Below are 56,814 nucleotides of genomic sequence, written 5' to 3'. Positions count from 1 at the left end.
CAGGAGCATCTCGACCAGCCCGAAGATCCCCAGGGCGTCGAAACTGACCGCCCACGGGTAGAGGAAGACGATCTCGATGTCGAAGACGATGAACAGCATCGCCGTCAGGTAGTACTTGATCGGGAACCGACCGCCGCCCACGGGCTGCGGGGTCGGCTCGATGCCGCACTCGTACGCCTCCAACTTGGCCCGGTTGTAGCGCTTCGGGCCGGTGAGCGAGGCCATCACGACGGAGCCGACCGCGAACGCCGCGGCGATGGCACCGAGTACGAGGATCGGCGCGTAGGCATTCATAGCCCCCGCTCCCTCCGTCCAGTCGTCCTTGACTGCAGATCGGAACCACCAGGTCACCAGCGGTGAACCGATGATCCACTTCGTGAGATCCGGCTCCATGTGAGGCAGTTCACAAAGCCAGGTTGGAGCGCATCCTATGCCTGTCCGCTTGTGATCTGCGACACGCAGTTCCCGACGATCTTTGTGACCTTCGCCACCCGACGAAGCGGTACGAAGCGCCTCAGGGCACCACTGTTCGACCCAGAGCAGGCGCTTGGCCACATACAGTCGCAACCCGCCGCGAAACGACCGCCGTTCGGCCACGGCCTATATCAATTCTGCTGCGGATCAAGCAAATTTCGGAGAGATCGGGTTTACGTGATAGAGCACCTCACCCGGCCGGTGGACCCCGGTCGGCACCCGCTTGACCCTTCGTTCACAAGCTCTCAAGAACGCCCGCCCGACGCCGCCCCCACGCGGTCCCGGCCGGCACCGCCCGCTGCGAGGGGCGACGGCCCGGCGAACGGCGCCACCACCACGCACACCAGGGTGACGAACGCCCCCAGCGCTCCGGGGAGTCCGCGGAAAGCCCGTGCGCCGTCGGACGGGCCGGAGACCGCCGCACACCGTCGCGCACGCAAACGGCGGCGGGCAGGCGTTTCCGCCTGCCCGCCGCCGTTGTTCCGGCCGCCTTCCCGGGGTCAGGCCCGGGGCGCGACCTTCGCGAGGCCGTTGATGATCCGGTCCGCGGCGTCGCCGCCGGTCGGGTCGGTGAGGTTGGCCAGGAGCTTGAGGACGAACTTCATCAGGACCGGGTGGGTGAGGCCGCGCTCGGCGGCGATTCGCATCACGCGGTCGTTGCCGATCATCTTCACGAACGCCCGGCCGAGCGTGTAGTAGCCGCCGTAGGTGTCCTTGAGGATCTGCGGGTAGCGGGCCAGCGCCCGCTCCCGGCCCTCCGGGGTGATCCGGGCCATCGCCTGGACGATGACGCCCGCGGCGAGTTGGCCGGATTCCATCGCATAGGCGATGCCCTCGCCGTTGAACGGGTTGACCATGCCGCCGGCGTCGCCGACCAGCAGCAGGCCCCGGGTGTAGTGCGGCTGCCGGTTGAAGGCCATCGGCAGAGCGGCGCCACGGATCGGCTCGGTCATGTTCTCCGGCGTGTAGCCCCACTCCTCGGGCATGCCGGCGCACCAGCTCTTCAGCACCTCGCGCCAGTTCAGGTCGCCGAACGCCGGCGAGGAGTTGAGGATGCCGAGGCCCACGTTGGAGGTGCCGTCGCCCATGCCGAAGATCCAGCCGTAGCCGGGCAGCAGCTTCTTCTGCCCGCCGCGGGTGTCCCACAGCTCCAGCCACGACTCCAGGTAGTCGTCGTCGTGCCGGGGCGAGGTGAAGTACGTCCGGTAGGCGACGCCCATCGGCCGGGACTCGATCCGGTGCAGGCCCATGGCCAGCGACAGCCGGGTGGAGTTGCCGTCCGCGGCGACCACCAGCGGGGCGTGGAAGGCGACTTCGCGCTTCTCCGGGCCGAGCTTGGCGGTGACGCCGGTGATCCGGCCGGTGCGGTCCTGGATCGGGCCGCTGACGTTGCAGTTCTCGTACAGCCGGGCGCCGGCCTTCTGCGCCTGACGGGCCAGCAGCTCGTCGAAGTCGGCGCGCTTGCGCACCAGTCCGTAGTCGGGGAAGGACGCCAACTCCGGCCAGTCCAGCTCCAGCCGGACACCGCCGCCGATGATCCGCAGGCCCTTGTTGGGCAGCCAGCCATTCTCGGCGGACACGTCGATGCCCATGTCCACCAGCTGCTTGACGGCGCGCGGCGTCAGACCGTCGCCGCACACCTTCTCGCGCGGGAACTCGGTCTTCTCCAGCAGCAGCACGTCCAGGCCCGCCTGGGCCAGCCAGTACGCGGTGGTGGAGCCGGCCGGACCGGCGCCGACCACGATGACGTCGGCGGTGGACTCCACGGCGGTCTCGGTCATTCGGCTCTCTCCTGAGCGCGTCGGGGTCACGGATGGTCGGTCCGGACCCTCCGTCAACGGAAATGCACGGAGCGCCGAACCCCCGCAGTCTACGGGGCCTTGAAGCCGCGGTGGAGGGCCACGATCCCGCCGGTCAGGTTGCGCCACGCCACCTTCGTCCAGCCGGACTCCTGCAACTCCGCGGCCAGCGCGGGCTGGTCGGGCCAGGACCGGATCGACTCCGCGAGGTAGACGTACGCCTCCGGGTTCGACGACACCTTGGTGGCCACCGGCGGCAGCGCCCGCATCAGGTACTCGGTGTACACCGTCCGGAACGGCGTCCAGGTCGGCGTGGAGAACTCGCAGATCACCAACTTGCCGCCGGGCTTGGTGACCCGGAGCATCTCGCGCATCGCCGCCCGGTGGTCCTGCACGTTGCGCAGCGCGAAGGAGATCGTCACCGCGTCGAACGACTCGTCCGCGAACGGCAGCCGGGTCGCGTCGCCCGCGGTCAGCGCCAGCTCGGGGTGGCGGTTCTTGCCCTCGCTCAGCATCCCGATCGAGAAGTCGCACGGAACCACGTCCGCGCCGGCCTCCAGGAACGGCAGCGAGGAGGTGCCGGTGCCCGCGCCGAGGTCCAGGATGCGCTGGCCCGCGACGGCGTCCACCGCTTCGGCCACCGCGCGGCGCCACAACCGGGCCTGGCCCAGCGAGAGCACGTCGTTGGTGCGGTCGTACTTGGCCGCGACGTCGTCGAACATGGCGGCGACATCGTGCGGCTGCTTGTCCAGATGGGCTCGGGTCACGCCCCCATTCTTAACCCAGCCCCGCCGCCGACCGTCACCAGGGCTCACCGCAGCGCGCGGCGGCCCCCCTTGCGGCGGCGGCGCGACCGCTTGCCGTGGGTCAGCGCGGGCATCCCCTCGGCCGCGAACGCCACCGTGAACCCGCCCGTCCCGGCCCGCCCGTCCGCCTGCTTGAGCCGCCGGATCCGGTACAGGCACAGCAGGCACAGCAGCGCCGCCAGCGGAACCGAGGTCTGCGCCAGCCCGACCCCCACCGGCTGCGGATACCGCTTCCCGCACACCCGCACCGCGCCCGCATCGTCCGCCGCGTGCTCCAGGCAGATCGGGTCGCCGAGCCTCGCGCCCTCCGGCAGCCACAGATCCGCGGCGGTCAGCTTCCGCCCGTCCGCGAGATACGTCACCTGGCTGTACGTCCCGCTGCCGCCCGGCAGCTGGGTCACCGTGCCCTCGATCCGCACCGGATGCGCACTGATCCGGTCCGCCTGATCGGCCTGCCGCCACCCCAGCAGGCACATCGTGACGGCCACCACCGCGCTCAGCACCGCCCCCACGTACCACCCCTGACCGGGCCTGGTCCGCGGACGATCGGAGGTGGCGGGTCGCATGCGTCCTGTTCCTGGCTCGGCGAAGTGCTGCCCCGGGATCGTAGCCGCTGGTGGGCCGTCAGGTCACGGGGAGTCAGAACACTTGACCCTAAGGAGAGAGGCCACCAGGGGCTCGGGGGTGCGCATCCAGGGGCTCGGGGAACGGCGAGGCCATGTCTGCGGAGGGCCAACAGGGCGCAAGGCGTTCCGCCGTTTCCGGTCCCCGTCCTGAGGCCCGCCGCAGCCATGACCGACCGCTGTCTCCGACCGCCGGCAACACGGCCCCGCCGCTCCCCGGGCCCCTGAATGTTCCCTGCCGCTGAATGTTCCCTACCGCCTGCGGAAGACGAGCCGTCCGCCCAGGACCGTCGCCAAGCAGTTCGCGCCCGACGCCACGTCCTGAAGGGTCCGCGCGTCGAAGACCGCGAAGTCCGCCGCCCCGCCCACCGTCAGTGGCCGGTGCACCGCGGCCGCGAGCGTGGCACCGTCCAGTGGGTCGAGGGAGCCCGGGGCCTCGTCGCCCGGCAGTGGGTGCAGGCCGGAGCGGGCCACGGCCGTGCGGACGGAGGGGCGGTCGAACGGGCCCGTCACGGCCGTCGCGCCGAACCCGAGCATCCGTTGGAGTCCGCGGCGCGCACTGCCGCCCCGCCGTTCGTCCGTCAGCTCCTCGGAAGGCAGCAGCGGCCGATCGCCCAACTCCTCGCGCGGGTCCGGATGGTAAGCGTTTTCCAGCAGCCACCGCCCGTGCCGGTTGACCAGCCCGGGCACCAGCACGCCGTCCCACTCGCGGACTCGCGCCCCGGCCGGCTCGGCGAACGTCCCGATCGCGGCCACCGTCGCCCCGTCGACCAGCACCGCCCCGTCCACGATCGACGGGGCGGCGGGGTCGGCCAGGACCAGACGGGCCCGGTGCAGTGTCAGCACGGGAAGGTCAGTTCGTGGCCAGGATGGTCAGCTCGGGGTGCGCGGTGCCGCCCTCGATCGCGGTGGAGGCGATGTGCGAGGCGACCCGCGGGTCGACCGGGTCGTTGGCCGGGTCGTCGAGGACCCGCAGGTGCTCGTACGTGGTGGAGCGCTGCGCGGGGACGCGGCCCGCCGTGCGGATCAGGTGGATCAGCTCGTGCAGGTTGGAGCGGTGCTTGGCGCCGGCCGCGGAGACCACGTTCTCCTCCAGCATGACCGAGCCGAGGTCGTCCGCGCCGTAGTGCAGCGACAGCTGGCCGGCCTCCTTGCCGGTGGTCAGCCAGGAGCCCTGGATGTGGGCGACGTTGTCGAGGAACAGGCGAGCGATGGCGATCATCCGCAGGTACTCGAACACCGTGGCCTGGGTCGAGCCCTTCAGGTGGTTGTTCTGCGGCTGGTAGGTGTAGGGGATGAAGGCGCGGAAGCCGCCGGTGCGGTCCTGCACGTCGCGGATCATCCGCAGGTGCTCGATCCGCTCGGCGTTGGTCTCGCCGGTGCCCATCAGCATGGTCGAGGTGGACTCGACGCCCAGGCGGTGCGCGGCCTCCATGATCTCCAGCCAGCGCTCGCCGGACTCCTTCAGCGGGGCGATCGCCTTGCGCGGCCGCTCCGGCAGCAGCTCGGCGCCGGCGCCCGCGAACGAGTCCAGGCCGGCGGCGTGGATCCGGGTGATCGCCTCCTCGATGGAGACGCCGGAGATCTTCGCCATGTGCTCGACCTCGGAGGCGCCCAGCGAGTGGATCACCAGCTCGGGGAAGCGCTCCTTGATCGCGGAGAAGTTCTTCTCGTAGTACTCGACGCCGTACTCGGGGTGGTGCCCGCCCTGGAACATGATCTGGGTGCCGCCCAGTTCGACGGTCTCCGCGCAGCGGCGCAGCACCTCGTCGAGCTCCCGCGACCAGCCCTTGTCGCTCTTCGGCGGGACGTAGAACGCGCAGAACTTGCACGCCGTCACACAGACGTTGGTGTAGTTGATGTTCCGTTCGATGATGTACGTGGCGATGTGCTCCACGCCCGCGTACCGCCGGCGGCGCACCGCGTCGGCGGCCGCGCCGAGCGCGTGCAGCGGCGCCGAACGGTACAGCTCCAGCGCCTCTTCGGCGGTGATCCGGCCGCCCTCGGCCGCGCGGTCCAGAACGGCCTGCAGCTGGGCGGCGGAAAGGTTCTGCTCGGACACCTGGCGGGCCTGCTTTCATCGTCGGAGGGGCGTCCCGCTCAGCCTACGCCAGCGCTTTTCCGGTCCTGATCAGCCCTGCTGCTGCTTCAGCAAGTCCCCTTCCGGGTCGGTGCCGAGCTGCGCCCCGGTGACCGACACGTGCAGGCCCGCGCCGCTGTCCAGCACGGTGTACGCCTGCGTCTCCGACACCTCGCTGCACCCGGCCTGCGGACCGTCCAGCCGTTCCCGCAGGGTGATCGTCCTGGCGTCGACCGACACCAGGGTCAGCACGCCGCGGCAGACGGTGCTGGTGAACGCGGAGGCGTTGCTGGTCCGTCCGACGTCCTCGCCGACCTTCCCGGCGGTGAAGGTGGCCGTGAAGGTGGACGGCAGTGCGACCACCTTGGTGGTGATGGTGCCCTTCCAGGTGCCGAGGAACGAACTGGGAAGCGCTTTCCCGTCGCCCGCCGGACCGGAACTGCCGCCGGACGGGCTGCCACTGGACGGACTGCCGCCGGACGGACTGCCGCTGGACGGACTGCCGCCGGCCGCGCCCGCCGGAGGAACCGGCGCGGGAGACCGGGTGGCGGAGTCCCCCGCGTCCGGCGTCCCGGACTGCCAGGGCAGGTTCCCGGTCGCGGCCAGCCCGCCGTACAGCGCGCCCAGCAGCAGCACCCCGGCCACCACCGCCGTCCGCACCCGGCTCCGGCGCCGGTGTTCCAGCTGTTCCGTCACCGCGCCCGGGGCGACCGGCGCCGCTCCGCCGTCCAGCGCGGTGGGTGTCCGGTCCACCACGGCGGGCATCGCGGGGCCGGGGGCGCCGTCGGCCTCCAGGTCGAGCAGTTCGACGGCGGCGCGGCCGACGGCGGCGGCCAGCGGGCCGGGCAGCCAGGTCTCGGGGCCGACGGCGGCGGCGCCGGGAGCGAGCCGGGCGCGCAGTTCGGCGGGGGTGGGCCGGCGGGCCGGGTCCTTGGCCAGGCAGTCCGTCACCGTCCCGCGCAGGTCGCCGTCGAGGCCGCGCAGGTCCGGCTCCTCGTGGAGGACCCGGTAGAGCAGGACGGCGGCGCTGACGCCCTCGCCGAACGGGGCGGCGCCGGTGGCGGCGAAGGCCAGCAGGGCGCCCAGCGAGAAGACGTCGCCGGCCGGTCCGACCGGCGAACCGGCGGCCTGCTCGGGCGACATGAACCCGGGCGAGCCGACCACGTACCCGCTGTGGGTGAGCGAGGCGGCGGCGTCCAGCGCCCGGGCCACCCCGAAGTCGATCAGCCGGGGGCCGTCCAGGGTGAGCAGCACGTTGGACGGTTTGACGTCGCGGTGCACCAGGCCCAGTGCGTGCACCTGTTCCAGGGCTTCGGCCAGCCGGGCGCCGAGGGCATGCACGGAGGCGGTCGGCAGCGGGCCGCCGGTGTGCACGGCGGCGCCGAGCGAGGGTCCGGCGATGTAGCCGGTGGCGACCCAGGGGCGGGAGCCTTCGGTGTCGGCGTCCAGGACGGGCGCGGTCCACCGGCCGCCGACCCGCCGGGCGGCGGACACCTCCTGGCGGAACCGGGCCCGGAACTCCGGGTCGTCGGCGAGTTCGGGGCGGACCGCCTTGACGGCGACGGTCCGTCCGCCCGCCGTCCGGCCCAGGTAGACCCGTCCCATGCCGCCGGCCCCGAGCCGCCGCAGCAGCCGGTACTCGCCGATCGTCGACGGGTCGTCAGCCGTCAGCCGCTCCATGACCGTTCCCTCTCCGGCACGGGCCGTCGGACCTTGGTGTCCGACAATCGGTCCGATCATCCCAAAAGGCTCGGACCGGCGCGCAACCCTCAGGCCGGTACGGCCGGTTCCGCCACGGCCGGTTCCAGCAGCCGGATCGCCACGTCCGACGCGAAGCCGCTGTCGCGCGCGACCCGGCGGGCGAACTCGGCCAGTCCCGCCAACTGGCGCTCGCCCAGCGAGAAGTCCAGCGCCTCGCTGAAGTACCGCTCCAGCAGCGGCGCGTCGAACGCCTCCCAGCGGGCGGCCTGTTCGGCCACCTTGGCGGCCTCGGCCAGCGACAGGTCGCGGGACTCCAGGAACGCCCGGTGCACGGCGGCGGTCAGCTCCGGCTGCTGCTCGACGTACTCGCGGCGGGCGGCCCAGACCGCGAACACGAAGGGCAGGCCGGTCCACTCCTTCCACATCGCGCCGAGGTCGTGCACGGCCAGCCCCTGCCGGGGGGCCTGCTCCAGCGAGGCGCGCAGCGCGGGGTCGCCGATCAGTACGGCGGCGTCGGCGTCGGCGAGCATCGCGTCCAGGTCGGGCGGGCAGCTGAAGTACTCGGGGCGCACCCCTTCGCGCTCCTCCAGCAGCAGCCGGGCCAGCCGGACGGAGGTGCGGCTGGTCGAGCCGAGTGCGACCCGGCGGCCGTCCAGCCGGTTCAGCGGGAGCTTGCTGACGATCACGCAGGACATCACCGGACCGTCGCTGCCCACCGCGATGTCGGGGAGGACCATCAGCCGGTCGGCGTTGCGCAGGTACTCCACGCAGGTGATCGGGCCGATGTCGAGGTCGCCGGCCACCAGCCGGTCGCTCAGCTTCTCCGGGGTGTCCTTGGTGAGGTCGAGGTCGAGCAGGTTCCCCGTGCGCGCCAGCCCCCAGTAGAGGGGGAGACAGTTGAGGAACTGAATGTGTCCGACCCGCGGCCTGACCGCCGCCGCCGGCCGTTCGGCTTCCCGACTGCTCACCGTGTACTCCCTTGCCGTTGGTGCTCTCCCGGCAGGGTATGCCCGCCGCTCCGAGGGGCCCGCATCCGGTGCCCGACACACCGTTCGGGGGCCCTCCGACACGCTCTCCGACACCGTCCTCGGCCCCTGGTCGGGGCCGCCACCGCGTGCTACCGTTCACACCAGTTGCAGTTTGATTCCCCTTGCAGTACTTGGAGCCTGCGGAGCGTGTAACCGCAGGCTTTTTGTAATTTTTCAGCAGTATCAGGCATCAATTGAGCATTGATTGAGCACTGTGCGAAAAACTCCGGACTCGTCCGGAGGCAGGGCGATCAGCGCAGCGGACCCGGGCGCCACAAGGTGTGGTGTCCACAACGTCCCTTGCAAGGAGAACGGTATGGCGACCGGAACCGTCAAGTGGTTCAACGCCGAGAAGGGCTTCGGCTTCATCGCCCAGGAGGGCGGCGGCCCCGACGTCTTCGTCCACTACTCCGCCATCAACGCGACCGGCTTCCGCTCGCTGGAGGAGAACCAGGCGGTCAGCTTCGACGTCACCCAGGGCCCGAAGGGCCCGCAGGCCGAGAACGTCGTCGCTATCTGACATCTCTGCACTTCTGATCGCTCACGGCCCCTCGGGTCCGTAATGAGTAGCAGTTCCAAGGAGGCCCGCCCACCGGCGGGCCTCCTGCCTTTTCCCGTGCGCATTTCCCGACCCCCGACTTCCCACTCGCATTCCGGGTGCAATTCGGGAAAAAGCGCCCGCCCCACCGCCGGCCCGCCCCACTGCGGGCCCGCCCCACCGCTGGCCCCACCGCCGACCTGCCCCACCGCCGGCCCCACTGCCGACCCCGCCGCCGCGGCCCGACCCCGCCCGTCGTGCCGCCGATCGCCCGGGGGATCATCGGGGTATGTCCCGCCTCCGGTCCGCCCGTGCCACCCTCGACCGCACGCTGCACCGGATCGGCATCGACAGCTACCTCCTGCTGCTGCTCGGCACCGTCCTGCTGGCCACCGTGCTGCCCGCCCGGGGCGCCGCCGCGAGCGCCGTCACCGGCGGCGTGCACCTCGCCGTCGGCCTGCTGTTCTTCCTGTACGGCGCCCGGCTCTCCCCGCAGGAGGCGCTGGCCGGCGCCCGGCACTGGCGGCTGCACCTGCTGATCCTGGGCTGCACCTTCGTCCTGTTCCCGCTGCTCGGCGAGGCCACCCGGCTGCTGCCCGACGCGGTGCTGCCGCCGGAGCTGCTCACCGGCGTGCTGTTCCTCACCCTGCTGCCGTCCACCGTGCAGTCCTCGATCGCGTTCACCTCGATCGCCGGCGGCAACGTCGCCGCCGCGATCTGCGCCGCGACCTTCTCCAGCCTGCTGGGCATCGTGCTGACCCCGCTGCTCGCCGCCTGGCTGCTCGCCGGCGCTTCCGGGGTCACGGTGGACAGCAGCCAGGTGCTGGACGTGGTGCTGCAACTGCTGGCGCCGTTCGCCGCCGGGCAGCTGCTGCGCCGCTGGGTCGGCCCGTGGATCGCCCGGCACCGGCTGGTGACGCAGCTGGTGGACCGCGGCTCGATCCTGCTGATCGTCTACAGCGCGTTCGGCGAGGGCGTCCGCGAAGGCATCTGGGGCCGGGTCACGGTCGGCCGGCTGCTGGTGCTGGTGGCGCTGTCGGCCGTGCTGCTGGCCGCCGTCCTCGGCTTCACCCACGTGGCCGCCCGGCGGCTCGGCTTCAGCCGCCCGGACCGGATCACCATCCAGTTCTGCGGCTCCAAGAAGTCCCTGGCCAACGGCCTGCCGCTGGCCGCCATCCTGTTCCCGGCCGGCGCGGTCGGGCTGGCGGTGCTGCCGCTGATGCTGTTCCACCAGATCCAGCTGATGGTCTGCACGGTGCTCGCCCGGCGCTGGGCACGGGAGATTCCTGACGCCCGGTCAGCGGCTACGCTGCACGGGTGACTTCACTGCCGGACAACCCGCAGACCCGGGTCGGCGCGGCCGAGCGCGACGCCGCCGCCGAACGCCTTCAGCAGGCCTACGCCGAGGAACGGCTCACCGGCGAGGAGATGGAGCAGCGCCTCCAGCAGGCGCTCACCGCCACCACCCGGGCCGAGCTCGACCTGGTCACCGCGGACCTGCCCGCCGACCCGCGCGGCGCCGCCGACACCACCGCCACCCTGGCCACCGGCGGCGGGCGGATCGTCCGGCGCGGCGCCTGGCGGGTGCCCCGCACCCTGAAGGTCGCCTCCCCGTTCGGCAAGGTCCGGCTCGACCTGTCGCACGCGGTCTTCGACCACCCGGTGGTCGACATCGAACTCGGCCTGGGCTTCGGCCGCGCCACCATCACCGTCCCGCACAACGCCACCGTCGACGTGGACGGCGTCCAGGGCGGCTGGAAGGAAGTCCGCTACCGCCCCCCGCGCCACGCCGCCCCGGGCGGGCCGCACATCCGGATCACCGGCACCTCCGGCTTCGGCCGCCTGCGGATCCGCCACGCCCGCCGCCGCTGAGCACCGGCGGGCGGCGGCCTCAGAACTCCGAGGTGTCCACCCGCACGCCGAACGGCTCCGGCAGCTCGACCGGCTCCCCGAACGGCAGCGGCCCCACCGACCTGGCGTACCCGAGCGGCCCGGGCTGCGAGAACAGCGTGCACGTTCCGCCCCGGCGGTCGATCAGCAGGTAGAGCGGGGCCCCGTACTCGGCGTACCGGCGGGGCTTCACCACCCGGTCGATGTCGCCGCTGGCCTCCGACGTCACCTCGACCACCAGCAGGGTCTGCTCCGGGAGCAGCGCATCGCCGTCCTTGGCCAGCGCGGCGGGCACCACCGCGACATCGGGGATGAACCAGTTGCTGGAGCCGGGAAGGTCGAGATCGCCCGCCCCCATCAGGCAGCCGAGCGCATGGACCCGGTCGTTCAGCTGGCGGCGCACCCGCCCGGCGATCGCCTCCTGGCCCCACCCCTGCGTCATCGGCTCGACGACGCCTTCGACGATCTGGACGCGCTCCCGGGCGTGGTGCTGGATCGCATGCTTCAGCGCCAACTCCGGATCGGCCGAGTGGTACGGCAGCGCACTCATCGCCCCCTCCCTTCGTCGGCCTCACGCTACTGACCGGCCCGCCGCGCCCCAAGCACTCTCACCCCAACGAGCGACGGCCCGCACCCCCGGGAAGGGGTGCGGGCCGTCGGGGTGAGCGGCCGTCAGACGGTGGCCGGCACGGCGGCCGGGCGGTCCTCGGCGAGCAGGTCGCCGGTGGGGTGGTTGTAGGCGACCAGGTCGAGGGTCTTCTCGCGGGCCGAGACCAGGATCGGGACGACGACCTGACCGGCCACGTTGGTGGCGGTGCGCATCATGTCGAGGATCGGGTCGATGGCCAGCAGCAGGCCGACGCCCTCCAGCGGGAGGCCCAGGGTGGAGAGGGTCAGGGTGAGCATCACGATCGCGCCGGTGAGGCCGGCGGTGGCGGCGGAGCCGATCACCGAGACGAAGGCGATCAGCAGGTAGTCCTTGATGCCGAGGTCGATGCCGTACACCTGGGCGACGAAGATCGCGGCGAGCGACGGGTAGATCGCGGCGCAGCCGTCCATCTTGGTGGTCGCGCCGAACGGCGCGGCGAACGCGGCGTACTCGGACGGGACGCCGAGGCGCTCGGTGACGCGGCGGGTGACCGGCAGGGTGCCGACCGAGGAGCGGGAGACGAAGGCCAGCTGGATCGCGGGCCAGGCGCCCTTGAAGAAGTTCAGCGGGTTCAGGCCGGCGACGAAGCGCAGCAGCAGCGAGTAGACGCCGAACATGACGATCGCGCAGCCGACGTAGACGTCGATGGTCAGGGTGGTGAAGGGCTTGAGCAGGTCCCAGCCGTAGAGCGCGACGGCCTTGCCGATCAGGCCGACGGTGCCGAGCGGGGCGAGCCGGATGACCCACCACAGGGCGGTCTGGACGAGTTCGAGGATCGCCTCGGAGAGCTTGCGGACCGGCTCGGCCTTGTCGCCGAGCTTGAGCAGGGCCGCGCCGACGACCACGCCGAGGAAGACGATCTGGAGGACGTTCACCTTCAGGAAGGCGTCGGCGATGTTGGTCGGGATGATGCCGGTCAGGAAGTCGATCCAGCTGCCGCCCTTCTCCACGCCCTTGGCGCCGGCGGTGGAGATGTTCGCGCCCTTGCCGGGGTCGGTGAGCAGGCCGAGGCCGAGGCCGACGGCGACCGCGATCAGCGAGGTGGCGAGGAACCAGAACAGCGTGCGGGCGGCCAGCCGGGCGGCGTTGGTGACGTTCCGCAGGTTGGCGACCGAGACGATGATCGCGGTGAAGACCAGCGGCGGGACGGCCAGCTTGAGCAGCTGGACGAAGGTCTTGCCGACGGTGTCGAGGGTGGTCTTCAGCCAGGAGACGTCGCCGGACCGGGCGATCCAGCCGAGCAGCAGGCCGAGGACGAGGCCGCCGACGATCTGGACCCAGAACGGGGTGCGTCGGATGCGTCCCAGCAGCGTGGGCGCGGGTTCGGGCGCGGTGGACATGGGTGTGCGACTCCGGGAGAGGCAGGGGTGGGTGGGGTGCGGAGGCGGCGGCACGCGAGACGCGGGGCCGGGTGGGGAGACCCGGGCCGACAGCGGAGCTGTCAGGGCGTCAGGAGGGGCGTGCCGCCCGCATACAGCCGCCGGAGCGACAGCGGCACGGGCCGTCCACGGCACCGGGCAGACGCGGGCAGCGGGACATGAGCGAGGGGCTCATTCCTGCCTGGCGCGCGGCGTCTGCGGTGGTCATGTCCGGAAGATTAGCAGCAAACCTTTGAGATCTTCAAAGTAGTTGTTTGAGGTCGTTCCCGAACGATCCTTTACTGACGGATCATCAGCTCGAACGGCCCACACCGTCCAGCTTTGACGCCCATCCGGTTATACGTATAACTTGAGTACTCGTCGAGTACTCCGCCGGAAGGACGCCCATGGGCTACGCCGCTCTGCTCCGCGCCCCGCACGTCACCCGGCTGCTGGTCGGCACACTGATCGGACGACTGCCCGCCGGCATGACCGCCCTGGTGATCGCCCTCGCCCTGCGCGAGGCCGGCACCCCGTACAGCCGGATCGGCCTGGCCACCGCCGCGTACGCGATCGCCGCCGCCGTCGGCGGGCCCGTCCTCGGCCGGATCGTCGACCTCACCGGCCAGCCCCGCGTCCTGCTCGCCTCCGCCACCCTGGCCGGCGGCGGCTACGCGCTGCTCGCGCTCGCCCCGGGCTCCCCCGTCGCCGCCCCGCTCGGCGCCGCGATCGCCGGCCTGTGCATGCCGCCGCTCGAACCCTGCCTGCGCTCACTGTGGCCGGACGTCGTCGAGGAGAAGCAGCTCGACACCGCGTACGCCTTCGACTCCGCCTCCCAGCAGGTGCTGTACGTCGCCGGGCCGCTCGCCGTCGCCGGGATCGCCGCCGCCTTCTCGCCGTCCACAGCCCTGTGGACAGCCGCCGCGCTCGGCCTGATCGGCTCGCTGGTGGTCGCCACCACCGCCCCCGCCCGGCAGTGGCAGGCCCCGCCGCGCGGCGAGTCCGCCGGACTGCTCGGCCCGCTGCGCTCCCCCGGACTGGTCCTGCTGCTGATCGCCCTGAGCGGTGCGGGCTGGACGGTCGGCGCACAGGCCGTGCTGTTCATCGCCTACGCCGAACGCCACCCGGGCGGCCTGCCCGGCGGCGGCGGCGCGCTGCTGGCGCTGGCCGCGCTGGCCGGCCTGCTCGGCGCGCTCGCCTACGGCGCGGCCCCCTGGAAGGCCGACACCACCACCCGCACCTGGGTGCTCGCCCTCGTCATGGCGGCCGGCTCGCTGCCGCTGCTGCTCCTGCCCGGCCCGCCGGCGACGGCCGCGCTCGCGTTCGTCTCCGGCCTGGGCCTGGCCCCGCTGCTGGCCGCCGCGTTCGTGCTGGTCGCCGAACTCGCGCCCACCGGCACCGTCACCGAGGCGTTCGCCTGGCTGGTCACCCTGTTCGCCACCGGCAACGCGGCCGGCACCGCGACCGCCGGCCTGCTGGTCGACACCTCGCTGCAGGCCGTCGCGCTGTGCTCGGTCGGCGGCATCGCCCTCGGCGGCCTGCTGCTCTTCGCCGCCCGCGGCCGGCTGCGCCCCGCCCGGGTCGCACTCGCCGCCTGAAACCGCTCGCCCTCGCCGCCCGCGGCCTGCTTGGATGCGCCGCATGACGAGCATCCAGCTGCCCGCGGGCTACACGGTCTCCACCGATCCGGCACTCCTCGACCGGGAGTCGGTGCACCGCTGGCTCTCCGAGGACACCTACTGGGCCCTCGGCCGGGCCCGCGAGAAGCAGGACCTGGCGATCGACCACTCCCTCAACTTCGGCCTGTACGAGGAGACTTCCGGCACCCAGGTGGGCTACGCCCGGGTGGTCACCGACCTCGCCACGTTCGCCTGGCTGTGCGACGTGTACATCGCCCCGCCGGCCCGCGGCCGCGGCCTGGGCACCGCGCTGACCGCCGCCGTCCGCGACGAACTGGCCGCCCGCGGGCTGCGCCGCCTGATGCTGGCCACCCGGGACGCGCACGGGGTGTACGCCAAGGTCGGGTTCAATCCGCTCGCCCTGCCGGAGAAGTGGATGATCCTCGGCGAGCAGTAGCCGCTCAGGCCTGGGCGGTGGACCGCCGGACCACCAGCGAGGTCGCCAACGGGGCGGCCGGCGGCGGCAGTTCACCGCCCAGCAGGGCCACCAGGGCGGCCAGACCGGTGCGGCCGAGCTGCTCGCCGGGCAGGTCGACGGTGGTCAGCGGCGGGCTGAGCAGCTCCGCCACCGGGATGTTGTCCATGCCGACCACCGACAGGTCGCCCGGAATCCGCAGCCCCAGCTCGTTCGCCGCCTGGTACAGCCCGGACGCCACCACGTCGTCGTCGCACACCACCGCCCGCGGCCGGTCCGGCCCCGCCAGCAGCTCACGGGCCGCCCGCGCCGCCTCCCGGTTGCCCTCGTTCAGGCTGACCGCCCGCTCCTGCACGTCCAACTCCGCGGCCGCCGCCGCGAACGCCGCCTGCCGGACCCGGAACGTGTACGCCGAGTGCACCGAGCGCAGGTAGCCGATCCGCCGGTGGCCGAGCGCCGCCAAGTGGTCGACGGCCGCCCGCATGCCCGCGGTCAGGTCCAGTTCGACGGTGGGGCGGCCGGGGTTGGCCGCCGGGTCGGCGTCCAGGAACACCGCCGCGGTGTCGGCGGGCAGCCCGCCGAGCTGCTGGTCGTCCGGGGAGCAGATCAGCAGGCCGTCGAAGCGGCCCGCGGCGGCGGCCTCGGCGAGCGTCGCCGCGTCCCAGCCGCTGGAGACCACCACCGCGAGGCCGTGCCGGGCCGCCTCCTCGTGCACCCCGGTCAGCACCCGGCCGAAGAACGGCCCGAGCAGGTTCGGCACCGCCAGCAGCACCATGCCGCTGCGGCCCAGTCGCAGCTGCCGCCCGGCCGCCTGCGGGCGGTAGCCCAACTCGCGGGCGGCGTCGTGGATCCGCTCCCGGGTGGCGTCCGAGACCCGGTGCCCGGCGCTGCCGGAGAACACCAGCGAGACGGTCGCCTGCGACACACCCGCCAGCCGGGCCACGTCCCGCCCGGTCGGCCGCCGCCGCGCCCCCTCGCCGGACCCGGAGTCCGACACGCCGTCAGCCGACCTGGGCCTGCCGGGCGGCGGCGGCGCGGGCCGCGTCGTCCGCCTCGTCCTCGGCGGCGTCCCGGACGGCGGAGCGGGCCTTGCGGGTCTCGATCCGCTCGGCGATCTGCGCCGACATCTCGTCGCGCTGCTTGCTCAGCACCACGTAGCTGATCGCCGCGGACGCCACCATCGCCAGCGCGAACACCAGGATCAGGCCGAGGTCGCCGACCACCGGGATCACCTTGAAGTGGGCCAGCAGCAGCGCAACCAACAGACAGGCCAGGAAAATGCTCGCCCGCAGCGAGGTGTAGCGGAGCGTCGCGTTGATCTTGCTGCTCACCGGGGATCGTCCTTCACTGCCGGGTCGCGCCACAGAGCACGAGGGGGTAATGGCCCTCCCAGTGAAGCACGACCTCACACCGACGAGGCCCACCAGGGGCTCACCACCAGGGGCTCGGGGAACGGCGAGGCCATGTCTGCGGAGGAGCAACAGGGCGCGAAAAGGTCCGTAGGTTTCGGGTCCCCTTCTCCGACCCTCCGCAGACTCGACCTACCGCTGTCCTCGACCACCGGCAACAGGACCTCGCCGTTCCCCGAGCCCCTGGCGGCGACCCCTCCGAAGAAGCACGCAGCACCCCACCGCCACCGCGCACAGCGCCCCCGCCGCGTACCACGTCGCGTCGTAGTCGCCGAACCTGTCGCGGGCCACGCCTGCCAGCCCGGCGACCGCCGCCGCGCCGATCTGGTGCGCCGCCAGCACCCACCCGAAGACGATCGGCGCGTCCGCCCCGAAGTGGCGGCGGCACAGGGCGACGGTCGGCGGGACGGTGGCGACCCAGTCCAGGCCGTAGAAGATCACGAAGGCGAGGATCGGCGGCCGCAGGCTGTTCCCGAACAGCGAGGGCAGCAGGAGCAGCGAGACGCCGCGCAGGGCGTAGTAGGTGATGAGCAGCCGGGTGGAGTCGAAGCGGTCGGTGAACCAGCCGCTGGCGATGGTGCCGGCCACGTCGAAGACGCCGACCAGGGCGAGCAGCGAGGCGGCGGTGGTGACGGGCATGCCGTGGTCGTGGGCGGCGGGGACGAAGTGGGTGCCGACCAGTCCGGCGGTGGTCGCGCCGCAGATCGCGAAGGACGCGGCGAGCAGCCAGAACGCCCGGCTGCGGGTGGCGTCCCGCAGCACCCGCAGCGAGCGGGCGATCGCCGAGCCCTCGACCACCGGCGGCGCGGGGGCCTCGGTGGCGCCGTAGGGCAGCAGGCCGAGGTCGGCGGGGCGTTCGCGCATCAGGATCAGCACGGGGACGGCGACGGCGGTGGCGGCGAGCGAGACGACCACCACCGCGGTGCGCCAGCCGTGGTTCTCGACCAGCGCGGCGAGCAGCGGCATGAAGATCAGGTTCCCGGCGGCGCCGGCCGCGGTGAGCACGCCGGTGACCAGCCCCTGCCGGGCCTGGAACCACCGTCCGGAGACGGTGGTGGCGAACGCGCCGGCCATCGAGCCGCTGCCGAGTCCGACCAGGACGCCCCAGCAGAGGATCAGCTGCCAGGCGGCGGTCATCAGGACGGTGAGCCCGGCGCCGACGGAGATGGTGAGCAGTGCGCAGACCACCACCAGGCGGACGCCGAAGCGGTCCATCAGGGCGGCGGCGAACGGGGCGGTGAGGCCGTACAGGGTGAGGTTGACGGAGACGGCGCTGGAGACGGTGGCGTGCGACCAGCCGAACTCCTGGTGCAGGGCGTCCATCATCAGGCCGGGTGCGGAGCGGAATCCGGCCGAGCCGACCAGCACGACCAGCGAGACGGCGGCGACGATCCAGCCGTAGTGCAGGCGCGGGGCGGGTCGGGGCGGGGCCGGGTCGGCGACGGGCGTGGTGGTGGTGGCTTCGTTCACCCGCCGAGTCTGCGGTTCCGGGCCCCGCCCGCACGACGGGGTTTGCTGCCATCTCTCGTCGAGATCCGGACGTCCCGTCAGTGCCCGGCGGCGACCGGCCCGGCGTCGGGGACCCGGCGCAGGCCGCGGACGGGCGGGCTGAGCAGCAGGGCGGCGGCGGTCAGTACGGTGACCACGCCGCCGACCACCAGCACGTGCGGCGCGCCGAACGTCTCCATGGCGGGTCCGGCCAGCGCGGAGCCGAGCGGGAACATGCAGACGGAGCCGGCCACTTCGTAGGCGTGGATGCGGTTGAGCACCTCGCCGGGTACCTGGGTCTGCACGCTGGTGGCCCACATGACGCCCCAGAAGCTGATGCCGATCCCGGAGATCAGCATCGCCCCGCCGAGGGCCGGCCAGGGCAGGTCGAAGGCGAGCGCGAACTGCTGGAGGGGGAAGACCAGGACGGCGAGCGCGCCGGCGGCGAGCGGGCGGGCGGGCTTGACCCGGATCGCGATCAGGCCGCCGATCACGGTGCCGGCGCCGAACATGCCGTTCAGGATGCCGAACACCTTGCCGCCGTGGGCGGGCACCACCAGCGAGCCGAGCAGCGGGGTGAGCGGGCCCCAGGAGAGCACCGTGAAGATCATCCAGATCACGATGACGCCCCACATCCAGCTGCGGGAGCGGAACTCGTGCCAGCCCTCGACCAGGTTCTTCCACAGGCTGTCGCCGGGCGGCGGGGCCGGGACGGGGCCGAGCCGCAGGGCGAGCAGCGAGGTGGCGCTGATCGCGTACATTACGCCGGCGATGACCATCACCCAGCCGGTGGAGCCGGCGGCCAGCAGGCCGGCCAGCGGCGGGCCGGCGAGGGTGGTCAGCGCCTCGGAGATCCGCAGGATCCCGTTGGCGCCCTGGACGTCGCGGGCCACCAGCGGGACGGTGGAGGCGGCGCCGGGCTGGAACATGGCGGCGGCGGTGCCCGCCAGCGCGAGCAGCAGGTACAGCTGCCACAGCTGGTCGATGCCGCGGAAGAACAGCACCGCGAGCAGCACCCGGGTGGTCAGGTTGAGCAGGTCGGCGAAGATCATCAGACGGCGGGCGGTGAACCGGTCCGCGAGGACGCCGCCGACCAGCACCAGGCCGGCGAACGGGGCGAGCAGGAAGGCCATCGCGTAGCCGACCGTGGAGGGCGAGTGCCCGGAGGTGAGCAGGCCGGTGGTGACGGCGACGGGGAGCATCGCGTCGCTCAGCAGGCCGGCCGAGCGGGCGGTGAAGTAGAGCCGGAAGTTGCCCGACCAGATGGCCGGGCCGACGGGGGCGGGGGTGCTGACGCGCGAGGTGGGGTCGGTGTGGAGTTCTGGTGCGGTCACGTCCGCCAGTTTTGGTCCAGACCACCACAGGTTTCCAGTGATTTTGGGTCACGATGCGGCGTCCGACCGGCAACTGACCGGACGGCAACCCGCCGTGCGCGCCCCGAGCACGGCACGGCGGGCTGCCGTCCGGGTCGGCGTCCGAGCCCTGAAGCCGTGACGCCCGGCGTCCCGATCTCGCCGAGGTTCCGGGCGGATGCGGCCAACGTCCCCCTGAATGTCGGCACCGCCCGAGCTCCCTCGGCGTCCCCTCGCAACGGAACGCCGCACCCAAGAGTGATCAGTCGGATACGTCACGTCAATGGGTTGTCGGAAATTCAGATGGATCACCCGGAGCGCGGACAGCGCACGCGTGGCGCGCCCGGACCCGCCGACGAGGGTTCAGCGCGCCGAGGCGACCGGCTGCGCCGCCCGCTCGCACGCCGCGGCCACCGGGCCGATCTCGCACCACACCCGCTTGCCGGAGCCGTCCGGGTACCAGCCCCAGCGCTCGCACAGCAGCTCCACCAGCTCCAGGCCGCGCCCGTTGGTGGCCTCCGCGTCGGCCCCGGCGTGCCGCGGGGCCGGCGCCGCACAGCTGGCGTCCGCGACCTCCACCCGCACCCCCGGCGGCGCGTCCGGACCGGCCGGCATCAGCAGCCGCAGCACCGCCGGACAGCCGGTGTGCACCACCGCGTTGGTGACCAGCTCGGAGACCACCAGCACCAGCGTCTCGGCGACCGCCGAGTCCGGGTCGAGCCCGCCGGCCTGCAACCGGGCCCGCACCCAGCGCCGGGCCCGTGAGACCTCCGCCGGGTCCGCCTGGACCGCCAGCTGTACCTGAAGTACCTGCACCGTTCCACCACCCGCACTCGGTATTCGGCCCGCTTGATCCCGCCGGTCCGGTCGGCCGCACCTCAGGGAGGCCGCCGATCCGCACTGCCCATGGCATCGACACGAATACGCCCCAGAATGATTCCGGGACCGGGTCGCAGCAAGAGCTTCAGGCATATTCCAGCGTTCGGGGGATGTCTCGGTGCATACTGTCCCGCTCACCCTGCCGGGGTTCGCACGACCGGTCGGCGGCACCGCCGCCGCGGGTACCCCCGACCGTACTCCCCACGCACCGTCACCACCGGGCCGCCACGAGCGGAACCACCCTTCCTACAAATGTCCAACGGCCCTCGAACAGCGCCGCCGACCACCCGTCAGGCGAACACCACGGTCCGGGTGCCGTTCAGCAGCACCCGCCGCTCGCTGTGCCACTTCACCGCGCGGGCCAGCGCCTGGCACTCGACGTCCCGGCCGAGCGCCACCAGCTGCTCCGGCGTCACGTCGTGGGTGACCCGGGCGACCTCCTGCTCGATGATCGGACCCTCGTCCAGGTCCGCGGTGACGTAGTGCGCGGTCGCGCCGATCAGCTTCACGCCCCGGGCGTGCGCCTGGTGGTAGGGCCGGGCGCCCTTGAAGCTCGGCAGGAACGAGTGGTGGATGTTGATCACCCGGCCGGACAGCTCCTTGCACAGCCCGTCCGACAGCACCTGCATGTAGCGGGCCAGCACCACCAGTTCGACCCGCTCCCGGTCGACCAGGTCGAGCAGCTGCTGCTCGACCTGCGCCTTGGTCTCCCCGGTGACCGGCAGGTGGTGGAACGGGACGCCGTAGGACTCGGTCAGCTCCCGGAAGTCGGTGTGGTTGGAGACCACCCCGACGATCTCCACCGGCAGCGCCCCGATCCGGGTGCGGAACAGCAGGTCGTTCAGGCAGTGCCCGAACTTGGAGACCATCAGCAGCACCCGCATCCGCTCCGCGGGCTCGTGGATCTGCCAGTCCATCCGGAACGAGGCGCCGACCGCCGCGAACGACGCCCGCAGCTTCTCCGCCGTCACGTCCTGCTCGGCCGAGAAGTGCACCCGCATGAAGAACAGCCCGGTGCCGGCGTCCCCGTACTGCTGGCTGTCGACGATGTTGCAACCGGTCATGAACAGATAGCTGGAGACCGCGTGCACGATGCCCTGCTTGTCCGGGCAGGACAGCGTCAGAACGTACTGGGAGGGGGCGGTCTCTGCCATGTCGCGGGGTCCCGTTTCTCGGCTCGGGGGCGGAAGGACCGCCCAGCCTGACACACATCGCCCCGCCGCGCGGCCACCGCCCGCCACCCGAGACCGCGGAGACCGCCCCTGCGGTCAGCTGTGCGCGGTCAGTTGCCGCAGCTCGGTCAGCGTGGACGGCGGCAGGTCCGGGTCGGTGCCGTCGTTGACGGCCAGCCGGTGGTGCGCCTCGCGGGCCGCCCGCACCGCCTCCGGCCACTCCCGGTGCCCGAGGTAGACGGCCGCCGGGGCGTCCTCGCCGACCTGGTGCACGATCCGCAGCACCCGCAGCACCGCGGCGTCCACCGCGACCGCCTCCGCGGAGTCCCGGAACACCGAGCCGACGTACTTCTCCGCCGACCAGCGGTCCAGCCAACTGTCCTCGACCAGCCGGTACACCGCGTCGGCGAGATCCCCGTAGTCGCCCCGCCCGTCCAACCAGGCCACCTGCTGGAAGCCGGGGTCGGAGAACATGTGCAACGCCGAACGGATCCGGGCGCGCCAGCGCCACCAAGGCAGGTCAGTCAGGGGCATGACGCCAATCGTGCTGGAGCGGCCGCCCGTTCGAGAAGAGTTTCGGGCAGAACGGTACGGAGAATCCACGCTGTCGGACATGGGAGTCGATCGTACGTTCCTCCACCGACCGGTCTCCACACCCGCCATCACATCCCGCACCCGGAGTTCCTCCCCCGTTGCCGGTCCGTTCACATCGAGTCCCTCTCGCCGTGTGCGGCCCCGACCACCCTTGACCCGCCGAACCTGCGCAACGAAGCACGGGTCACACCCGCAGTGTCCAGGGAGGAACAGAGCACCATGCCGCGGACCGGAACCCCCCACCCGTCACCCGCCGTCAGCGGCCGCCGCGCCACCGCCGCCCTCGCCGCCGGCCTGGCACTGCCCGCGCTGCTCTCCGCCACCGCCTGCGGCGGGCCAGCCGCCGCCGACTCCACGGCCCGCGACGTCACCGTGATGACCTTCGCCCCGGCCGGCACCGGCACCGCCGACCGGCCCGGCATGACCGCCCTCGCCGAAGCCATCGGCCGCGAGCTGAACGCGCACGGCGGCCTGAACGGCCGCAAGGTCCGCATCCTCACCTGCAACGAGCACGACACCACCGACGGCGCCACCGCCTGCGCCGACCAGGCCGTCGGCGCCCGCGCCGTCGCCGTGGTCGGCTCCGCCAGCCAGTACGGCAGCAACTTCATCCCCGTCCTGGAGGCGGCCGGCATCCCGTTCATCGGCGGCTACGGCCTCTCCACCCCCGAGTTCAGCAGCCCGCTCTCCTACCCCGTCAACGGCGGCACCCCCGCCCTGGTCGCGGGCAGCGGACGCCAGCTGATCGAGGCCGGCTGCAAGCAGATCTCCCTGATCCGCCCCGACAGCCGGGCCGGCGACGCCCTGGTCAGCTACCTCGGCACCGCCGTCAAGCAGACCGGCATCAAGGTCACCGACATCAAGGCCCCCGAGAAGTCCGCCGACTACTCCCCCGTCACCCGACGGGCCATCGGCGACGACCGCCCCGGCAACTGCGTGCTCTCCGCCCTCGGCGCCGAACCCACCGGCAACCTGCTCGACCCCTACCGCCGCGCCACCCCGAAGAACACCCAACTCGCCTCGGTCATCGGCTCGTTCCAGCAGTCCGTGGTCGACTCCACCGGCGGCGACAACGGCCCGCTGCGCGGGGCGTACGCCACCGGCTGGTTCCCCGCCGAGAGCTCCCCCGTCTGGGACAACCTGCGCTCCACCGTCCGCACCTACGCCAACGGCGACACCATCGACGTCTCCGACCCCGGCGTCCAGACCACCTGGGTCGCCTACACCGTCCTGCGCCAGGCCGCCGGCCGCATCGACCCGTCCCGGCCGATCACCGCGAAGGCCCTGCAGACCGTCCTCGACAGCGGCGACCCCATCGACACCGCCGGCACCACCCCGCCGCTCAGCTGGGGCGTCACCAACATGCTCCCCACCGCCGACTCCCCCCGCCTGGTGAACACCTCCGTCACCTTCCAGCAGGTCCAGAACGGCCGCCTCACCGAACAGCACCCGGGCTTCACGGACGTCCGCACGATCCTGGCGGGCTGAACCGTCGCAGGCGCGGGAGCCGGCGGCCGCACGACCCGCAGGCGGCCGCGCCCCGGCGGGCCGTCACGCGGTCACAGCTCGCTCGCGCCCTTGTTCGGCAGGCCCGTCTTCGAAGCGATCGCCCCCCACAGCCCCGCCGCCTGCTCCTTCGCCGACGTCGCGGTGCCGCTCGCGGTGTTCCCGTTGCGGTAGTGGTCGTTGTCCTTCGCCTTGCCCGCGTCGCACCCCGCGACCATGTCCCCGGCCCACAGGGCGTATTCGGAGTCGGCGTTGGAGGACGCCTGCCAGGCCTTCTGCAGCTGCTCCACCAGCTTGCCGCCGTCGGTGAGCTGATCCACCTTCAGGTCGCCGAGCTTCTTCAGCAGGTCCTGCCGCTGCGCGGCCGCCGCGGTCAGCGCGGCCTGCGCGTCCGGCAGGCCCTGGCACTTGCCGACGGCGGAGACGGCGTTGACGACCGAGCTGCGGCTCGAACTCGCGGTGCCGAGCAGGTCGGACATCGCCTGGGCCTGCGCCTTCATCTCCGGGCTGACCGCGCCGGCGTCGGTGCCGCCGGCCGGGGCGGACGCCTGCTGGCTGCTCGAAGGCTTGTTCTTGGCCTGGTCCTTGGACGTGTCGCCGCCGCCGGCAAGCACGCCGATCAGGACCGCGATCACCGCGACACCGGCCACGCCCGCGCCGATCAGGACCTTGGTGTTGGGCCTGCGGCCGCCGTTGTCGTTCGCGGACCCGCCGAACGCGGGCTCCGGCGCGGGCTGGTAGGGCTGTTGGGGCGGGACGGCGCCGTACGCGCCCCCGTAGCTCGGCTGCGCCGGGGCGGGCGCCGGGTACTGCTGCTGACCGCCGAACGTCTGTCCGGGGTAGCCCTGTTGCGGGAATCCGACCTGGGTGGGCGCGGCGGCGATCCCGTTGCCGGCCATCGGGTCACCGGTCGGGTAGGGCGGCAGGTACTGGGTGGCCCCGGCGTCCTCCGGGGGCACCGCGGCGGGGGCCTGGGCGGCCTGCGGCGGCGCGCCCCAGTACTCGGGGCTGCCGCTGTTCCCCAGCGGCGGCGCGGACTGCTGTTGCGGAACAGGCGGTTGCGGCTGGGCGTACGGGGGCTGCGCGGCGGCGGGCGACGGGACGCCCTGACCGTCCGTGGGCTCCGGCCGGAACAGGTCGTCCAGATTGAAGTCGCCGGAGTTCGGATACGAGCGGCGCTGGCTCAACGCGATTACCTCACCTGTGCACGGCACCGGGATCCCGGGCCTTTCGGTTGCCCCGTCGGGGTTGCTGACGACGGACCACAACTGCGAGGCCACGCTACCGGTTCACCGGCACAGGTGACTACGCGGGCCGCTGTTCTGTGCTATTGCTTCACGAACGCCCGCCCCGCCCCGTCCGCCCCGGCCGTTCCCGGCCGGGGCCGACTGCTACGCGGCCTCCCCGTCCATCCGGGCGTGGAACTCCCGCACCGCCCGGTGGCCCCGGTACGGCTCCAGCCTGCTGCGGAAGTCGTCCAGGTACTCCACGCCGCGGTTCGAGCGCAGCCCGCTGAGCAGCCGGACCGCCTCGGTGCCGGTCTCGCAGGCGCGTTCGAGGTCGCGCTGCTGGAGCTGGGCGGTGGCGAGCAGCACCAGGTCGACGGCGCGCCGGCGGACCCGGTGGGCGGGGTGCAGGTCGAGCGCGGTGCGGGCGTAGTGCTCGGCCCGCTCGCCCTGCTGGAGGTCGCGGTGACAGTGCGCCAGTTCGTCGGCCAGGTAGGCCTCGTCGAAGTGCACGATCCAGTCCGGGTCGTCGACGGGGTTGCGGCGCTCCATCGCGGCGAGCGCCTTCGCCGCCACCGCCTCGCAGGCGTACGTGTCGCCGAGCAGGGCGTGGCCGCGGGCCTCGGCGGCGTAGAACATCGCCATCGCGGTGGGGGTGGCCACCGTGCGGGCGCCCTCCTGGGCGGCGCGGGCGAGTTGGGCGATCTCCCGGGGGTTGCCGAGGGTCGCGGCGAGGTGGCTCATCGAGGCGGCCAGCACGTAGCCGCCGTAGCCGCGGTCGTCGGCGGCCTGGGCGAGCCGCAGCGCCTGGATGTAGTAGCGCTGGGCCAGGCCGGGCTGGCCGGTGTCGACCGCCATGTAGCCGGCGAGCTCGGTCAGCCGGGCGACCGCGCCGAAGAGTTGACGGCCCGTCTCGTCCCGGTAGGAGCCGCCGAGGAAGCCGGAGACCACGCTGTTCAGGTAGTGCACCACGACGGGGCGGACGTGGCCGCTGCCGAACCGGTGGTCGAGGTCGACCAGCATCTGGGTGGTGGCGCGGATCGCCGCCACGTCGGCGAGGCCGACCCGGGTGCCGCCGGTGCGGGCGACCACCGGGTCCGGCGGGGTGATCAGCCAGTCCCGGCTGGGTTCGACCAGGGCCGAGGCGGCGACGGTGGTGCCGGCCAGGAAGTCGCGCTTGCCGACGTCGCTGCGCCACAGTTCGCAGATCTGCTCCAGCGCGGTGGCCAGGCTGGGCGCGAACTGGAGTCCGACGGCGGAGCTGAGGCTCTTGCCGTCGGCCATGCCGATCTCGTCCACGGTGACGCCGCGGCCGAGCTTGCGGCCGAGGGCCTCGGCGATGACGGCGGGCGCCTGCCCGCGTGGTTGTTGCCCGCGCAGCCAGCGGGCGACGGACGTCTTGTCGTATCGCAGGTCGAGTCCGTGCTCGGCTCCGCAGAGGTTGACCCGGCGGGCCAGGCCCGCATTGGAGCAGCCCGCCTCCTGGATCAGCTGCTGCAGACGCTCGTTCGGCTCTCGTGCGACGAGTGGTCTCGCGGCCATGGGATTTTTCCGCCTCCCCAACGCCGTCCGGACCCGACCGGAGGGCGACGACTGTGCAACACCATGCGGAATACCCACGGTGACGTACCCACTCCCCACGCGCCCTGATGAATGCCCCTGTGCGCCCCCTCTGCGCCCGTTACCGCCCCTCATGCGACGGGGGGTTCCGACCAGGATCACCGTCCCGGGTGACAACGTGCGCCCCGTTCGAATTGTTCGGCGGCGGCCCGTAACCCCACTCACGGACGGTAGTTGTGCTACACGTGGACAACGCCGCCCAAGCCCCCGAACCCGATCCGACATCGCTGCTGGCCGAGGCCGTCCGCTGTGCCGAGGAACGCCACTGGGAAGTGGTCCCAGGAACCTGGCTGCTCGACGGCGACGGCGCCGCCGTCTGCTGCTCCTGCGGCGATCCGGGGTGTGCGCTCCCCGGCGCACACCCCGTCGGCGAGGACTGGGGGCTGCTCGCCAGCGTGGGGTCGGCGGTGGTGCGCGAGTGGTGGACGGAGCGCCCGGAGGCGTCGATCCTGCTGCCCACCGGTCGGGCGTTCGACGTGCTGGACGTGCCGGAGGTGGCGGGCTGCCTGGCGCTGGCCCGGATGGAGCGGATGGGGATGCTGCTCGGCCCGGTGCTGTCCGCGCCGGCCGCCCAGGGGCGCCGCGGGCGGCGGCTGCACTTCCTGGTGCTCCCCGGCGCGGTCGCCAAGCTGCCCGAGCTGCTGCGGCAGATCGGCTGCGTCCCGGGAATGCTGGACCTGGTGGCGCGCGGCGAGGGCGACTGGGCGGTGGCGCCGCCGTCCCGGTTCGGCGGGCACGCCACCGCGCTGTGGGCCCGGCCGCCGACCCTGCTGAACCGGTGGCTGCCGGACGCGGAGGAGGTGTTCGGTCCGCTGGCGTACGCCTGCCGGCGCGACCCCTCGGCCCCGCGCCTCGTGCAGCGGGAGACCGCCGCCGCCGCGCATTGACGCCCCGCCGACCGTGCGGAGCGTGATCTTCCGGAAACGAGTCGTCATACCCGCAGGTCAGCAGGACAAGCCCCTCGATCGGGTGACGGCGCTCAAGGATTGGCCGTGGTTGCCGAGGGGATCATCCTCAGCGTCGGCACGGGGTCGGTGGAAGCGGAAGGAGCGGGCGGCCGAGAGCGTGGGGGGCTGCCGGGAGGGCGTTCGGTCGGGGAAGCCGAACGCGGCGGCGAGGGGGAGATCAGGGAGGGACGGCGGGGGATCGGGGAGGGATCGGAGGGGAGTCGGGGGAACGCGAGGGGCCCGGTGCGGGGACACCGGGCCCCGAAGCGCGTTCCGGCCCGCGGGCGGGCCGCGGTCGGCTACGGCTGGGCGACGAACACGTGCGCGGCGATCTCCTTGCCGAGCTCGGCCGCGCCGTCGCCGGTGCCGACCACCACGCCGCCCGCCCCCGGGGCGACCCGCACCGTCGCGCCGGGGCGGACGCCCGCGCGGCGCAGGGTGCGCATCAGCTCGCCGTCGGTCTGGATCGGCTCGCCGATCCGCCGCACCACCACGTCCGCGCCGTCCTTGCGGGCCACCGACTCCAGCGTCACCAGCCCGGCGTCGTAGCCCTCGCCCTCGGCCTTGGTGTCGCCGAGCTCGTCCAGGCCCGGGATCGGGTTGCCGTACGGGGACTGGGTGGGGTGGCCGAGCATGGCGAGCACCTTGCGCTCGACCGTCTCGCTCATCACGTGCTCCCAGCGGCAGGCCTCCTCGTGGACCTGCTCCCACTCCAGGCCGATCACGTCCACCAGCAGGCACTCGGCGATGCGGTGCTTGCGCATCACCCGCACCGCCAGGCGGCGGCCGTCCTCGGTGAGTTCGAGGTGCCGGTCCTCGGCGACCTGGAGCAGGCCGTCGCGCTCCATCCGGCCCACCGTCTGGCTCACCGTCGGGCCGGACTGCTCCAGCCGCTCGGCGATCCGGGCGCGCATCGGGGTGATGCCCTCCTCCTCCAGCTCCAGGATGGTGCGGAGGTACATCTCAGTGGTGTCGATAAGCCCTGACATCGCCCCTGGCTCCGTTCTTCGGTGTCCTCACCGCCAATTCTGACGTACGGAGGTGACAACCGGATGCGCTCCATGGTTGTGCCCGGGCCGCCGAGGGCCACCGGGCGCCCGCGCGACGGTTGACAGCCGGGCGCGGCAGGGTCCACCGTGCACGCCGTAGCCTTCCCCCACCGCGGCCCGGGGCCACCGGACCGCCCGCGCTCGGACGGAGCACGTGATGACCGAACTGGTCGGCCGGTACCTGGACGCCGCTGTGGCCCACCTGGAGCGGATCCGCGCCGAGGAGGGCGAGAACATCGACGCCGCGGCCGAGTTGCTGGCCGACGCGGTCGAGCACGGCCGGCGGATCTTCGCCTTCGGCGCCGGGCACTCCTCGCTGGCCGCCCAGGACGTGGTCTACCGGGCCGGCGGCCTGGTGGTGATGAACCTGCTGAACGTGCCCGGAATGACCGGCGTGAACGTGATGCCCGCACACCTGGGCAGTGCGCTGGAGCGGGTCTCCGGGCTGGCCACCACCACCCTCGACCTGACGCCCGCGCGCAGCGGCGACCTGCTGTTCCTGATCTCGCTGTCCGGCCGCCAGGTGATGCCGGTCGAGCTCGCCCGGCACGCCCGCGACCGCGGCATGACGGTGATCGGCGTGACCTCGCTGGCGTATCCGGCCGCGGTGAGCTCCAACCACCCCTCCGGCACCTACCTCAAGGACAACTGCGACCTGGTGCTGGACAGCAAGATCGCCCCCGGCGACGGCGAGCTCGACCACCCCGGCACGGGCGCCCCGTTCGGTTCGGTCTCCACCATCGTGACCAGCGCGCTGATGCAGTCCGTGATGGCCTCCGCCACCGCCAAGCTCGCCGACCGCGGCATCACCCCGCCGCTGTTCCGCTCCGGGAACGTGGACGGCGGCACCGAGTGGAACAACAAGGTGATCGCCGACAACGCGGACCGCATCTTCTACGCCTGGTAACCGCTCCGCGCCCCCGGCGCAACCCCGCCCATTCGGCCAACTCCGGTGCCGGTCGCGTAAGTTCGACCGGCGCAGGGAAGGACTCCCGAGACCGGTGAGACGGCGCTGCGGGGGCAGACATGGCAACTGGAGCGGAGCGTTCGATCGGCTTCGTACGGGAGCAGGACCTGCTGCCGCGGCTGTTCTGGGTCGCCGACGGCGCGTCCCTGCAGGGGCAGACCCGGGCCGTGGCGCTGTCCCGGTGGGAACTGCTGCTGCTGGTCGGCGCGGCCTTCGCGGGCTCCGCCGACGGCCCGCTGTACGCCTGGCTGGCCGCCGTCGCCTACCTCGGCGCGCTGTTCATCGCCGTCACCGTGGCCTGGCAGAACCCGCAGCGGCTCTGGTACGACGGCCGGGCGGTCGCCGAGTCCGTCAAGACCCTGGTGTGGAAGTACGCGGTGCGCGCCGACTCCTACCAGCCGCCGCCCCGCAAACTCCCCGACGCCGAACGCCTGTACGGCATCCAGCTCACCGACATCCTCGGCGAGTTCGACACCGAGCGGCTCACCCCGGGGCTCGCCGAGGAACTCCGCGGCTGGCGCGCCCCGGCCCGCCACCCGCAGATCACCGAGAGCATGGAACGGCTGCGCGACCAGCCGCTGCCGGTCCGCCGCGAGATCTACCTGCGCGAGCGGGTGCACAGCCAGCGCGAGTGGTACCAGGCCAAGGCCGTCCAGTGCCGCAACGCCACCCGCCGGGTCGGCCGGCTCGCCATCGTGCTGCCCTCCGCCGGCCTGCTGCTGGCGGTCCTGCGCGCGCTCGGCGAGTTCACCTTCGACGCGCTCGGCGCGATCTCCGCCGTCGCCGCCTCCATCTCGGCCTGGGCACAGCTCCGCCAGTACCGCCCGCAGGCCGCCGCCTACACCCTCGCCGCCGCCGAGCTCTCCAAGGTCGAGGCCCAGTTGGCGGCCGTCGACCTGTCCGCCCCGGACGCCGAGGAGAACTGGGCCCGACTCGCCCGGGACGCCGAGGACGCCATCTCCCGGGAGCACACCACCTGGCAGGCGCGCCGCGAGGTGCGCAGCCTGGACATCCCCAGCAGCTGACCTGGAGGCGCCGCGTGGCCACCCGAAGGATCGACACACCGGACGGGGGCATCCTCGCGGTGGAGACGTCCGGAGACCCGTCCGGCAGGCCGGTGTTCCTGCTCCACGGCACTCCCGGCAGCCGGGTCGGCCCCGCCCCCCGCAGCGCCGTCCTGGCCCGGATGCGGGTCCGGCTGATCTCCTTCGACCGTCCCGGCTACGGCGACTCCACCCGGCTGCCCGGCCGCCGGGTCCGCAACGCCGCCGACGACGTCACCACCATCGCCGACGCCCTCGGCCTCGACCGCTTCGCCGTGGTCGGCCGCTCGGGCGGCGGCCCGCACGCGCTCGCCTGCGCCGCGCTGCTCCCCGACCGGGTGGTCAGGGCCGCCACCCAGGTCTGCCTCGCCCCCCGCGACGCGGACGGCCTCGACTGGTTCGCCGGCATGACCCCCTCCAACGAACGCGCCTTCCGCCAGGCCGAGTTGGGACAGCCCCGGATCGCCGGCCCGTTCCAGGTCCGCTCCCGGGTGATCCGCCGCGACCCCGCCCAGCTGATCCGCAACCTGGTCCCCGAACTCACCCCGCCGGACCGCACCGTGGTCGCCGACATCGGCATCCGCCGGATGCTCCAGTCCACGTACCGCCAGGCCTTCCGCTACGGCGCCGACGGCTGGATCGACGACGTCCTCGCCTTCATCGCCGACTGGGGCTTCGCCGTCGACACCATCCGCGTCCCGGTCCGCATCTGGCACGGCGCGGACGACAAGTTCTCCCCCGTCGACCACTCCGCCTGGCTCGCCGACCACATCCCCACCGCGCAGCTGTACCTGGAACCGGGGGCGGCGCACTTCGGGTCGCTGAAGGAGATGACGGACGCGATCCGCTGGGTCGCGAACAGCTAGAGCTGCAAGGGTGCGAAAGCAGGGGCGCGTAGGGGCACCTCCCGGCCCGCCAGGGCTGGGACGTGCCCCCACGCGCCCCTTTCTCCGTCCCCATCTGCCTACAGCGGCTGCGGCTCCAGGTCGCGGTTGCTGCGCTGCCAGCTGCGGGCGGCGACGACGGACGGGTGTTCCTCGCCGAAGAGTTCGACGAGGGCCGCGACCGCCTGCATGCGCAGGCTCTCCGCCTCGCTGCGGCGGCCGGATGCGCGGAGGGTGACGGCGAGGTTGGCCTGGCAGATCAGGGTGTCGGGGTGGGTGGCCCCGTACCTGGCGGCGAGGCCGTCGTACGCGCTGCGGCCGAGCGTCTCGGCCTCGTCGAGCTGCCGGTTCTCGGCGAGCGCGTTGGCGAGGTTGATGACGGCGTTGAGGGTGAAGGGGTGGTCGCGGCCGAGCACCCGGGTGAGTCCGTCGACGGCGGAGCGGCCGTGCTGGACGGCGCCGTCGGTGTCGCCGGAGCCGCGCAGGTAGATGCCGAGGTTGTTCTCGCAGGCGAAGGTGAAGGGGTGTTCGTCGCCGAGCAGCCGCCGGTGGCCCTCGTAGGCGTCGGTGGCGATGTCGCGGGCGGTCTCCTTGTCGCCGGCGGCGCTGAAGTCCGCGGCGAGGTTGAGCCGGCAGGCGAGTGCGTCGGGGAATTCGGGGCCGTACAGGTCGACGTAGCGTTCGTAGGTGCGTTCGGTGAGTTCGCGGGCCTCGGCGTACTGGCCGGCGCGGCGCAGCGAGACGGCGAGCGACTTGGCGTTGCGGAGTTCCTCGGGCAGGCCGGAGGCGTCGACCGCGGCGAAGGTCTCGGTGACTTCGCGGAGCAGTTCCGCGGAGCCCTTGTAGTCGCCCATTTCGCGCAGGTCGCGGGCCAGGTTGGACTTGGAGCTGAGGGTGTAGGGGTGGCGGGCGCCGAGGACGGCGGAGCGGCGTTCGACGGTGTCCTGGTCGAGGTCGCGGGCGGCGACGCTGTTGCCGACCAGGCGGTGGTCGATGGCGAGGTTGTTGGCGACGGAGAGGGTGCGCGGGTCGTCCTCGCCGAAGAGTTCGATGAACTGGTTGTAGGTGTCCTGGTCGAGGACCAGGGCTTCCTGGAAGCGGTTGAGGTAGCGCAGGTCGGCGGCCATCGAGTTGGCGGTCATCAGCGCGTACGGGTGGTGTTCGCCGAGGAGTTCGCGCTGGCCGTCCAGGGTCTGCTGGTTGAGTGCCAGGGAGTCGTTGTAGAAGCCCTGGGAGCGCAGCACGTTGGCGACCTGGAAGCGCAGGCTGTAGATCTGGCGCCGCCACAGGCGCTGCTCGCCGGGGTCGGTCTCGGCGTCGGCGCGCTCGGTCCAGCTGGTGTCGAGCTGGCGGCCGAGCTGGAGGGCCTGGTCGAGGTCGACGCGCTTCCACAGGTAGCGGACGCGGTCGATGAGCATCTCGCGGACGTCCTTCTCGTCGCAGTCCTGGGCCCGGGACGGCGTGAGGTGCGGCCAGATGGTCTCCAGGGTGGGCCAGTTGGCGGGGTCGTCGGTGTCGCCGCGGGACGGTCGGGCGTTGACCAGGATGCGATGGACCTGGTGCATCGCGGTGTTGCGTTCGGCTTCGTCCATGCCGCTGCGGACGACGGCCTGGACCAGCCGGTGGACCTGGAAGGAGTCGGAGCCGGCGTCGGTCTTGGCCAGGGCGTAGCGGCTGACGGCGCGCAGCACCTTGCCGAGCAGGAAGGTGTCGGTGAGTTCCTCGTCGTAGGGGTAGAGCGCGAGGCGCATCTGCTCGGAGAAGAAGAACTGCTTGAGCGAGATCGGCTCGGGGGCGAAGAACGCGCACAGTTCGAGCAGCCGGACGGCGGCGGGGGACTGTTCGCGCAGCCGGGTGATGGAGACGTTCCAGGTCAGGCCGACGGGGGTGGGGTAGTCGACGGGGGTCTCGCCGGCGGCGAGCACCTTGGTGGCCTCGGCCTTGAGCTGGTTGACGTAGGTCTCGACGGGGGTGCGGGTGGTCTCCAGCCAGGCGGCGGCGACCTCGACGGCGAGCGGCAGGTCGCCGACGGCTTCGGCGACCCGGTCGGCGTCGGCGCGGGTCAGGCCGCGGACCCGGCGGGTGAGGTGGTCGACGGACTCGGTGCGGTCGAAGACGTCGACGTTGAGCACGCCGGCCTGCCCGGACCAGCCCTGGTTGCGGGAGGTGACCAGGATGTGGCCGGGGCCGTCGGGGAAGAACCGGCGGATCTCGCCCGGCTCGTCGGCGTTGTCGAAGATCAGCAGCCAGTTGGGGGTGGGCAGGCCCTGGCGGAGCGCGTCACGGGCGGACTGGGCGGCCTCGTTGACGTTCTCGCCGACGCGCAGGCCGAGCCGTCCGGCGAGTTCGGCGAGGCCGACGGCGACGTTCTCGCTCTGCTCGGCGTCGATCCACCAGACCAGGTCGTAGTGCGACATGTAGCGGTGCGCGTACTCCAGCGCGACCTGGGTCTTGCCGACGCCGCCGAGGCCGTACAGGGTCTGCGGCGGCGGCAGCACGGCGGTGGTGCCGCCGGCCAGTTGGGCCCGCAGGTCGTCGAGGACCTTGACCCGTCCGGTGAACGAGTGGTTGCGCTGCGGGACTTCCCAGTAGGTGGGCTTGGTGCCGGGGAAGCGGGGCGCGCCGGGGGTGCGGTCCGGCAGGTCGGTCTCGGTGCGGCCGAGGGCGCGCAGCAGGACGGTGGCGGCGGCCTGTTCGTCGCGGCCGATCAGGTCGACCGGGTTGCGGCTGTTGTAGGGGGCGTTGAGGCGCACGTCGGAGACCCGGACGGGGATGAGCTGGCGGCGGGCGCCGGCCGGGTCGGCGAGCACGGTGCGGTCCCACAGCGCCTGGGCCTGCGGGGACTGCAGGTAGGCGGCGGACAGCAGGGCGACGGTGCGGTACGCGGAGTCGATGCCGCGGCCGGTGGCCTCGCGCGGGTTGGCGCCGGCCCCGAGGTCGCGCGGCACCACGCGGTAGCCGGCGTCGGTGAGCAGCGCGGAGATCCAGTCCGCCCAGGCGCGGTCCTCGGGCACGTAGCTGAGGTACAGGTCGGCGGGGGCGGTGGGGCGGCGGCGGGCGAAGCCGTCGAGGTGGCGCAGCCGCAGGTCCTCGGGCATCGGCGGGAGTCCGGCGACCCGGCCCTGGGTGATCTCCCGGGTGAGGCGTTCGTTGGCGGCGAGCATGGAGCCGGGCAGGCCGGGCTGGTCGCCGAACGGGGAGAGGATCTCCTCGTACGCGTAGAACGGCCGGTAGGGGATCTCCACGCCGGCCCAGTAGCGGGCCAGGTCGGGTTCGCCGAAGCCGGCGGGCAGGCCGCCGAACTTGATCCGGGCGAGCGCCCGGCCGGCGTCGGCCTTCTCCTTCTCGCCCTCGTCGATGCGCATCGGGACGGGCAGGATCCGGATGTCGCGGTCGCCGTAGCGGTCCTCGATGACCCGGGCGATCCGGGAGGCGCCGTCGATGGACTGGTCGCTGAGGGTGAAGCAGACCACCAGGTCGTCGGGCATTTCGACGGTGCAGATGTCGGCGGTGTCGGTGAGTCCGGTGCGGCTGTCGATCAGCACGTAGTCGTAGCGGCGCTTCATGTCGGCGCGCAGCGACTGGATGAAGCGCCGGCCCTGGTAGCGCTCGTAGAGCAGGTCCCAGTCGAGTCGGGCGACGGAGTAGTCGCGGTTCTGCTGGCCGGCCGGGACCAGGTCGATCCGGCCGCCGCCGGGGAAGTGCGGCCAGGCGAGGGAGAGGGCGTGCGGGTGGATCCGGGCGAAGTCCTCGATCCAGTCGGGGTCGCGGTCGACCGGGCGGCGGGCCTCTTCCAGGTAGTCGGCGAACAGGTCCATGATGCCGGTGGTGGCGCCGACGATCTCGGGGTTGAGGAACGGCCGGAAGAACTGGCTCAGGCCGGGGGCTTCGAGGTCCCAGTCGACGACCAGGACCCGGTAGCCGTTGGCGGCCAGGATCCAGGCGGTGTTGGCCAGCGCCATGGTGCGGCCGGTGCCGCCCTTGTAGGAGTAGAAGGTGACGATCCGTCCGTGGCGGTTCTCCACGGTGGCGTCGCGGCGGCGCGCCTGGATCTGCGGGCCCTTCGCCGGCCTCTCGGTCATGACGTTCCCTCCTCCGGGCCCTTGGTGCCCGTCGTGTTCCCGCACGCCGTGCCGCCGGACGGAGTCCCGACCGTCCGGCGTCCTGCTGGTCTGCCCGCTCCCGTGCGACGGGGGCGGGCCCAGGGTTGAAGACGGACCCTAAGGTCCGATACTGGGTCTGCGGTCCGTCGGTCCCTCGTCGGGACGTTCGCGGTGGTGCTGTTCGTGGGCGGTGCAGGCGCGCATGACGGCGCGTTCCATCTCGACCCGGAACTCCTCCATGCTGCCGGGGGCGCCGGCCGCGGCGTCGTCGCGGAGGCTGGGTTTCTGCAGGGCGCCGCGGCTGACGGCCAGCACGCTGTCGCCGAGTTCGTTGAGCATCCGTTCGTGGTCGCGGCTCTGTTGGTCCTCGCGGTTCCAGGGCTCGATGATGGCCACCGAGCCGAGGTTGCGCCGGTCGAGCCGGCGCACCGCCTCGACCCGCCGCCCGTCCAGGAACGCCCACCGGTCGACCAGCAGCACGCACGGCGCGGACGGGCGTTCGCCGGTCAGCAGATGTTCCGCCTCTTCCTCGAACTCCCTTACGGTGGGCTGGAATCCCATGTTCCGGGCGACGTCGGCGGCGTCCTGGGCGAGCGGTCGGGTGGAGTCGGGCCGGAACGGCTGCCAGTCGGTGCGCAGGTCGCCGTACCAGGCGCCGCTGCGCTGCGGCGGCAGTTCGGGCTGGTTGTAGGAGAACACCGAGATCCGGACCTTGTCGGCGACGTCCGGCTGGTCGAACGCGGACGGCTGGGACTCGAAGTCGAAGACCTGGCCGGCCGGGATGACGGTCTGTTCGGCGACGTCCACGATCCGCTGGGCGAGCCGCCACACCGCCGTCTGGTACTGCGAGCTGAACGTGTTGATCTTCATCAGCGCGTACAGCCCCTCGGCGGCGTAGTCGTCGCCGAAACTCTCGTGGCTGAACTGGAGTTCACCGGCCACCCGGGGCAGCGGGTAGTGGTCCATCGGCACCCACAGCGCCGGCACTATCCCGGTCATCCGCTCCGCCGTGGGGCGGCGCTGGTAGACCGAGCGCCGGGTGAACAGGTGCCACTCCCGGCCGCACGCCTCGGACTTGAAGTACCGCGGCGAGTACAGCGGCACGAACACCCGGCAGCTCGCCAGCTCCCGCGACAGCCGCTCGGCCCACTTCTGCCCCTGGTGCATGGAGCGGTCCATGAAGCCGATCGGATGTCCGGCGGGCACGTCGGTGATCTGGAGTATCGCCTCGCACAGGTCCTGGTACAGCTTCGCCACCCAGAGGTTGGGGTCCGCCGCGCCCCGGGAGTTCACTCTCGGGGTGTGCGCGTAACTGAGGAAGAAGTACGGCCTCGGTGCTTCCTTCCCCCGGCCCGCTGGGCTGTTCACACGCGCCTCCCCCGAGCCCGCCTGTCACCTGTTCCCGAAAGGGACTCAAGTGTAGGAACGGCTGCCGCCGGAATGGAATAGGGCCTTGATCCGACGGCCCGTCAACTCCGGCTGCTCCTGAACCACTTGTCCGCGAGATCGACTGCTTCGCGGATCCCCATCAGGTAGCAGTGCGCGTCGCCGAGCGGCCCGGACTCCAGCGCGTCGCCGAGCCCGCCGGCCAGCACCTCGCCCATCGCCGGGAAGTGCTCGTCCCGCAGTCGGACGCCGGTGAAGCTCCGCCAGCGCCGCGCGCCGCCCGGGGTGCGCACCACGCACCGGTACTGCTGCGGCTGCCGGTCCGGCTGCCAGTACTCGAGCAGGTGGAGCGGGGTGCAGCACCACACCGGGACGCCGATCATCAGGCACCGGGCGCCGCCCCGGTAGAGCCGCCCGGCGGGCGACTCCTCGCCGAGATGGCTGCGCAACTGGTGACGCTCCGTCAGCTGCCGGGCGCGCGGGCCGATCGCGGTGAAGGAGGTCTGCGGGTGCCGACTGCGCAGCGCCCCGGGCAGCAGCCGCACCTCCTCGGCGAGGTGGCCCATGGTGGGCGAGGCGGGGGTGGCGGCGGCGTCCCAGGCGGGCATCGTCGCATGGTATTTGCGCAGCTCGGCGGGGGTGAGGCCGGCGGTCGCGGCCCGGTAGTAGGAGGAGGTGCGGGAGTTCTCGGGTGTAGCGGTGTACACGACCAGCGTGCCGTCCGCCCCGAGCGCCTCCCGGAGCGCCCCCACCACCCCGGATGCGCCCTCCGCGACCGGGCCGATCGCCCGCAGCGAGGCCTGGACCAGCAGCGTCTCCCCGGGGCGGACGCCGATCTTGTCGAGGTGCGTGATGAGTTCCGCAACGGAGTACATGAGGCCTCCCACAGCCACGGGTCAATGCCGCCTCCCCCCGACCGGACGGCCCGGCACCGGTTCGATACCCACCGTCACGTCGGTGGTCGGCCGCAGGGGGCGGGTTCAGGCCACCGGCCGGTCGCCGCCGGTGGCGGCGGCCAGGGCCTGCCACTGGGCGAGGTTCTCGGCGGCGGACTCGCGGGCCGCGGTCTCGGCCGCCGCGCCGACCGGAACGGCGAGCCACGGCTCGACCGAGGCCGCCATCCGGTCGGCGAAGCGGACGCCGAGCGGGGTGAGCGCCCCGGAGTCGGCGAGGGTGCTGATCGACGCGGCGGTGTGCGCCCGCCAGGTCGCCAGTTGGACCCGGGCGTGCTGGGCGGGGCCGTTGCGCAGCCCGTCGTAGGCCCGCACCCGGGTGGCCCAGAACTCGGTCACCGCGAGGTGCGCGTAGGTGCCCTGGAACAGGCCCTCCAGCGGACGCGGGTCGGGCCGCCACGGGGCGTGGAACAGCCGCCCGTCGCTCCGGTCGTACAGGTCGTGGAAGTCCAACACCGCACCCAGCTTGACGTGCTGGAACTCGTGCGCGATCAGCAGCGCGAGGGTGGGGGCGGTGGCCGGCCGGGCGATGCCGACCGCGCCGAAGGCCTGCCGGGCGGCGGCCGAGACGTCGCGGCCGGCCGGGCCGGGCCGCAGCGGGGTGAGGGTGGACAGGCCGGCCCGGATGCCGGGCGCGTACCCGGGCAGGTCGCGGCCGATCAGCTCCCAGGCCTCGCGCAGCGCCCCGGCCCAGGCCAGGTACTCGGCGTCCGGCAGCCGGTCCGCGACCGGCCACTGGTGGCTGTCGCGCTGCGGGTCGGTGTCCTCCAGCGCGGGCGTCCAGCCGCCGGCCAGCGCGGTGCGCCGCACCGGCTGCCAGTGCGCGCCGACCGGGGTGTCCGGGCCGATCCGGTGGCCGCCGACCGTGAAGCCCGCGGCGTCGCCGGTCAGCACCGCCTCGCCCGCCCCGCCGACCAGCACCCGCCCGAGCGTGGGCAGGTGGACGGCGCCGCCGCGCACCGGCACCGGCAGTTCGAAGGCCCGCCCGGCCCGCACCGCGGCGGCGGCGGCCACCTCGGCCAACCCGCCGAGGTCGGCGCCGGCCTCGCCCCGCAGGCAGCGCACCGCCCAGGCCCGGGTGTACGGGTGGGCGAGCACCGCGTCCAGCGCGGGGGCGTCGCCGGCGTCCAGCGAGGTGACCAGCCCCCAGGCCGGGGAGGCGCCGCCGACAGCGGCCACCAGCCGCCGGGTGAGGGCGAGTTGGGCCCGGGACAGGGCGCGGACGGTGTCGGGGCCGCCGTACCCGGCGGCGAGCTCGTCGAGCTGACCGTCGGTCAGCGCGGCCCCGGGCGCGTCCTGCGCGGGGACGACGGCGGCGGGGGCCATCCGGTCGCGGATGGTGGTGATCAGTCGCATCAGGTCACCGCAGAAGACGGAGGGATTGCGGAAGCCGGAGCCGTCGCCCCGGTAGCGGTGGGCGTACAGGCCGCCGCCGCACGAGCGGACCACGGGGCAGCCGCGGCACTGCTCGGCGAGCCCGGCCAGCCCGGACTGTCGTTCGACCATGCCGGGGTGCTCGGCGACCTGGTCCAGGGTGTGCTCGAACACCGTGAACCCGGTCTCCGGGGCACCGTCGTAGGCGGTCTTCAGGCTGTCGGCCTGTTCGAAGGAGCCGTCGGTCTCCACCACCACCAGGTCGGCGGGGTCGAGGCCGAGCGACTCGGTGAGGCTGGAGCGGCCGCGCAGCGTGCGGTGCACCGAGTCGAAGGTCCGCACCGGGACCGGCCGGCCGAGCTCCTCCCAGCGCCGGTAGACCGCCAACAGCCAGTCGGCGTACGGCGTTTCGCCGAGCGCTTCGGGGCGTTTCGGCGGCTGGTCCCAGGTGGCGTGCGGGAGCAGGAAGTCCACCCGGGGCGGTTCCAGGGCGACCAGCGCGTCCAGCACCGCGACGGGGTCGTTCTCCACGTCGACGGTGCACAGCAGCCCGGCGTACAGGTGCCGGTAGGCGGGGCCGCGCAGCAGTTCGACGGCGGCCAGCACCTTGGCGTGGCTGCTGCGGCCGTCGGCGAAGCGGCGGTGCCGGTCGTTGGCGGCCCGGTCGCCGTCCAGCGAGATGCCGACCTTGATGCCGTAGGCGGCGAACAGGTCGAGGAAGCGGGGGGAGAGCAGCACGCCGTTGGTGTGGATGCGCAGGTCGAGGGCGCAGTCGGCGGGCAGTGCGGCGCGCAGCAGTTCGGCGGCGCGGCCGAGCAGGGCGGGCCCGGCGAGCAGCGGTTCGCCGCCGTGCAGCACCACGTGGACGGCGGGGAGCCGGTGGGTGCGGGCGTGTTCGGCGATCCGGTCGGCGGTCCGGGCGAGTACCGCCTCGCCGCTGGCGCGGGCCTTGCCGCGCCAACTGGTGTCGGCGTGTTCGTACACGTAGCAGTGGTCGCAGGCAAGATCACAACGGGCGTGCATCTTGATCACGAACTGCGAGAACGGCACCAGTGGGCGCGGCACGGGAATCGGGGGTGACGTCGCGTCGATCGCGCTCGGTCGTCCGGTCAGATGGAGGAGTTGAAAGCGGCGACGGCCACCTGGCCGGACTCACCGCCCGGGAGGGCTCGTGAGAGCTCGGCGACGAGCTCTTCGGTACCGAGGGAGGCCAGAGCTGCCAGCGAAGGAGCGGACTCCTCGACGCGCGCGCTGTCGGCGGGCTTGGTGGCGGCGACCATGATGACTCGTTTCTGCGCCTTTCGACGCCAGACGGGCCTCGGCGTCCTGTGCCGGGGCACCTGGTCGCAGCCTACCCGCGGTACCCCTCTCGACCGAAGCCAAACATCTGAATCTTGACCCATCCGTGTCGGCCTGACTCTCCGTGAGCGACGGTGAGTTGACGATCAATCAGAAACGATCAACGTCGGCCGGGCGGCAGCTCAGGGGCAGAGCCGCTCCACCCGCCACCCGTCGCCCTCGGCGACGAAGCGCAGCCGGTCGTGCAGCCGGTTCTCCCGGCCCTGCCAGAACTCGACGGTGCGCGGGACCACCCGGTAGCCGCCCCAGAACGGCGGCACCGGCACCCCCTCGCCCTCCGGGTACCGGGCCGCCAGGTCCGCGTAGCGCTGCTCCAGCACCGCGCGGTCGGCCACCGGGCTGGACTGCTCGCTGGCCCAGGCGCCGAGCTGCGAGCCGTGCGGGCGGGTGCGGAAGTACGCGGCGGTCTCGTCCCGGCCGACCTTCTCCACCCGGCCGCCGATCACCACCTGGCGGGCCAGCCCGATCCACGGGAACAGCAGCGAGGCGTTCGGGTTGGCGGCCAGGTCGGCGCCCTTGCGGGAGCCGTAGTTGGTGAAGAACACGAAGCCGCGCGGGTCGTAGCCCTTGAGCAGCACGGTGCGCGAGGACGGCAGGCCCTCGGCGTCGGCGGTGGACACCACCATCGCGTTGGGTTCGACCACGCCCGCCTCGACCGCCTCGTGGAACCACCGGGCGAACTGCCGGAACGGGTCCTCGGCCAACTGGTCCTCGGCCAGGCCCTCGTGCTGGTAATGCTTGCGCATCACGGTCAGGTCCGGCATCGGCCGCTCCTCGGCCGGCGTGGACAGGGCGCTCGGGTGGCTGTGGCGTTCCGCGGTAGGCACGCCAACATCATCCCGTACGACAAGCGCCGAACGCCGCTGCGTCCGCGCAAACACCCGGCGATATGGTGGCGCGCCACCGCAATCCGACCCACTGCCCGGGGAATCGTCCGGTTTTCACCGGAGCACCCCGGAATATCCGCCGACGATGCCGGAGACGACAGGGGTTCGAGCGGCCCGTGGGGGAAACATCACCGTCGTGGTGTATGGCGCAATGCACTCCGTGCCTGACACTCTGACACCGAGTGCCAACCACCATCGGTCACCGGCGTGCCGTCCCACCACGGCCGCACGCCGCGTCGGATCACTGAAGGAGCCGTTCTACATGTCGGACTTCGTACCCGGCCTTGAGGGTGTCGTCGCCTTCGAGAGCGAGATCGCCGAACCCGACCGCGAGGGCGGCGCACTGCGCTACCGCGGGGTGGACATCGAGGACCTGGTCGGTCAGGTCTCCTTCGGCCACGTCTGGGGCCTGCTGGTGGACGGCAAGTTCGCCCCGGGCCTGCCCGCCGCCGAACCGTTCCCGATCCCGGTCCACTCCGGCGACATCCGGGTCGACGTGCAGTCGGCGCTCGCCATGCTCGCCCCGGTCTGGGGCCTCAAGCCGCTGCTGGACATCTCCGCCGAGCAGGCCCGCGACGACCTCGCCCGGGCCGCCGTGATGGCGCTGTCCTACGTCGCCCAGTCCGCCCGCGGCCAGGGCCTGCCGATGGTCCCGCAGCGGGAGATCGACAAGGCCGGGACCATCGTCGAGCGGTTCATGATCCGCTGGCGCGGCGAGCCGGACCCGAAGCACGTCAAGGCCGTCGACGCCTACTGGACGTCCGCCGCCGAGCACGGCATGAACGCCTCCACCTTCACCGCCCGGGTGATCGCCTCCACCGGCGCGGACGTCGCCGCGGCGCTGTCCGGCGCGGTCGGCGCGATGTCCGGCCCGCTGCACGGCGGCGCCCCGTCCCGGGTCCTCGGCATGATCGAGGAGATCGAGCGCACCGGCGACGCCGCCGGCTACGTGAAGAAGGCCCTCGACAAGGGCGAGCGCCTGATGGGCTTCGGCCACCGCGTCTACCGCGCCGAGGACCCGCGCGCCCGGGTGCTGCGCCGCACCGCCAAGGAGCTCGGCGCGCCGCGCTTCGAGATCGCCGAGGCGCTGGAGAAGGCCGCGCTGGAGGAGCTGCACAACCGCCGCCCCGACCGCGTGCTGGCCACCAACGTCGAGTTCTGGGCCGCCATCATGCTGGACTTCGCCGAGGTCCCCGCGCACATGTTCACCTCGATGTTCACCTGCGCCCGCACCGCCGGCTGGTCGGCGCACATCCTGGAGCAGAAGCGCACCGGCCGACTGGTCCGCCCGGCCGCCCGCTACATCGGCCCCGGCTCCCGCACGCCGCAGGAGATCGAGGGCTGGGACCAGATCGCCCGCTGACACCCGATCAGGTGAAGAACTGACGGACCGTCAGCGTCGTTGACACCGCCGCCGGGCGCGCGCACCGCCCCTGACCAGGGGCAGCGCGCGCTCCGGTGAGCGCTGTCCGGTGCCGCGAGGATCGCGTCTCAGCGGCCGGACGGCCGTACAGCCGGGCAATTCGGGGCGATAGGGTGCGGGTGTGGCTCAGATTCAGATCCCCGCCGACAATCTGCCCAACGACGGCCGCTTCGGCTGCGGCCCCTCCAAGGTGCGCCCCGAGGCCCTGAGTGCCCTCGCCGCCACCGGAACCTCCCTGCTGGGCACCTCCCACCGTCAGGCACCGGTCAAGAACATCGTCAAGCGCGTCCGCGAGGGCGTCGCCGAGCTGTTCTCGCTGCCCGAGGGCTACCAGGTCGTGCTCGGCAACGGCGGCTCCACCGCGTTCTGGGACGTCGCCGCCTTCGGGCTGGTGCGCGAGAAGTCGCAGCACCTGAACTTCGGCGAGTTCTCCTCCAAGTTCGCCTCGTCCGTGCAGGCCGCCCCGTGGCTGGCCGAACCGACCGTCATCAAGACCGCGCCGGGCACCCACCCGCTGCCGGTCGCCGAGGCGGGCGTGGACGTCTACGCGCTCACCCACAACGAGACCTCCACCGGTGTCGCCATGCCGATCCGCCGCCCCGAGGGCGCGGACGCCGGCTCGCTGGTGCTGGTCGACGCCACCTCCGGTGCCGGCGGCCTGCCCGTCGACATCCGCGAGACGGACGTCTACTACTTCGCCCCGCAGAAGTCCTTCGCCTCCGAGGGCGGCCTGTGGCTGGCCACCTTCTCCCCGGCCGCCCTGGAGCGCGCCGCGGAGATCGCCGGCTCCGGCCGGTACATCCCGCCGTTCTTCGACCTGCCGACCGCGATCGACAACTCCTCGAAGGACCAGACGTACAACACCCCGGCGATCTCCACCCTCTTCCTGCTGGCCGACCAGCTGGAGTGGATGAACCGCCAGGGCGGCCTGGACTGGGCGGTGGCCCGCACCGCGGAGTCGTCCTCCATCCTGTACGCGTGGGCCGAGAAGTCCTCGTACGCGCAGCCCTTCGTCGCCAAGGCGGAGGAGCGCTCGCAGGTCGTCGGCACCATCGACTTCGACGAGTCGGTGGACGCCGCCGCGGTCGCCAAGGCACTGCGTGCCAACGGCATCGTGGACACCGAGCCGTACCGCAAGCTCGGCCGCAACCAGCTGCGCATCGCGATGTTCCCGGCGATCGACCCGGCGGACGTCGAGAAGCTCACCGGCGCGATCGACTACGTGGTCGAGCACCTGAACGCCTGACACCCGTCACCCGAAGGCCCCGGTCCCGCGGACCGGGGCCTTCGTCGTCCCGCCGGACGTACGCTCGGCCCGCCCGCGTCGCGCCCCGCCCCACGGGGCGGCCGCCCGCGAACCGGCCCCCTTGCCGGGACAGCCGGGGGCTACTTCTGCACGAGGGCGCTGACGATCACTACGGCGAGCAGCAGGACGAACGCGCCGGTCACGATCCGCATACGGGTCTTCGGGTCCACCCTTCGAGACTAGTCGGTCGCCCGGGCTACCCGTGCTCCGGCCCCTCGTCGGCCGCCACGGCGCCGCCCCGGTACTCGCGCCGGCGGAACACCGTCGGCGCGACGCCGACCCGTCGGGTGAACAGCCGGGTGAAGTACGCCGGGTCCTGGTAGCCGACCCGGCGGGCCACCGCGGCGACGGGCAGCTCGCTGGCCGCCAATAGGTGCTTGGCCTCGTTCAGACGGACGGTGAGCAGGTACTCCTTCGGGCTGGTCGCGCCCTGGGCGCGCACCGCGCGGCGCAGCTCCTCCACGCCCATGCCGACCCGCCGGGCGTGCTCGGCCACCGACAGCGGCAGGCAGGCGTCCCGGCGCAGCACCTCCATCACCGGCGCGCCCTCCGGGCCCAGATCGGCCCGGTGCCGGTGCAGCTCCACCAGCAGCTCGTGGACCGCCGCCGACGCCTCCGTCCCCGCCGTCGGACCGCCCCGGCGGCAGACCGCGGCGATCCGGGCGATCACCCGCTGCGCGGCCTCCGCGGAGTCCAGCGGCACCACCTCGGCCTCCGGCAGCAGCCCCAGCTCGGCGTACCCGGCGGTGCCCGCGCCGGTGAAGTCCACGAAGGACTCCGCCCAGCCGTCCCCGTCCGGCCCGTAGTGGTGCGGCACCCCCGGCCGCAGCCACAGCACCGCGGGCGCCACGACCGGCAGCCGGCGGCCGCCCGGCAGCGCATACCAGCCGCGTCCCGACCCGACCACCACCGCCACCCAGTGGTCCAGCACCCGCGGCCCGACCACCGGCAGCCGCCCGCGCTGCAGGCCCACGCCCAGGCACGCCAGGCCGGTGCCCAGCTGCGCCGGCCCGGGCGTCAGGTAGTGCCACCAGCGCTCCATCGTCCTCCGTCCGCGGGTTTTCCCGGACAAGTCCAACACGCCGTCCGGCTTTGTCCATGGCCCGGGCCGGTGCCTTCCAGCAGGCTGGGGCACATGCTCACCTACGACTCGACCGGTTTCCGCCTCGACGGGAGCCCGCTGCGCATCCTGTCCGGCGCGATGCACTACTTCCGCACCCGCCCCGAGCAGTGGCCCGCCCGCCTCGCCGCGCTGCGCGCGATGGGGCTGAACACCGTCGAGACGTACGTGCCGTGGAACCTGCACGAGCCCGCCCCCGGCCGCTTCGAACGTCTGGACGAACTCGGCGCGTTCCTGGACGAGGCGCACCGCCAGGGCCTGTGGACGATCGTCCGGCCCGGCCCGTACATCTGCGCCGAGTGGGACAACGGCGGTCTGCCCGGCTGGCTGACCGCGAAGGTCGGCCGCCGCGCCCGCACCAGCGACCCCGAGTACCTGGCCGCCGTCGACTCCTTCTTCGACGCCCTGCTGCCGCAGGTCGTCGAACGCCAGTGGGGCCGGCCCGGCGGCACCGTGCTGATGGTCCAGGTCGAGAACGAGTACGGCTCGCACGGCAGCGACCGGATCTACCTCCAGCACCTGGCCGACGGCCTGCGCGAACGCGGCATCACCGTCCCGCTGTTCACCTCCGACGGCCCCGAGGACCACATGCTCGGCGGCGGCACCGTCCCCGGCATCCTGGCCACCGTCAACTTCGGCTCCGACCCGGAGACCGCGTTCGGGACGCTGCACCGCCACCGCCCCGAGGACCCGCCGTTCTGCATGGAGTTCTGGAACGGCTGGTTCGACCACTGGGCCAAGCCGCACCACACCCGCGACACCGCCGACGCCGCCGACACGCTGCGCCGCATCCTCGCCGTCGGCGGCTCCGTCAACCTGTACATGGCCCACGGCGGCACCAACTTCGGCACCACCGCCGGCGCCAACCACGAGGACGCGCCGTTCAACTCCACCGACTGGACGCACTCCCCGTACCAGCCGACCACCACCTCCTACGACTACGACGCCGCCCTCGACGAACGCGGTCTGCCCGCCGCCAAGTTCGACGCCTTCCGGCAGGTCATCGCCGACTTCGCCGCCGAGAACCCCTCGCTGGTGCGCTACCTGGACGACCGGGTCGCCGAACTTCCGGCCGCCGCGCCGGTACTGGGCGGACGCGAGGTCGACCTCACCGAGGTCGCCGAGCTGCCGTTCGGGGACGCCGTCGCCTCGCCCGTGCCGCCGCTGTTCGAGGAACTCGGGCTGGAGCAGGGCCTGGTCCGCTACACCACGACGGTCCCCGCGATCAGCGACGCCCAGCCGCTCACCGTCGAGAACCTGCGCGACCGGGCCGCCCTCAAGGTGGCCGGCAAGCACGCCGCCTCGCTCGAACGCGGCGTCGCCGCGGAGACCGTCACCGCGACCGGCGGCGACCAGGTCACCCTGCTCGTCGAATCGCTCGGCCGGGTCAACTACGGCCCGCTGGTCGGCGAGACCAAGGGCATCACCGGCGTCCGCCACGAACGCCAGTACCTGCACGGCTGGCACGCACAGCCGCTGGCCCTCGACCCCCTGCCCGCCGCCGCCTACGCCGCCGGCGAACCCGGCCCCGAGCTCCTCGCCCGCGGCACCCTCGACCTCGACGCCACCGGCGACACCTTCCTCGCCGTCCCCGACGGCGACCACGGCTACCTGTGGGTCAACGGCTTCCTCCTCGGCCGCTACGACCGGCGGGGGCCGCAGGTCACCCTCTACTGCCCGCAGCCGCTGCTCCGGGCGGGCGCCAACACGCTGACCCTGCTGGAGCTTGGGCAGGCGAGTCCGTCCCGGGTCGAGCTGCGGGAGGCTCCGGACCTGGGCTGAGCGACAGCAGGCGGGCGCGAAAACAGGGGCGCGTGGGGCCCCTGGTTTCACACCCGCCAGCTCTCGATCACCGTGTAGCGGGCCGGGCCGAACCCGGTCTCGCTGCGCATCAGGTGGATCCGCCCGGCCTCCCACTCCACCCCCCTGAAGTCCGCCAGGGTCTCGGCCATCCCCCGCATCCCGCGCGCCCCGTAACGGCTGCGGGCCAGGGTCAGGTGCGGGTGGAAGGGGTGGTCGTCGGTGACGTCGAGCGCGTCACGAACGGCGCCGGCGAGCCGCCGGAGAGCGGCCGTCTGGCCCTGGACGCCGCACCAGAGGACCCGGTCGCCGAATGTCCCGCCGCCGGCCAGCCGTAGCCGGAGGGCGGGGTGTTCGGCCGCGACGGATGCCAACTTCGACTCCAGGGAAGGCACTTCGTCGGCCGGAACGTCCCCCAGGAAGGCCAGGGTGAGGTGCCATCCGGCCGTCTCGCTCCAGCGCAGGCGGTCCGCCCCGGGCAGTTCGCGCAGGTGGGCTGCCGTCCCGGCGAGTTCCTGAATGGCGCGGGCCGGCGGGTTCACGGCGACGAAGAGCCTCACACCGTCATCCTGCCCTACCGCCCGAGGGCCGCCACCGGATAGAAAGGAGGCCATGCGCATCCGCACCGGAGGTCCCGACTCCGCTCCTGCCCTGCTCTCCCTCATCGACGGCGCGGTCGTCTGGCTGACCGCGCAGGGCCGCACCGGCCAGTGGGGGTCGGTGCCGTGGTCGCAGCGGCCGGAGTCGGTGGCCCGGGCCGAGCAGGCGTGCCGCGAGCAGCTGGTCCGGGTCGCCGAGCGGTCCGCCGGCGGGGGCGACGCGCTGGGCGTGTGCATCCTGGCCGAGGAGGCCCCGTCGTACGCCCCGCCGGTGGCCGAGCGCGAGTTGTACGTGCGCTGGCTGGTCACCGACCGTACGCACAGCGGGTCCGGCATCGGTTCGGCCCTGATCGCGGACGCCCTGCGCGAGGCCCGGGCCCGCGGCATCGACCTGCTGCGGGTGGACTGCTACGCGGGCGGCGACGGCCGGCTGGTCGAGCAGTACGAGCGGCTCGGGTTCACCCGGACCGCCACGTTCACCGTCGACCAGCCGACCGGCCCCTGGCCGGGCCAGGTGCTGGAGCAGCGCGTCCCGCGCGATTAGCAGGCCGTCGCCAGGTCGTCCTTCTGCACCACCGAGAACACCCGGCCGCGGGCCCGCACCGGGTGCAGGTCGAGCCGGAGGCGCAGGCCGCTGATCCGGCCGAGGACCAGGGCGACCACGCCGGCGGCCGCGGCGGAGACCAGTCCGCAGGCGAGCAGGCCGAGGCGGGGGCCGTACTGGGCGGTGATCCAGCCGACCAGGGGGGCGCCGATCGGGGTGCCGCCGGTGAAGACCAGGACCAGCAGGCCCATCACGCGGCCGCGCATCTCGGGGTCGGTGCCGAGCTGGAGCGCCGAGTTGACCGAGGTGTTGAAGGTCAGGCCGAAGACGCCGATCAGGGTGAGCAGCAGCGCGAACGTCCAGTAGCCGGGCGCGAACGCGGCCATGATCTCCAGCGCGCCGAACGCCAGCGCCGCGAAGACCAGGCGGCGCAGCCGGGGCGCGCCGCGCCGGGCGGCGAGCAGCGCCCCGGTGAGGGAGCCGACCGCCATCGCGGTGTTGAGCAGGCCGTACGCGCCCGCGCCGACGTGGAAGGTGTCGCGGGCGAAGCCGGCCAGCAGGGTCGGGAAGTTGAACCCGAAGGTGCCGATGAATCCGGCCAGCACCATCGGCCAGAGCAGTTCGGGCCGCTCCCGGACGTAGCGCAGGCCTTCGCGGAGCTGTCCGCGTTCGCGGGCGATCCGCTCGACGGGGCGCAGTTCGCTGCTGCGCATGGCGAGCAGGCCGCCGATGACTGCGGCGAAGGACAGCGCGTTGAGCGCGAACGCCCAGCCGCTGCCGACCGCGGCGATCAGCGCGCCGGCCACGGCGGGGCCGACCAGTCGGGCGGTCTGGAAGTTGGCGGCGTTCAGGCTGACCGCGTTGGCGAGGTCCTTGGCGGGGACCATTTCGCTGACGAAGGCCTGCCGGGTCGGGTTGTCGACCACGGTGATCAGGCCGAGCAGCAGCGCGAACAGGTAGACCGCGACGGGTGTGACGGTGCCGGTGATGGTGAGCAGGGCGAGGCCGACGGCGAGCAGGCCCATCGCGCCCTGGGTGGCGATCAGCAGGCGGCGCTTGGGCAGCCGGTCGGCGAGGACGCCGCCCCACAGGCCGAACAGCAGCATCGGCAGGAACTGCATGGCGGTGGTGATGCCGACCGCGAAGGGGCTGCCGGTGAGGCTGAGGACCAGCCAGTCCTGGGCGATGCGCTGCATCCAGGTGCCGGTGTTGGAGACCACCTGACCGGCGAAGTAGTACCGGTAGTTGCGGATGCGCAGGGACGAGAACATCCCTCCCGGGCGGGTGAACCGGCCCGGCGAAGCGGCGGGGGTCTCCGCCGCGGTGCGTTCCTCGGGGTCGTCGTCGCCGCTGCCCGGCAGGCCCGTGGGGGCGGGCGCCTGGCTCTGCGCGGCGGGTGCGCCGGTGGGCGCGGGTTCGCCTGCGGCCGTTTCGTCGGTGAACGGCTCGTCGGTGCGCAGCCCTGCGGGGCGGGCGCTGATGCGTCGGGGGTCGGTACGGAGGTCGGTGCGGATGGTCGCGGTGCGGATCGCGGCGGCGCGGGCGGCCGGCGGTGTCACAGTGTTCTCCCCTCGACGCGCCGCGGCCGTTTCGACGGCCGCGGCGCGGTGTGTGGCGCTGGTGGTTGGTGCGGTGATGCGGTCCTCTTTCGTTCACTCCGAGACGGCGGGACGTGCGGACGGGGCGGGTCCTACAGGTTGGCCAGCTTGTAGAGCACGGGCGCGGCCGCTTTCAGCCGTTCCCATTCGTCGTCGTCGAGGCCCTCGGCGAGTCCTGCCAGCCAGGCGTTGCGCCGTCGGCGGGACTCGTTGAGGATCTGTTCGGCCTGTTCGGTACTGCTGACCACCACCTGTCGGCGGTCCTCCGGGTGCGGCTCGCGCCGCACCAGGCCCTTCTCCTCCAGCATCGCGATGATCCTGGTCATGGAGGGCGGCTGGACGTGCTCCTTGCGCGCCAGCTCACCGGGCGTCGCCTTCCCGCAACGGGCAAGCGTGCCGAGCACCCCCATCTCGGTGGGGCTCAGCGACTCCTCGACCCTCTGGTGTCGCAACCGTCGGGCCAGGCGCATCGCGGACGACCTCAGCTGGCTGACCGCCACCAGGTCGTCCTCGGACATCTCGGGCATGTATTTAGCCTACGTCATTACCAAGGCTAAGGAAAATCGATTTCGATCACGCCCGGCCGTGGCGGGCGGGCCCGCCCCGGCGGTCAGTCCGCGGCGAGCTGGAACGCCAGGCGGCCGAAGCGCAGGCGGTCGCCGGGGCGGACGACGGTGCCGCCGGCCAGGCGGCGGTCGTTGACGAAGGTGCCGTTGCTGGAGCCGAGGTCGTAGAGCACCCAGTCGCCGCCCTCGAAGCGCAGTTCGGCGTGGCGGCGGGAGACCGTCGCATCGCCCAGGCGCAGGCCGGAGCCGATCATCCGGCCGATCAGCAGGCGGCCGACGGCCGGGGCGGGGAGCTGGAGCCGGGTGAGCTGCTCGGCGTGCCAGGTCTGCCGGAGCCGGACGTTCAGCGCGGAGACCTTCGCGACGGTGCGCAGCAGCAGCCGGGAGGCCGGGCCGTAGGTGCGGAGGTCCGCGACCACCTCGGCGAGTTCGGCGCGGCTGCGGGCGGTGAGCACCAGTTCCATCCGGCGGATGAAAGTGTCGTGCGAGAGCCGGCCGCTGCCGACGCCGTCCCGCAGCACTTCCAGCGCGCCGTCCCGCTCGCCCTGCGAGGGGCGGGCCGGGCCGGCGCCGAACTCCTGAGCACTCATGGCGCGATTGTCGGCCGGGCGGGGCGCGGCTGTCCAGCAGGTGGTGCGCCCCGGGCCGCCCGGCCCCCAACTGCGCCCCCACCGCGCCTCTTTCCGTGGATTGGCCGTCAACTCGCCGGTCCGGCCGGGTCGTCCTGGCATGATCCTGTGCAGCCGGTCCGTCGCGCGAGGGAGCATCGCCATGCCCGTGATCGCCGTGACCGGGCACATGGACCTCACCCCGGCCACCGCCCGCGCGGTGCGCTCCGCCCTCGACGCACTGCTCGCGCCGTACCCGGCCCAGGAGTTGACGGGCGTGTCGTGTCTCGCGCCGGGCGCGGACACGCTGTTCGCGGACGCCGTGCTGGCCCGCGGCGCCCGCCTGGTCGCCGTCCTGCCGGGCCTGCCGCACCCCGACCCGCCGACCTCGGCCGACTTCGTCCGGCTGCGGGCCGCCGCCGACCGGATGCTGGCGCTGCCCGCGACCGCGCTCGACGACGACGCCTACGTCGCCGCCAATGCCGAACTGCTGGCGCTGGCCGACGAACTGGTCGCCGTCTGGGACGGCAGGCCGGGCAACGGCCCGGGCGGGACGGCCGACATGGTCGCCGCCGCCCGGGCCGCCGGGGTGCCGGTGCGGGTGGTCTGGCCGCCCGGCGCGGCCCGCGCCGGAGGCTGACCCCGGGTCGGCGCCGGCCCGCACCGGAGGCCGAACGGCCTTACGGCTCCAGGCGGTTCGGGCCGCGGAACAGGAAGACCGCGTCCCGGATCGACGGCAGGCCGAGGGCCAGCATCAGCACCCGGCCGAGGCCCATGCCGAAGCCGCCGTGCGGGGGCATGCCGTACCGGAAGCAGTCCAGGTAGCGGCCGAGCGAGCCGTCGGGGCTCGCGTCCAGGCCCTTCTCCCGGGCCTGCGCGACGAGCCGGTCGTGGCGGTGCTCGCGCTGGGCGCCGGTGGTGATCTCCACGCCCTTCCACAGCAGGTCGAAGGAGTCGGTGACGGTCGGGTCGTCGGCGGGCCGACGATGGTAGAACGGCCGCACCGAGGACGGGAATCGGGTGACGAACACGAACTCGTGCCCGTACTCCTCGGCCACCAGGGAGCAGAGCAGCCGCTCGCCCTCCGGGTCCAGGTCCTCCCGCACGCCCTCGCCGTCCCAGCCGGCGGCCCGCAGCCTGGCCATCGCCTGCGCCATGGTCAGCCGGGGGAAGGGGAGTTCGGGCACCACCACGCGGGTGCCCAGGTACCGCTCGATCTGCTCGCCGTGCCGGTCGGCGACGCGTTCCAGCACCCGGTGCAGCATCCGCTCCAGGAAGGACATCACGTCCTCGACAGCGTCGATCCACGCCAACTCGACGTCCACGCCGGTGAATTCGGTGGCGTGCCGGGAGGTGAAGGAGGGCTCGGCGCGGAACACCGGGCCGATCTCGAAGACCCGGTCGATGCCGGCCGCGATCGCCATCTGCTTGTAGAACTGCGGCGACTGGGCGAGGTACGCCGTCCGGTCGAAGTACCCGACCTCGAACACCTCGGCGCCGGACTCGGAGGGCGTGCCCATCAGCTTCGGCGTGTGCAGCTCGGTGCAGCCCTCCTCGGCCGCGACCTCGCGCATCGCCTGCTCGACGGTGGTCTGCACCTCGAACACCAGCCGCCGCTCGGGCCGCCGCAAGTCCAGGAAGCGCCAGTTCAGGCGCTGTTCGGGGCCGGTCTCGGCGTCGATCGGCAGGCCCGGCTCGGCGGCCGACACCACCTCGATCCGCTCCGGCACGATCTCCAGACCGCCGAGCTTGACGATCGGGTTGGCGACCACCTTCCCGGTGACCTCCACGGCCGACTCCGGGGTCAGGCCGCGCAGCAGCTCGTCCAGCCGGTCCCCGTCACCCCCGCGCCGGTGGGTCACCTGCACCATCCCGGTGTGGTCCCGCACCACCACGAACTGCACCTTGCTCTGCAGCCGCAGCGTGTTCACCCACCCCTTGACCGTCACCGTCGAGTCCACCGCGGACCCCAACGCGCCGACGAGGGTACGTTCCATGACCAGCAACTCCCTGGGTTGCGGGCGCGTTGTTCGCGCCACAAGAAGGAGCGGTAGACAGCCGCCCGAGGACACGCCCACGCTAGCCGCCCGCACACCTCCGGCACCTCCGGTTTTCCGCCGCCCCACACCTGGCCGGGCCCCGGACCCGGCCGTACGATGACCCGACTCGGCCGCGCACAGGGGGAGTTGGCGGACGATCACCGACACGCAGACAGCTGGGGAGGTCCGTCCCGATGGACGAGGACGCGTGGGACCGGCCGGCGGCCCGGCCGCAGTCGCTGGAGGGGCTGCTCCACCTGGTCGGCCCGCTGATCGAGGTCGCGGCGCTGCCCCGGGCGCAGACGCCCGTCCGGCACCTGGTGGTGTTCGACCCGCTCGACCGGCCGGCCGGCCGCGGCGACCTGCTGGTCGCCGTCGGCGTCGACCCGCACACCCCGGCGGCCGAGGACCTGCTGCGCACCGCCGGGGCGGCGCAGGTCGCGGGCGTGGTGCTGCGCGAGGCCCACGACGGCGGACGCAAGCAGGCGCTGCGGGCGGTCGCCGAACAGGCCGGGACGGCACTGCTGTTCCGCACCGCCTGGGTGGACTGGCCGCGACTGGTCACCGCTCTGCGGGCCGCCGCCGCCACCGGCGCCGTCCCGGGCGACGCCAACGTGGCACTCGGCGACCTCGGCGGGCTGGCCCGCCTGATCGCCGTCCGGATGCAGGCCGCCGTGACCATCGAGGACCCGGACTCCCGGGTCCTCGCGCACTACGCCGAGAGCGCCGACCTCGACCCGATCCGGATCCGCACCGTCACCCTCGGGCAGGTCCCGGAGGAACGGCAGCGGGCGATGACCGAGGACGGCTTCTTCAAGGAACTCTGGTCCACCGACCGGGTGCTGCACCGCCGCGCCGACGGCGACGTCCCGGAGCGGCTGGTGGTGTCCGTCCAGGCCGGCGGCGAACGCCTCGGCTCGATCTGGGTCGCCGCACTGTCCGGACGCACCCTCCAGGACGTCCCCGCCGAGGCGCTGCAGGTCGCCGCCCAGCTGGCCGCCGCCCACCTGCTGCACCACCGCTCCCGGCACCACGGCCGCAGCGAACTGCTCACCGAGGCCGCCCGCGCGGTCCTCGACGGCCGCGGCTCCGGCACCCTGCTCGCCCGGCACAGCGGCATGCCCGCCGACGGCCACTGCGCCGTCCTCGCCGTCGGCGTCGCCGGGCCCCTCGACGACGACCTGCGGGTCCGGCTGGAACGGCACGCCGGCTGGCACCCCGCCGGGCCCGGCCGCAGCTCCCTGCTGCTGCCCGCCGAACACGGCGTACTGATCCTGCTGGCCGGCCTCGCCCCCGACCTGCCCACCGCCGAACTCCAGGTCGCCGACTTCGGCCGCCGGCTGGCCACCGACCTGTCGACCCGCCTGAAGACCCGTGCCCTGGCCGGCCTCGGCCCCGTCCAGGCCCGCCTCGACCACGCCTCCCGCTCCCGCGAGTCCGCCGAACTCGCGCTCAGCGGACTGCTGTTCGGCCGCACCGAACTCGGCTGCGCCACCGTCGACCAGGTCGCCGACGCGGTGGCCCTGCGGCACATCGTCGAAACCCTGCGCGACCTCCCGCTCCCCGTCCGAACCTCGGTGTCCCGTCTGGTCGCCCACGCCGAACAGAAGAACGACCGCGCCCCGCTCGACGCCCTGCGCGCCTACCTCGACCACTCCCGCGAACTCGGCCGCGCCGCCGACACCTTGGGCGTGGCCCGCACCACCTTCGCCAACCGCTTCCACAACAAGGTCCTGAAGATCTCCGGCCTGGACGTCGACAACCCCGACGCCCGCCTGCTCGCCCACCTCCAACTGCGACTCCTGGACCACGACGACCCGACGGCCCCCTGACACCGCATCGGAGCGTGAACCGGGCACCCGAACGCCCCTCCGCCCCTCGCTCAGCCCGGACCCGCGCCGCGCGCCCGACACCCAGTCCCACCCGCCAGGCCCGCCGGCGTCCCGGCACCGCATCGGCACGCGAGACCGACGCCCGAACACACCGCCTCTCCTCGCTCCCCCGCGGCCCGGCCCGCCCGAACCGCGAAACCGGCGCCCACCCGCCAGGCCCGCCGGCGTCCTGACACCGCATCGGCACGCGAAACCGGTGCCCGAGCGCACTTCCCTCTCCTCGCACCCCGCACCCGGACCGCCCGCAGGGCCCCGCCGTGTTCCGAGACCGCATCAGCCCACGGAACCGGTGCCCGGGCGCGGCTTCCGCCCCCCGCTCCCCCGGTGCCCGGCCCACCGCGCGCCTCCGGCCCGGCCGGGCCGCCGCAGGGCACCGGCCGCGCCCGAACGGTCGCCGTCCGCGGTGCGCGCGGCCCGCCGTGTCCGGCGAAACCCGGCGCGGCGGGCACAGACACGGCGGCACCCCGAACCGCACGCTGGAACCACGGCCCGGGGAACGCCATCGGGTCCGGTCCCCTTCCTGCCGACCTCGTGCGGAGCGTGCCCCATGACCGACCACCAGCCCCTGATCGGCGCCGAGCGCCGCGAACTCGTCCTCCGCGCCGCCGTCCGGGAGGGCCTGCTCGACCCGGAGGACACCCCCCTGGCCGCCTTCCTCGACCTGGACGCCGTCACCGCGACGGTGGCCGCGCTGCACGCCGCGTTCCCCGCCCGGCTCGACGTGCTGCACGCGTTCGCCGCCAAGGCCAACCCGCTCGGCCCGGTGCTGCGCCGGCTGCGCGGCCTCGGCATGGGCTGCGAGGTCGCCAGCCCCGGCGAGTTCGCGCAGGCCCTCGCCGCCGGCTTCGCCCCCGACCGGATCGTGCTCGACTCCCCCGCCAAGACCCGCCGCGAACTGGCCCTCGCGCTGGATCTCGGCGTCGCCGTCAACCTCGACAACTGGCAGGAACTCGCCCGCGTCGACGAACTGCTGACCGACCGCCCGACCGCCTCCCGGATCGGCGTCCGGGTCAACCCGCAGGTCGGCGGCGGCAGCATCGCGGCGATGAGCACCGCCACCGCCACCTCGAAGTTCGGCATCCCGCTCGCCGACCCCGGCAACGCCGACCGGCTGATCGACGCCTTCCGCGACCGCCCCTGGCTGACCTGGCTGCACTGCCACATCGGCTCACAGGGCGTGGACCTGTCCCGGATGGCGGCCGGCGTCGGCGCGACCGTCGACTTCGCCGACCGCATCAACCGCGAACTGGGCCGCCGCCAGGTCGTCGGCATCGACCTCGGCGGCGGCCTCCCCGTCAACTTCGCCGACGACCGCATCACCCCCGGCTGGGACACCTACGTCGACCGGCTGCGCCACCACGCCCCGGCGCTGTTCGACGGCGACTACCGACTGGTCACCGAGTTCGGCCGGTCCGTCCTCGCCAAGGCCGGCTTCCTCGCCACGTACATCGAATACACGAAGGTCAGCGGCGGCCGCGCGATCGCCGTCGGCCACGCCGGCGCCCAGGTCGCCACCCGCACCGTCTTCATGCCCGACGCCTGGCCGCTGCGCGTCTCCGCCCACACCCCGTCCGGCGCCGCCAAGCACGGCGACCTCGTCCCGCAGGACGTCGCCGGCCCCTGCTGCTTCGCCGGCGACCTGGTCGCCCACAACCGCCCCCTGCCCCTCCTCGAACCCGGCGACCTGGTCTGCCTCCTCGACACCGGCGCGTACTACGCGTCGCACCACTTCAGCTACAACTCCCTCCCCGAGCCCCCGGTCCACGGCGTCCGCACCGCCCCCGACGGCACCGTCCGGTTCGAAACCCTGCGCCCCGCCCAGACCATCGACGACCTGGTCGCCCGCACCCTCGGCTGACCCCCCACCCCCAGGAAGAGCCGCCCATGTCCCGCTCCCGCCCCTCCCCGCCCGCCGACCGCACCGTCCTGATCATCGTCGTCCTGGTCCTCGCCACCACCCTCCGCGCCACCGGCGGCCCCGACCCCCTCCCCCTCCTCACCGCCGCCGCCTGCCTCGCCCTCCGCCTCGCCCCACGCTGACCCCCGAAAACAGCAGACGGCCCTCCCCCGCGCCAGCGGGA

General features: G+C 73.2%; 50 protein-coding genes (1 of these 50 only partly in view). 18 read left to right on the top strand and 32 right to left on the bottom strand.

From position 1 onward, the window contains the following. From ACIQF6_RS10290 to ACIQF6_RS10255, 8 genes are all read right to left on the bottom strand, one after another. Positions 1–294, bottom strand: the 5' portion of a protein-coding gene (locus ACIQF6_RS10290; RefSeq protein ID WP_014137597.1) for an NADH-quinone oxidoreductase subunit A. 66 nt of this gene lie to the left of the window's left edge; 294 of the gene's 360 nt are visible here — the first part of the coding sequence; the start codon lies at positions 292–294; the stop codon falls past the left edge of the window. A 680-nt stretch (positions 295–974) separates the two neighbouring features. Continuing rightward, the gene (locus ACIQF6_RS10285) at positions 975–2,255 is read right to left on the bottom strand and encodes a geranylgeranyl reductase family protein (RefSeq protein WP_400892585.1); all 1,281 of its coding nucleotides are present in this window, start codon (positions 2,253–2,255) and stop codon (positions 975–977) included. An 89-nt stretch (positions 2,256–2,344) separates the two neighbouring features. After that, the gene (locus ACIQF6_RS10280) at positions 2,345–3,040 is read right to left on the bottom strand and encodes a demethylmenaquinone methyltransferase (RefSeq protein WP_400892582.1); all 696 of its coding nucleotides are present in this window, start codon (positions 3,038–3,040) and stop codon (positions 2,345–2,347) included. A gap of 44 nt (positions 3,041–3,084) precedes the next feature. Further along, a complete protein-coding gene (locus tag ACIQF6_RS10275) occupies positions 3,085–3,645 on the bottom strand; it encodes a hypothetical protein (protein ID WP_400892580.1) in 561 nt (186 codons plus the stop codon). Between the two features lie 309 nt (positions 3,646–3,954). After that, positions 3,955–4,548 carry a hypothetical protein gene (locus ACIQF6_RS10270; RefSeq protein WP_400892578.1) on the bottom strand — a complete coding sequence of 198 codons (594 nt, stop codon included), beginning with the start codon at positions 4,546–4,548 and terminating at the stop codon, positions 3,955–3,957. 7 nt (positions 4,549–4,555) lie between these two features. Next, positions 4,556–5,764 carry a cyclic dehypoxanthinyl futalosine synthase gene (gene mqnC / locus ACIQF6_RS10265; protein ID WP_400892576.1) on the bottom strand — a complete coding sequence of 403 codons (1,209 nt, stop codon included), beginning with the start codon at positions 5,762–5,764 and terminating at the stop codon, positions 4,556–4,558. 69 nt (positions 5,765–5,833) lie between these two features. Then, positions 5,834–7,462, bottom strand: a complete 1,629-nt coding sequence (locus ACIQF6_RS10260; RefSeq protein WP_400892574.1) for a serine/threonine-protein kinase — start codon at positions 7,460–7,462, stop codon at positions 5,834–5,836. 89 nt (positions 7,463–7,551) lie between these two features. Beyond that, complete coding sequence (locus ACIQF6_RS10255; protein ID WP_400892571.1) at positions 7,552–8,451, bottom strand: menaquinone biosynthetic enzyme MqnA/MqnD family protein; 900 nt, start codon at positions 8,449–8,451, stop codon at positions 7,552–7,554. A gap of 376 nt (positions 8,452–8,827) precedes the next feature. Here ACIQF6_RS10255 and ACIQF6_RS10250 point away from each other — a divergent pair, with 376 nt between their 5' ends. From ACIQF6_RS10250 to ACIQF6_RS10240, 3 genes are all read left to right on the top strand, one after another. Further along, positions 8,828–9,031, top strand: a complete 204-nt coding sequence (locus ACIQF6_RS10250) for a cold-shock protein (RefSeq protein ID WP_043915662.1) — start codon at positions 8,828–8,830, stop codon at positions 9,029–9,031. A 307-nt stretch (positions 9,032–9,338) separates the two neighbouring features. Then, complete coding sequence (locus ACIQF6_RS10245; protein ID WP_400892567.1) at positions 9,339–10,370, top strand: bile acid:sodium symporter family protein; 1,032 nt, start codon at positions 9,339–9,341, stop codon at positions 10,368–10,370. Next, positions 10,367–10,921, top strand: coding sequence for a DUF1707 domain-containing protein (locus ACIQF6_RS10240; RefSeq protein WP_400892565.1), 555 nt, complete (start codon positions 10,367–10,369; stop codon positions 10,919–10,921). Before ACIQF6_RS10245 ends, ACIQF6_RS10240 begins: the two co-directional genes overlap by 4 nt. Positions 10,922–10,940: 19 nt before the next feature. Here the strand turns inward: ACIQF6_RS10240 and ACIQF6_RS10235 are convergent, their stop codons facing one another. Both ACIQF6_RS10235 and ACIQF6_RS10230 read right to left on the bottom strand, forming a co-directional pair. Beyond that, complete coding sequence (locus ACIQF6_RS10235) at positions 10,941–11,489, bottom strand: Uma2 family endonuclease (RefSeq protein ID WP_400892563.1); 549 nt, start codon at positions 11,487–11,489, stop codon at positions 10,941–10,943. A gap of 122 nt (positions 11,490–11,611) precedes the next feature. Then, a complete protein-coding gene (locus tag ACIQF6_RS10230; protein ID WP_400892561.1) occupies positions 11,612–12,928 on the bottom strand; it encodes a dicarboxylate/amino acid:cation symporter in 1,317 nt (438 codons plus the stop codon). A gap of 425 nt (positions 12,929–13,353) precedes the next feature. Between ACIQF6_RS10230 and ACIQF6_RS10225 the strand changes: the two genes are divergently transcribed. Both ACIQF6_RS10225 and ACIQF6_RS10220 read left to right on the top strand, forming a co-directional pair. Beyond that, a complete protein-coding gene (locus tag ACIQF6_RS10225; protein ID WP_400892559.1) occupies positions 13,354–14,544 on the top strand; it encodes an MFS transporter in 1,191 nt (396 codons plus the stop codon). 43 nt (positions 14,545–14,587) lie between these two features. Further along, positions 14,588–15,022, top strand: a complete 435-nt coding sequence (locus ACIQF6_RS10220) for a GNAT family N-acetyltransferase (RefSeq protein ID WP_400892557.1) — start codon at positions 14,588–14,590, stop codon at positions 15,020–15,022. Between the two features lie 4 nt (positions 15,023–15,026). Here ACIQF6_RS10220 and ACIQF6_RS10215 read toward each other — a convergent pair whose 3' ends face one another. The 7 genes from ACIQF6_RS10215 to ACIQF6_RS10185 all read right to left on the bottom strand — a co-directional run bounded on the left by ACIQF6_RS10215 (position 15,027) and on the right by ACIQF6_RS10185 (position 21,874). Then, positions 15,027–16,037 carry a LacI family DNA-binding transcriptional regulator gene (locus tag ACIQF6_RS10215; protein WP_400892555.1) on the bottom strand — a complete coding sequence of 337 codons (1,011 nt, stop codon included), beginning with the start codon at positions 16,035–16,037 and terminating at the stop codon, positions 15,027–15,029. A 4-nt stretch (positions 16,038–16,041) separates the two neighbouring features. Continuing rightward, entirely contained in the window at positions 16,042–16,371 is a 330-nt protein-coding gene (locus ACIQF6_RS10210) for a DUF4229 domain-containing protein (RefSeq protein ID WP_400892552.1), read from the bottom strand. Between the two features lie 210 nt (positions 16,372–16,581). Then, the gene (locus ACIQF6_RS10205; protein ID WP_400892550.1) at positions 16,582–17,919 is read right to left on the bottom strand and encodes an MFS transporter; all 1,338 of its coding nucleotides are present in this window, start codon (positions 17,917–17,919) and stop codon (positions 16,582–16,584) included. Between the two features lie 77 nt (positions 17,920–17,996). Beyond that, the gene (locus ACIQF6_RS10200) at positions 17,997–19,271 is read right to left on the bottom strand and encodes an MFS transporter (RefSeq protein WP_400892547.1); all 1,275 of its coding nucleotides are present in this window, start codon (positions 19,269–19,271) and stop codon (positions 17,997–17,999) included. A gap of 381 nt (positions 19,272–19,652) precedes the next feature. Further along, the gene (locus ACIQF6_RS10195; RefSeq protein ID WP_400892545.1) at positions 19,653–20,105 is read right to left on the bottom strand and encodes an ATP-binding protein; all 453 of its coding nucleotides are present in this window, start codon (positions 20,103–20,105) and stop codon (positions 19,653–19,655) included. Between the two features lie 353 nt (positions 20,106–20,458). Next, positions 20,459–21,322: a formyltetrahydrofolate deformylase gene (gene purU, locus ACIQF6_RS10190; protein ID WP_400892543.1), complete on the bottom strand. Its 864-nt coding sequence runs from the start codon at positions 21,320–21,322 to the stop codon at positions 20,459–20,461. A 114-nt stretch (positions 21,323–21,436) separates the two neighbouring features. Then, positions 21,437–21,874, bottom strand: a complete 438-nt coding sequence (locus ACIQF6_RS10185; RefSeq protein ID WP_400892541.1) for a hypothetical protein — start codon at positions 21,872–21,874, stop codon at positions 21,437–21,439. Between the two features lie 279 nt (positions 21,875–22,153). Here ACIQF6_RS10185 and ACIQF6_RS10180 point away from each other — a divergent pair, with 279 nt between their 5' ends. Beyond that, positions 22,154–23,422 carry an ABC transporter substrate-binding protein gene (locus tag ACIQF6_RS10180; RefSeq protein ID WP_400892538.1) on the top strand — a complete coding sequence of 423 codons (1,269 nt, stop codon included), beginning with the start codon at positions 22,154–22,156 and terminating at the stop codon, positions 23,420–23,422. A 71-nt stretch (positions 23,423–23,493) separates the two neighbouring features. Here ACIQF6_RS10180 and ACIQF6_RS10175 read toward each other — a convergent pair whose 3' ends face one another. Further along, on the bottom strand, positions 23,494–24,627 hold the full coding sequence (locus ACIQF6_RS10175; RefSeq protein ID WP_400892535.1) for a hypothetical protein: 1,134 nt from the start codon (positions 24,625–24,627) through the stop codon (positions 23,494–23,496). Positions 24,628–24,831: 204 nt separating this feature from the next. Further along, positions 24,832–26,208 carry a transcriptional regulator gene (locus tag ACIQF6_RS10170; protein ID WP_400892533.1) on the bottom strand — a complete coding sequence of 459 codons (1,377 nt, stop codon included), beginning with the start codon at positions 26,206–26,208 and terminating at the stop codon, positions 24,832–24,834. Between the two features lie 254 nt (positions 26,209–26,462). Between ACIQF6_RS10170 and ACIQF6_RS10165 the strand changes: the two genes are divergently transcribed. Then, positions 26,463–27,173, top strand: coding sequence for a bifunctional DNA primase/polymerase (locus ACIQF6_RS10165; RefSeq protein WP_400892530.1), 711 nt, complete (start codon positions 26,463–26,465; stop codon positions 27,171–27,173). Between the two features lie 359 nt (positions 27,174–27,532). On the opposite strand, the gene ACIQF6_RS10160 is transcribed toward ACIQF6_RS10165, so the two are convergent. Further along, a complete protein-coding gene (locus ACIQF6_RS10160; RefSeq protein WP_400892528.1) occupies positions 27,533–28,222 on the bottom strand; it encodes a metal-dependent transcriptional regulator in 690 nt (229 codons plus the stop codon). Between the two features lie 217 nt (positions 28,223–28,439). Between ACIQF6_RS10160 and ACIQF6_RS10155 the strand changes: the two genes are divergently transcribed. The 3 genes from ACIQF6_RS10155 (at position 28,440) to ACIQF6_RS10145 (ending at position 31,158) form a co-directional block, all read left to right on the top strand. Continuing rightward, positions 28,440–29,189 carry a sugar isomerase domain-containing protein gene (locus tag ACIQF6_RS10155; protein ID WP_400892526.1) on the top strand — a complete coding sequence of 250 codons (750 nt, stop codon included), beginning with the start codon at positions 28,440–28,442 and terminating at the stop codon, positions 29,187–29,189. Positions 29,190–29,308: 119 nt separating this feature from the next. Continuing rightward, a complete protein-coding gene (locus tag ACIQF6_RS10150; RefSeq protein ID WP_400892524.1) occupies positions 29,309–30,274 on the top strand; it encodes a DUF4231 domain-containing protein in 966 nt (321 codons plus the stop codon). Positions 30,275–30,288: 14 nt separating this feature from the next. Beyond that, positions 30,289–31,158: an alpha/beta fold hydrolase gene (locus ACIQF6_RS10145; RefSeq protein ID WP_400892522.1), complete on the top strand. Its 870-nt coding sequence runs from the start codon at positions 30,289–30,291 to the stop codon at positions 31,156–31,158. 98 nt (positions 31,159–31,256) lie between these two features. On the opposite strand, the gene fxsT is transcribed toward ACIQF6_RS10145, so the two are convergent. The 6 genes from fxsT to pdxH all read right to left on the bottom strand — a co-directional run bounded on the left by fxsT (position 31,257) and on the right by pdxH (position 41,097). Further along, positions 31,257–35,258: an FxSxx-COOH system tetratricopeptide repeat protein gene (fxsT, locus tag ACIQF6_RS10140; RefSeq protein WP_400892520.1), complete on the bottom strand. Its 4,002-nt coding sequence runs from the start codon at positions 35,256–35,258 to the stop codon at positions 31,257–31,259. 138 nt (positions 35,259–35,396) lie between these two features. Then, on the bottom strand, positions 35,397–36,647 hold the full coding sequence (locus tag ACIQF6_RS10135) for a TIR-like protein FxsC (RefSeq protein WP_400892518.1): 1,251 nt from the start codon (positions 36,645–36,647) through the stop codon (positions 35,397–35,399). 101 nt (positions 36,648–36,748) lie between these two features. Next, complete coding sequence (locus ACIQF6_RS10130; protein ID WP_400892516.1) at positions 36,749–37,540, bottom strand: aminoglycoside N(3)-acetyltransferase; 792 nt, start codon at positions 37,538–37,540, stop codon at positions 36,749–36,751. Between the two features lie 105 nt (positions 37,541–37,645). Next, positions 37,646–40,057, bottom strand: coding sequence for an FxsB family cyclophane-forming radical SAM/SPASM peptide maturase (locus ACIQF6_RS10125; RefSeq protein WP_400892513.1), 2,412 nt, complete (start codon positions 40,055–40,057; stop codon positions 37,646–37,648). A 44-nt stretch (positions 40,058–40,101) separates the two neighbouring features. Beyond that, on the bottom strand, positions 40,102–40,272 hold the full coding sequence (locus ACIQF6_RS10120; protein ID WP_400892511.1) for a hypothetical protein: 171 nt from the start codon (positions 40,270–40,272) through the stop codon (positions 40,102–40,104). 201 nt (positions 40,273–40,473) lie between these two features. Then, complete coding sequence (pdxH, locus tag ACIQF6_RS10115) at positions 40,474–41,097, bottom strand: pyridoxamine 5'-phosphate oxidase (RefSeq protein ID WP_400893873.1); 624 nt, start codon at positions 41,095–41,097, stop codon at positions 40,474–40,476. A 403-nt stretch (positions 41,098–41,500) separates the two neighbouring features. On the opposite strand from pdxH, the gene ACIQF6_RS10110 reads away from it, so the two are divergent. Beyond that, entirely contained in the window at positions 41,501–42,601 is a 1,101-nt protein-coding gene (locus ACIQF6_RS10110; protein ID WP_400892509.1) for a citrate synthase 2, read from the top strand. 181 nt (positions 42,602–42,782) lie between these two features. Next, positions 42,783–43,907, top strand: coding sequence for a phosphoserine transaminase (serC, locus tag ACIQF6_RS10105; protein ID WP_400892507.1), 1,125 nt, complete (start codon positions 42,783–42,785; stop codon positions 43,905–43,907). Between the two features lie 256 nt (positions 43,908–44,163). Here the strand turns inward: serC and ACIQF6_RS10100 are convergent, their stop codons facing one another. Next, positions 44,164–45,009, bottom strand: coding sequence for an AraC family transcriptional regulator (locus ACIQF6_RS10100; protein WP_400892505.1), 846 nt, complete (start codon positions 45,007–45,009; stop codon positions 44,164–44,166). 93 nt (positions 45,010–45,102) lie between these two features. On the opposite strand from ACIQF6_RS10100, the gene ACIQF6_RS10095 reads away from it, so the two are divergent. Then, positions 45,103–46,869, top strand: coding sequence for a beta-galactosidase family protein (locus ACIQF6_RS10095; protein ID WP_400892503.1), 1,767 nt, complete (start codon positions 45,103–45,105; stop codon positions 46,867–46,869). Between the two features lie 47 nt (positions 46,870–46,916). Here the strand turns inward: ACIQF6_RS10095 and thpR are convergent, their stop codons facing one another. After that, positions 46,917–47,447 (bottom strand): RNA 2',3'-cyclic phosphodiesterase, encoded by a 531-nt coding sequence (gene thpR / locus ACIQF6_RS10090; RefSeq protein ID WP_400892501.1) that lies wholly within the window; start codon positions 47,445–47,447, stop codon positions 46,917–46,919. Between the two features lie 52 nt (positions 47,448–47,499). On the opposite strand from thpR, the gene ACIQF6_RS10085 reads away from it, so the two are divergent. Further along, the gene (locus ACIQF6_RS10085; RefSeq protein WP_400892499.1) at positions 47,500–48,030 is read left to right on the top strand and encodes a GNAT family N-acetyltransferase; all 531 of its coding nucleotides are present in this window, start codon (positions 47,500–47,502) and stop codon (positions 48,028–48,030) included. Here ACIQF6_RS10085 and ACIQF6_RS10080 read toward each other — a convergent pair. From ACIQF6_RS10080 to ACIQF6_RS10070, 3 genes are all read right to left on the bottom strand, one after another. Further along, the gene (locus ACIQF6_RS10080; RefSeq protein ID WP_400892496.1) at positions 48,027–49,589 is read right to left on the bottom strand and encodes an MFS transporter; all 1,563 of its coding nucleotides are present in this window, start codon (positions 49,587–49,589) and stop codon (positions 48,027–48,029) included. The genes ACIQF6_RS10085 and ACIQF6_RS10080 overlap by 4 nt on opposite strands. A gap of 131 nt (positions 49,590–49,720) precedes the next feature. Beyond that, positions 49,721–50,155, bottom strand: coding sequence for a MarR family winged helix-turn-helix transcriptional regulator (locus ACIQF6_RS10075; protein WP_400892494.1), 435 nt, complete (start codon positions 50,153–50,155; stop codon positions 49,721–49,723). A gap of 83 nt (positions 50,156–50,238) precedes the next feature. Then, positions 50,239–50,784, bottom strand: coding sequence for an FHA domain-containing protein (locus tag ACIQF6_RS10070; protein WP_400892491.1), 546 nt, complete (start codon positions 50,782–50,784; stop codon positions 50,239–50,241). Between the two features lie 181 nt (positions 50,785–50,965). Here ACIQF6_RS10070 and ACIQF6_RS10065 point away from each other — a divergent pair, with 181 nt between their 5' ends. After that, positions 50,966–51,442: a hypothetical protein gene (locus ACIQF6_RS10065; RefSeq protein ID WP_400892489.1), complete on the top strand. Its 477-nt coding sequence runs from the start codon at positions 50,966–50,968 to the stop codon at positions 51,440–51,442. 40 nt (positions 51,443–51,482) lie between these two features. On the opposite strand, the gene aspS is transcribed toward ACIQF6_RS10065, so the two are convergent. Next, complete coding sequence (gene aspS, locus ACIQF6_RS10060; protein WP_400892486.1) at positions 51,483–52,799, bottom strand: aspartate--tRNA(Asn) ligase; 1,317 nt, start codon at positions 52,797–52,799, stop codon at positions 51,483–51,485. A gap of 236 nt (positions 52,800–53,035) precedes the next feature. On the opposite strand from aspS, the gene ACIQF6_RS10055 reads away from it, so the two are divergent. The 3 genes from ACIQF6_RS10055 to ACIQF6_RS10045 all read left to right on the top strand — a co-directional run bounded on the left by ACIQF6_RS10055 (position 53,036) and on the right by ACIQF6_RS10045 (position 56,773). Next, entirely contained in the window at positions 53,036–54,673 is a 1,638-nt protein-coding gene (locus ACIQF6_RS10055; RefSeq protein WP_400892484.1) for a helix-turn-helix domain-containing protein, read from the top strand. Positions 54,674–55,280: 607 nt separating this feature from the next. Further along, complete coding sequence (locus ACIQF6_RS10050; protein ID WP_400892482.1) at positions 55,281–56,591, top strand: diaminopimelate decarboxylase; 1,311 nt, start codon at positions 55,281–55,283, stop codon at positions 56,589–56,591. Between the two features lie 26 nt (positions 56,592–56,617). Then, positions 56,618–56,773, top strand: a complete 156-nt coding sequence (locus ACIQF6_RS10045; protein ID WP_400892480.1) for a hypothetical protein — start codon at positions 56,618–56,620, stop codon at positions 56,771–56,773. The last annotated feature ends 41 nt before the right edge of the window (positions 56,774–56,814 follow it).

It is taken from the genome of Kitasatospora sp. NPDC092948 (assembly GCF_044754805.1).
GTDB lineage: Bacteria > Actinomycetota > Actinomycetes > Streptomycetales > Streptomycetaceae > Kitasatospora.
This window is presented reverse-complemented; position numbering and strand designations above follow the sequence as displayed.

Coding starts and splice junctions, on each gene's coding strand:
- ACIQF6_RS10075 (WP_400892494.1), bottom strand. CDS start 50,155: ATGCCCGAGATGTCCGAGGACGACCTGGTGGCGGTCAGCCAGCTGAGG.
- ACIQF6_RS10045 (WP_400892480.1), top strand. CDS start 56,618: ATGTCCCGCTCCCGCCCCTCCCCGCCCGCCGACCGCACCGTCCTGATC.
- ACIQF6_RS10100 (WP_400892505.1), bottom strand. CDS start 45,009: ATGGAGCGCTGGTGGCACTACCTGACGCCCGGGCCGGCGCAGCTGGGC.
- ACIQF6_RS10065 (WP_400892489.1), top strand. CDS start 50,966: ATGCCCGTGATCGCCGTGACCGGGCACATGGACCTCACCCCGGCCACC.
- ACIQF6_RS10235 (WP_400892563.1), bottom strand. CDS start 11,489: ATGAGTGCGCTGCCGTACCACTCGGCCGATCCGGAGTTGGCGCTGAAG.
- ACIQF6_RS10110 (WP_400892509.1), top strand. CDS start 41,501: ATGTCGGACTTCGTACCCGGCCTTGAGGGTGTCGTCGCCTTCGAGAGC.
- ACIQF6_RS10050 (WP_400892482.1), top strand. CDS start 55,281: ATGACCGACCACCAGCCCCTGATCGGCGCCGAGCGCCGCGAACTCGTC.
- purU (WP_400892543.1), bottom strand. CDS start 21,322: ATGGCAGAGACCGCCCCCTCCCAGTACGTTCTGACGCTGTCCTGCCCG.
- ACIQF6_RS10180 (WP_400892538.1), top strand. CDS start 22,154: ATGCCGCGGACCGGAACCCCCCACCCGTCACCCGCCGTCAGCGGCCGC.
- ACIQF6_RS10250 (WP_043915662.1), top strand. CDS start 8,828: ATGGCGACCGGAACCGTCAAGTGGTTCAACGCCGAGAAGGGCTTCGGC.
- ACIQF6_RS10055 (WP_400892484.1), top strand. CDS start 53,036: ATGGACGAGGACGCGTGGGACCGGCCGGCGGCCCGGCCGCAGTCGCTG.
- ACIQF6_RS10230 (WP_400892561.1), bottom strand. CDS start 12,928: ATGTCCACCGCGCCCGAACCCGCGCCCACGCTGCTGGGACGCATCCGA.
- ACIQF6_RS10245 (WP_400892567.1), top strand. CDS start 9,339: ATGTCCCGCCTCCGGTCCGCCCGTGCCACCCTCGACCGCACGCTGCAC.
- ACIQF6_RS10085 (WP_400892499.1), top strand. CDS start 47,500: ATGCGCATCCGCACCGGAGGTCCCGACTCCGCTCCTGCCCTGCTCTCC.
- ACIQF6_RS10225 (WP_400892559.1), top strand. CDS start 13,354: ATGGGCTACGCCGCTCTGCTCCGCGCCCCGCACGTCACCCGGCTGCTG.
- ACIQF6_RS10070 (WP_400892491.1), bottom strand. CDS start 50,784: ATGAGTGCTCAGGAGTTCGGCGCCGGCCCGGCCCGCCCCTCGCAGGGC.
- ACIQF6_RS10155 (WP_400892526.1), top strand. CDS start 28,440: ATGACCGAACTGGTCGGCCGGTACCTGGACGCCGCTGTGGCCCACCTG.
- ACIQF6_RS10170 (WP_400892533.1), bottom strand. CDS start 26,208: ATGGCCGCGAGACCACTCGTCGCACGAGAGCCGAACGAGCGTCTGCAG.
- fxsT (WP_400892520.1), bottom strand. CDS start 35,258: ATGACCGAGAGGCCGGCGAAGGGCCCGCAGATCCAGGCGCGCCGCCGC.
- ACIQF6_RS10150 (WP_400892524.1), top strand. CDS start 29,309: ATGGCAACTGGAGCGGAGCGTTCGATCGGCTTCGTACGGGAGCAGGAC.
- ACIQF6_RS10185 (WP_400892541.1), bottom strand. CDS start 21,874: ATGCCCCTGACTGACCTGCCTTGGTGGCGCTGGCGCGCCCGGATCCGT.
- pdxH (WP_400893873.1), bottom strand. CDS start 41,097: ATGCGCAAGCATTACCAGCACGAGGGCCTGGCCGAGGACCAGTTGGCC.
- ACIQF6_RS10095 (WP_400892503.1), top strand. CDS start 45,103: ATGCTCACCTACGACTCGACCGGTTTCCGCCTCGACGGGAGCCCGCTG.
- ACIQF6_RS10285 (WP_400892585.1), bottom strand. CDS start 2,255: ATGACCGAGACCGCCGTGGAGTCCACCGCCGACGTCATCGTGGTCGGC.
- ACIQF6_RS10220 (WP_400892557.1), top strand. CDS start 14,588: ATGACGAGCATCCAGCTGCCCGCGGGCTACACGGTCTCCACCGATCCG.
- ACIQF6_RS10120 (WP_400892511.1), bottom strand. CDS start 40,272: ATGGTCGCCGCCACCAAGCCCGCCGACAGCGCGCGCGTCGAGGAGTCC.
- ACIQF6_RS10130 (WP_400892516.1), bottom strand. CDS start 37,540: ATGTACTCCGTTGCGGAACTCATCACGCACCTCGACAAGATCGGCGTC.
- aspS (WP_400892486.1), bottom strand. CDS start 52,799: ATGGAACGTACCCTCGTCGGCGCGTTGGGGTCCGCGGTGGACTCGACG.
- ACIQF6_RS10275 (WP_400892580.1), bottom strand. CDS start 3,645: ATGCGACCCGCCACCTCCGATCGTCCGCGGACCAGGCCCGGTCAGGGG.
- ACIQF6_RS10260 (WP_400892574.1), bottom strand. CDS start 7,462: ATGGAGCGGCTGACGGCTGACGACCCGTCGACGATCGGCGAGTACCGG.
- ACIQF6_RS10160 (WP_400892528.1), bottom strand. CDS start 28,222: ATGTCAGGGCTTATCGACACCACTGAGATGTACCTCCGCACCATCCTG.